This is a genomic window from Novosphingobium chloroacetimidivorans (genome assembly GCF_014204535.1).
Classification (GTDB): domain Bacteria; phylum Pseudomonadota; class Alphaproteobacteria; order Sphingomonadales; family Sphingomonadaceae; genus Novosphingobium; species Novosphingobium chloroacetimidivorans.
In genome coordinates, this window is the sequence record NZ_JACHLR010000011.1 from 1 (window position 1) to 56,589 (window position 56,589).

The 56,589-nt window shown below is 65.9% G+C and carries 51 protein-coding genes and 1 pseudogene (1 of these 52 only partly in view); 23 read left to right on the forward strand and 29 right to left on the reverse strand.

The features are described from left to right. Window positions 1-655 precede the first annotated feature (655 nt). From HNO88_RS13030 to HNO88_RS13060, 7 genes are read right to left on the reverse strand one after another with little or no spacing between them, the layout of a single operon-like run. On the reverse strand, window positions 656-1,720 hold the full coding sequence (locus HNO88_RS13030; RefSeq protein ID WP_184246033.1) for a UDP-glucuronic acid decarboxylase family protein: 1,065 nt from the start codon (window positions 1,718-1,720) through the stop codon (window positions 656-658). Beyond that, the gene (locus tag HNO88_RS13035; protein WP_184246036.1) at window positions 1,707-2,813 is read right to left on the reverse strand and encodes a CgeB family protein; all 1,107 of its coding nucleotides are present in this window, start codon (window positions 2,811-2,813) and stop codon (window positions 1,707-1,709) included. Before HNO88_RS13035 ends, HNO88_RS13030 begins: the two co-directional genes overlap by 14 nt. Continuing rightward, complete coding sequence (locus HNO88_RS13040; RefSeq protein ID WP_184246039.1) at window positions 2,810-3,898, reverse strand: CgeB family protein; 1,089 nt, start codon at window positions 3,896-3,898, stop codon at window positions 2,810-2,812. Before HNO88_RS13040 ends, HNO88_RS13035 begins: the two co-directional genes overlap by 4 nt. Then, window positions 3,895-5,016 carry a CgeB family protein gene (locus tag HNO88_RS13045; RefSeq protein ID WP_184246042.1) on the reverse strand — a complete coding sequence of 374 codons (1,122 nt, stop codon included), beginning with the start codon at window positions 5,014-5,016 and terminating at the stop codon, window positions 3,895-3,897. The genes HNO88_RS13040 and HNO88_RS13045 overlap by 4 nt, the downstream gene beginning before the upstream one ends. Before the next feature lie 10 nt (window positions 5,017-5,026). Beyond that, entirely contained in the window at window positions 5,027-6,127 is a 1,101-nt protein-coding gene (locus HNO88_RS13050) for a glycosyltransferase family 4 protein (protein ID WP_184246045.1), read from the reverse strand. After that, window positions 6,124-7,197 (reverse strand): SDR family NAD(P)-dependent oxidoreductase, encoded by a 1,074-nt coding sequence (locus HNO88_RS13055; RefSeq protein WP_221420006.1) that lies wholly within the window; start codon window positions 7,195-7,197, stop codon window positions 6,124-6,126. Before HNO88_RS13055 ends, HNO88_RS13050 begins: the two co-directional genes overlap by 4 nt. Then, window positions 7,194-8,318: an NAD-dependent epimerase/dehydratase family protein gene (locus HNO88_RS13060; protein WP_184246052.1), complete on the reverse strand. Its 1,125-nt coding sequence runs from the start codon at window positions 8,316-8,318 to the stop codon at window positions 7,194-7,196. Before HNO88_RS13060 ends, HNO88_RS13055 begins: the two co-directional genes overlap by 4 nt. 230 nt (window positions 8,319-8,548) lie before the next feature. On the opposite strand from HNO88_RS13060, the gene HNO88_RS13065 reads away from it, so the two are divergent. The 4 genes from HNO88_RS13065 to HNO88_RS13080 are packed head-to-tail and all read left to right on the forward strand — an operon-like array spanning window position 8,549 to window position 12,042. Continuing rightward, complete coding sequence (locus HNO88_RS13065) at window positions 8,549-9,145, forward strand: histidine phosphatase family protein (protein WP_184246055.1); 597 nt, start codon at window positions 8,549-8,551, stop codon at window positions 9,143-9,145. Continuing rightward, a complete protein-coding gene (locus tag HNO88_RS13070) occupies window positions 9,142-9,948 on the forward strand; it encodes a TIGR04290 family methyltransferase (protein ID WP_184246058.1) in 807 nt (268 codons plus the stop codon). Before HNO88_RS13065 ends, HNO88_RS13070 begins: the two co-directional genes overlap by 4 nt. Before the next feature lie 4 nt (window positions 9,949-9,952). After that, window positions 9,953-10,927 carry a glycoside hydrolase 5 family protein gene (locus HNO88_RS13075; RefSeq protein ID WP_184246061.1) on the forward strand — a complete coding sequence of 325 codons (975 nt, stop codon included), beginning with the start codon at window positions 9,953-9,955 and terminating at the stop codon, window positions 10,925-10,927. Between the two features lie 11 nt (window positions 10,928-10,938). Continuing rightward, the gene (locus HNO88_RS13080) at window positions 10,939-12,042 is read left to right on the forward strand and encodes an inositol-3-phosphate synthase (protein ID WP_184246064.1); all 1,104 of its coding nucleotides are present in this window, start codon (window positions 10,939-10,941) and stop codon (window positions 12,040-12,042) included. Window positions 12,043-12,273: 231 nt separating this feature from the next. On the opposite strand, the gene HNO88_RS13085 is transcribed toward HNO88_RS13080, so the two are convergent. Beyond that, window positions 12,274-12,795, reverse strand: coding sequence for a DUF1003 domain-containing protein (locus tag HNO88_RS13085; RefSeq protein WP_184246067.1), 522 nt, complete (start codon window positions 12,793-12,795; stop codon window positions 12,274-12,276). A 55-nt stretch (window positions 12,796-12,850) separates the two neighbouring features. Between HNO88_RS13085 and HNO88_RS13090 the strand changes: the two genes are divergently transcribed. Further along, window positions 12,851-13,837 carry an MDR/zinc-dependent alcohol dehydrogenase-like family protein gene (locus HNO88_RS13090; protein ID WP_221420008.1) on the forward strand — a complete coding sequence of 329 codons (987 nt, stop codon included), beginning with the start codon at window positions 12,851-12,853 and terminating at the stop codon, window positions 13,835-13,837. Beyond that, window positions 13,837-14,817: a Gfo/Idh/MocA family protein gene (locus HNO88_RS13095; RefSeq protein ID WP_184246070.1), complete on the forward strand. Its 981-nt coding sequence runs from the start codon at window positions 13,837-13,839 to the stop codon at window positions 14,815-14,817. Before HNO88_RS13090 ends, HNO88_RS13095 begins: the two co-directional genes overlap by 1 nt. Before the next feature lie 143 nt (window positions 14,818-14,960). Here HNO88_RS13095 and purU read toward each other — a convergent pair whose 3' ends face one another. The 3 genes from purU to HNO88_RS13110 form a co-directional block, all read right to left on the reverse strand. Beyond that, on the reverse strand, window positions 14,961-15,827 hold the full coding sequence (purU, locus tag HNO88_RS13100; RefSeq protein ID WP_184246073.1) for a formyltetrahydrofolate deformylase: 867 nt from the start codon (window positions 15,825-15,827) through the stop codon (window positions 14,961-14,963). A 1-nt stretch (window position 15,828) separates the two neighbouring features. Continuing rightward, window positions 15,829-16,857, reverse strand: a complete 1,029-nt coding sequence (locus HNO88_RS13105; protein WP_184246077.1) for an NAD(P)H-dependent flavin oxidoreductase — start codon at window positions 16,855-16,857, stop codon at window positions 15,829-15,831. Window positions 16,858-16,977: 120 nt separating this feature from the next. Next, on the reverse strand, window positions 16,978-18,237 hold the full coding sequence (locus tag HNO88_RS13110; RefSeq protein ID WP_446685700.1) for an aspartate kinase: 1,260 nt from the start codon (window positions 18,235-18,237) through the stop codon (window positions 16,978-16,980). Window positions 18,238-18,294: 57 nt separating this feature from the next. Between HNO88_RS13110 and ubiG the strand changes: the two genes are divergently transcribed. Further along, on the forward strand, window positions 18,295-19,047 hold the full coding sequence (ubiG, locus tag HNO88_RS13115; protein ID WP_184246080.1) for a bifunctional 2-polyprenyl-6-hydroxyphenol methylase/3-demethylubiquinol 3-O-methyltransferase UbiG: 753 nt from the start codon (window positions 18,295-18,297) through the stop codon (window positions 19,045-19,047). 4 nt (window positions 19,048-19,051) lie between these two features. Here ubiG and HNO88_RS13120 read toward each other — a convergent pair whose 3' ends face one another. Continuing rightward, a complete protein-coding gene (locus HNO88_RS13120; RefSeq protein WP_184246430.1) occupies window positions 19,052-19,399 on the reverse strand; it encodes an arsenate reductase in 348 nt (115 codons plus the stop codon). 907 nt (window positions 19,400-20,306) lie between these two features. Here HNO88_RS13120 and aroC point away from each other — a divergent pair. Continuing rightward, window positions 20,307-21,401, forward strand: coding sequence for a chorismate synthase (gene aroC / locus HNO88_RS13125; protein WP_184246084.1), 1,095 nt, complete (start codon window positions 20,307-20,309; stop codon window positions 21,399-21,401). Window positions 21,402-21,580: 179 nt separating this feature from the next. Here aroC and HNO88_RS13130 read toward each other — a convergent pair whose 3' ends face one another. From HNO88_RS13130 to HNO88_RS23015, 3 genes are all read right to left on the reverse strand, one after another. Next, window positions 21,581-22,546 carry a helix-turn-helix domain-containing protein gene (locus tag HNO88_RS13130; protein ID WP_221420009.1) on the reverse strand — a complete coding sequence of 322 codons (966 nt, stop codon included), beginning with the start codon at window positions 22,544-22,546 and terminating at the stop codon, window positions 21,581-21,583. A 77-nt stretch (window positions 22,547-22,623) separates the two neighbouring features. Then, window positions 22,624-23,157, reverse strand: coding sequence for a nuclear transport factor 2 family protein (locus HNO88_RS13135; RefSeq protein WP_184246090.1), 534 nt, complete (start codon window positions 23,155-23,157; stop codon window positions 22,624-22,626). Further along, on the reverse strand, window positions 23,154-23,450 hold the full coding sequence (locus HNO88_RS23015; protein WP_376768772.1) for a hypothetical protein: 297 nt from the start codon (window positions 23,448-23,450) through the stop codon (window positions 23,154-23,156). Before HNO88_RS23015 ends, HNO88_RS13135 begins: the two co-directional genes overlap by 4 nt. A 221-nt stretch (window positions 23,451-23,671) precedes the next feature. Between HNO88_RS23015 and HNO88_RS23020 the strand changes: the two are divergent. After that, window positions 23,672-23,842: pseudogene (locus HNO88_RS23020) on the forward strand (helix-turn-helix domain-containing protein); the annotation flags it as partial. Window positions 23,843-23,878: 36 nt separating this feature from the next. Further along, on the forward strand, window positions 23,879-24,541 hold the full coding sequence (locus HNO88_RS13145) for a LysR substrate-binding domain-containing protein (RefSeq protein ID WP_246381738.1): 663 nt from the start codon (window positions 23,879-23,881) through the stop codon (window positions 24,539-24,541). Here HNO88_RS13145 and HNO88_RS13150 read toward each other — a convergent pair. After that, window positions 24,533-25,105: a YybH family protein gene (locus tag HNO88_RS13150; protein ID WP_221420010.1), complete on the reverse strand. Its 573-nt coding sequence runs from the start codon at window positions 25,103-25,105 to the stop codon at window positions 24,533-24,535. The two genes, HNO88_RS13145 and HNO88_RS13150, sit on opposite strands and share 9 nt — an antisense overlap. Window positions 25,106-25,390: 285 nt before the next feature. On the opposite strand from HNO88_RS13150, the gene HNO88_RS13155 reads away from it, so the two are divergent. The 3 genes from HNO88_RS13155 to HNO88_RS13165 all read left to right on the forward strand — a co-directional run bounded on the left by HNO88_RS13155 (window position 25,391) and on the right by HNO88_RS13165 (window position 28,652). Beyond that, on the forward strand, window positions 25,391-26,122 hold the full coding sequence (locus HNO88_RS13155; protein ID WP_184246096.1) for an SDR family oxidoreductase: 732 nt from the start codon (window positions 25,391-25,393) through the stop codon (window positions 26,120-26,122). Window positions 26,123-26,134: 12 nt separating this feature from the next. Beyond that, window positions 26,135-27,043 carry an SDR family oxidoreductase gene (locus HNO88_RS13160; RefSeq protein ID WP_184246100.1) on the forward strand — a complete coding sequence of 303 codons (909 nt, stop codon included), beginning with the start codon at window positions 26,135-26,137 and terminating at the stop codon, window positions 27,041-27,043. Window positions 27,044-27,149: 106 nt separating this feature from the next. Next, the gene (locus HNO88_RS13165; RefSeq protein ID WP_221420011.1) at window positions 27,150-28,652 is read left to right on the forward strand and encodes an aldehyde dehydrogenase family protein; all 1,503 of its coding nucleotides are present in this window, start codon (window positions 27,150-27,152) and stop codon (window positions 28,650-28,652) included. A 165-nt stretch (window positions 28,653-28,817) separates the two neighbouring features. Here HNO88_RS13165 and HNO88_RS13170 read toward each other — a convergent pair whose 3' ends face one another. The 3 genes from HNO88_RS13170 to HNO88_RS13180 all read right to left on the reverse strand — a co-directional run bounded on the left by HNO88_RS13170 (window position 28,818) and on the right by HNO88_RS13180 (window position 32,151). Next, window positions 28,818-29,891: a metal-dependent hydrolase family protein gene (locus tag HNO88_RS13170; protein ID WP_184246103.1), complete on the reverse strand. Its 1,074-nt coding sequence runs from the start codon at window positions 29,889-29,891 to the stop codon at window positions 28,818-28,820. Continuing rightward, window positions 29,848-30,243, reverse strand: coding sequence for a hypothetical protein (locus tag HNO88_RS13175; protein WP_184246106.1), 396 nt, complete (start codon window positions 30,241-30,243; stop codon window positions 29,848-29,850). The genes HNO88_RS13170 and HNO88_RS13175 overlap by 44 nt, the downstream gene beginning before the upstream one ends. Before the next feature lie 63 nt (window positions 30,244-30,306). After that, entirely contained in the window at window positions 30,307-32,151 is a 1,845-nt protein-coding gene (locus HNO88_RS13180) for a DUF885 family protein (protein ID WP_184246108.1), read from the reverse strand. 89 nt (window positions 32,152-32,240) lie between these two features. Between HNO88_RS13180 and HNO88_RS23025 the strand changes: the two genes are divergently transcribed. Both HNO88_RS23025 and HNO88_RS13185 read left to right on the forward strand, forming a co-directional pair. Beyond that, the gene (locus HNO88_RS23025) at window positions 32,241-32,471 is read left to right on the forward strand and encodes a helix-turn-helix domain-containing protein (RefSeq protein ID WP_376768774.1); all 231 of its coding nucleotides are present in this window, start codon (window positions 32,241-32,243) and stop codon (window positions 32,469-32,471) included. Between the two features lie 42 nt (window positions 32,472-32,513). Beyond that, on the forward strand, window positions 32,514-33,125 hold the full coding sequence (locus HNO88_RS13185) for a LysR substrate-binding domain-containing protein (protein ID WP_221420013.1): 612 nt from the start codon (window positions 32,514-32,516) through the stop codon (window positions 33,123-33,125). Window positions 33,126-33,472: 347 nt separating this feature from the next. Here the strand turns inward: HNO88_RS13185 and guaA are convergent, their stop codons facing one another. Next, complete coding sequence (gene guaA, locus HNO88_RS13190) at window positions 33,473-35,032, reverse strand: glutamine-hydrolyzing GMP synthase (RefSeq protein WP_184246111.1); 1,560 nt, start codon at window positions 35,030-35,032, stop codon at window positions 33,473-33,475. A 496-nt stretch (window positions 35,033-35,528) separates the two neighbouring features. Next, the gene (locus HNO88_RS13195; protein WP_184246114.1) at window positions 35,529-36,932 is read right to left on the reverse strand and encodes a M20/M25/M40 family metallo-hydrolase; all 1,404 of its coding nucleotides are present in this window, start codon (window positions 36,930-36,932) and stop codon (window positions 35,529-35,531) included. Window positions 36,933-37,073: 141 nt separating this feature from the next. Between HNO88_RS13195 and gyrB the strand changes: the two genes are divergently transcribed. The 3 genes from gyrB (at window position 37,074) to HNO88_RS13210 (ending at window position 42,165) form a co-directional block, all read left to right on the forward strand. After that, a complete protein-coding gene (gene gyrB, locus HNO88_RS13200) occupies window positions 37,074-39,602 on the forward strand; it encodes a DNA topoisomerase (ATP-hydrolyzing) subunit B (RefSeq protein ID WP_184246117.1) in 2,529 nt (842 codons plus the stop codon). 296 nt (window positions 39,603-39,898) lie between these two features. Beyond that, entirely contained in the window at window positions 39,899-40,288 is a 390-nt protein-coding gene (locus HNO88_RS13205) for a metallopeptidase family protein (RefSeq protein ID WP_184246121.1), read from the forward strand. 113 nt (window positions 40,289-40,401) lie between these two features. Continuing rightward, a complete protein-coding gene (locus HNO88_RS13210; protein WP_184246123.1) occupies window positions 40,402-42,165 on the forward strand; it encodes a bifunctional metallophosphatase/5'-nucleotidase in 1,764 nt (587 codons plus the stop codon). Window positions 42,166-42,188: 23 nt separating this feature from the next. On the opposite strand, the gene HNO88_RS13215 is transcribed toward HNO88_RS13210, so the two are convergent. The 3 genes from HNO88_RS13215 to lgt are packed head-to-tail and all read right to left on the reverse strand — an operon-like array spanning window position 42,189 to window position 44,675. Continuing rightward, entirely contained in the window at window positions 42,189-42,701 is a 513-nt protein-coding gene (locus HNO88_RS13215) for a DUF2306 domain-containing protein (RefSeq protein WP_184246126.1), read from the reverse strand. After that, a complete protein-coding gene (locus tag HNO88_RS13220) occupies window positions 42,701-43,765 on the reverse strand; it encodes a class I SAM-dependent methyltransferase (protein ID WP_376768773.1) in 1,065 nt (354 codons plus the stop codon). Before HNO88_RS13220 ends, HNO88_RS13215 begins: the two co-directional genes overlap by 1 nt. Window positions 43,766-43,775: 10 nt before the next feature. Continuing rightward, on the reverse strand, window positions 43,776-44,675 hold the full coding sequence (lgt, locus tag HNO88_RS13225) for a prolipoprotein diacylglyceryl transferase (RefSeq protein ID WP_246381743.1): 900 nt from the start codon (window positions 44,673-44,675) through the stop codon (window positions 43,776-43,778). Between the two features lie 292 nt (window positions 44,676-44,967). Between lgt and HNO88_RS13230 the strand changes: the two genes are divergently transcribed. The 4 genes from HNO88_RS13230 (at window position 44,968) to HNO88_RS13245 (ending at window position 50,482) form a co-directional block, all read left to right on the forward strand. After that, on the forward strand, window positions 44,968-47,718 hold the full coding sequence (locus HNO88_RS13230) for a [protein-PII] uridylyltransferase (protein WP_184246131.1): 2,751 nt from the start codon (window positions 44,968-44,970) through the stop codon (window positions 47,716-47,718). A gap of 111 nt (window positions 47,719-47,829) precedes the next feature. Then, complete coding sequence (locus HNO88_RS13235) at window positions 47,830-48,993, forward strand: patatin-like phospholipase family protein (protein ID WP_184246134.1); 1,164 nt, start codon at window positions 47,830-47,832, stop codon at window positions 48,991-48,993. Then, window positions 48,990-49,772: a 3-hydroxybutyrate dehydrogenase gene (locus tag HNO88_RS13240; RefSeq protein ID WP_184246137.1), complete on the forward strand. Its 783-nt coding sequence runs from the start codon at window positions 48,990-48,992 to the stop codon at window positions 49,770-49,772. Before HNO88_RS13235 ends, HNO88_RS13240 begins: the two co-directional genes overlap by 4 nt. Window positions 49,773-49,933: 161 nt before the next feature. Further along, the gene (locus tag HNO88_RS13245; protein WP_184246140.1) at window positions 49,934-50,482 is read left to right on the forward strand and encodes a pseudouridine synthase; all 549 of its coding nucleotides are present in this window, start codon (window positions 49,934-49,936) and stop codon (window positions 50,480-50,482) included. A 121-nt stretch (window positions 50,483-50,603) separates the two neighbouring features. On the opposite strand, the gene gltX is transcribed toward HNO88_RS13245, so the two are convergent. From gltX to HNO88_RS13270, 5 genes are all read right to left on the reverse strand, one after another. Continuing rightward, the gene (gene gltX / locus HNO88_RS13250; protein ID WP_184246142.1) at window positions 50,604-51,932 is read right to left on the reverse strand and encodes a glutamate--tRNA ligase; all 1,329 of its coding nucleotides are present in this window, start codon (window positions 51,930-51,932) and stop codon (window positions 50,604-50,606) included. 45 nt (window positions 51,933-51,977) lie between these two features. Further along, a complete protein-coding gene (locus HNO88_RS13255; RefSeq protein ID WP_184246144.1) occupies window positions 51,978-52,730 on the reverse strand; it encodes a TorF family putative porin in 753 nt (250 codons plus the stop codon). An 8-nt stretch (window positions 52,731-52,738) separates the two neighbouring features. Then, a complete protein-coding gene (locus HNO88_RS13260; protein WP_184246147.1) occupies window positions 52,739-53,170 on the reverse strand; it encodes a hypothetical protein in 432 nt (143 codons plus the stop codon). Window positions 53,171-53,329: 159 nt separating this feature from the next. Then, window positions 53,330-55,495: a catalase gene (locus HNO88_RS13265; protein WP_184246151.1), complete on the reverse strand. Its 2,166-nt coding sequence runs from the start codon at window positions 55,493-55,495 to the stop codon at window positions 53,330-53,332. A gap of 398 nt (window positions 55,496-55,893) precedes the next feature. Further along, entirely contained in the window at window positions 55,894-56,106 is a 213-nt protein-coding gene (locus HNO88_RS13270; protein WP_184246155.1) for a hypothetical protein, read from the reverse strand. Between the two features lie 190 nt (window positions 56,107-56,296). On the opposite strand from HNO88_RS13270, the gene HNO88_RS13275 reads away from it, so the two are divergent. Further along, window positions 56,297-56,589, forward strand: the start of a protein-coding gene (locus tag HNO88_RS13275; RefSeq protein WP_184246159.1) for an ArsR/SmtB family transcription factor. Its footprint extends 703 nt past the window's final position; 293 of the gene's 996 nt are visible here — the first part of the coding sequence; the start codon lies at window positions 56,297-56,299; the stop codon falls past the right edge of the window.

A 56,589-nucleotide genomic window follows, 5' to 3' on the forward strand; every position in this document is an offset into this window, starting at 1 on the left:
ACCCGCTACGACAAGCGAGATGATAACTTCCTCGCGTCAGTCCAACTTGCATCCATACGGATTTGGCTGCGACATAATGAGTCGGTGGCCTAGAGGTTTGGTACAGGCTGGAGCAACACCGCCGTGCCCAGCGCCGCACCTCATCGTCGTCGCACCAGGCGATGTGCATTCATGCAAGCAGATGGGTGGGTATGCCGAGCGGAGGACCAGCCTCGGCCAATGTGCGGTCCAGCGTGTGCAAGATTGCACCCGCTTCCGATGCGATGGCCAGATGAAGTGCATCGCCGGCGCGCAGCCCCAGCGCATGCTGATCGGCGTGTTGAGCCGCCGCGCGAAAATGACGTCCCGTGATCGGCTTGCGAATAGCCCCTCATTGACAAGCACACCCTACGCGGCTCAGGCGAGGAAAAGGTCCGGCCGGTAGCAGCCATCGCGACGTCCCGTGGCTGTTCTGGAACTTGAAGTTCAGGAAGCCACTCAGAAGCCTACAGTACTACTGGGAGGAATTCCGCAGCAAGGCTGGATTGCGAGGTGTCAGGCTGCACGACCTGCGTCATACCTTTGCAAGCCCTGCGGCGATGAACGAGGAGACGATCCCGATGATCGGGCGCTTGCTAGTCGTGCAGGCCCGTCAAACCCGACGCACCATCACAGATCACCCGGCAACCGCCTCCCGCGCCGTAAGCGGTACCGCCGGACGCGTAGGGCGATGGCGATCGAGCGTGTCGAGCTTGGCCGTCACCAGCACTTCATCGCCCAGCTCGCGCGCGAACCAGTCCATGGTGGCGCGGATACCGTCTTCCAGCTTGGTCGTCGGCTCCCAGCCGAGCAGCGCCCTGGCTCGGTCGATGTTGGGCTTGCGGCGGCGTGGATCGTCGACCGGAAGCGGGGCGTTGCGCACTTCGGCGGGGCGGCCAAGCATGTCGACGACCAGATCGACCAGTTCGCGCACCGTCATCTCGCGCGGGTTGCCGATGTTGACCGGCTCCATGCCGATCTCGTCGGCTTCCATCAGCCGGCGCAGAGCCTCCGCCGTGTCGGTGACGTAGCAGAAGCTGCGTGTCTGGCTGCCATCGCCGTAGATGGTGATCGCCTCGCCCGAGAGCGCCTGACAGATCACGTTGGAGACGACGCGCCCGTCGCACGGGTCCATGTTCGGCCCGTAAGTGTTGAAGATCCGCGCCACCCGCACGTCGGCGCGGCCGCTGCGGGCATAGTCGAAGGTCAGCGCCTCGGCCGCGCGCTTGCCCTCGTCGTAGCAGGCACGTGGGCCGGTGCAGCTGACGTTACCGCGGTACTCCTCGCGCTGCGGGTGGCTCTCGGGATCGCCGTAGACTTCGCTGGTGGAGGTCAGCAGGAAGCGCGCGCCCGAGGCCTCTGCCAGGCGCAGGAGCTGGCTGGTGCCCACCACGCTGGTCAGCATCGTGTGCTCGGGATCGGCCTGGTAGGCGGGCGGCGATGCCGCGCAGGCCAGGTTGTAGACGCGGTGGAACTGGCGCGCGCGCGTCACCAGCGAGGTCGGCCAGGGTGCGGTGATGTCGGCCTGGATGAACTCGAAGTTGTCGTACTGCTTCAGCACCGCGAGGTTCGACGGGCGCGAGGTCTGCAGATTGTCGACGCAGACTACATGCTCGCCGGCTTCTAGCAGCATGCGGCACAAGTGCGAGCCGATGAAGCCCGCGCCGCCCGCGACCAGTGTCAATCGGTCAGACTTGTTCACAAAGGTTTCCTCTCGGGGTGTTCGGCGCGGGACGTGTGACGCCAGATCTCTTCGGCGCCTGTTCCAGGTCTTGTTCGAGTTGCGCGGCGCGGCAATCGGCGGTGTGGGCGCCGAGCACCGCCTGGTGCGCAGCCTCGCCAAAGCTCGCCGCATCGGCACCGAGCGCGGCGATCACGTCTTCGGTCGTATCGGCCAGGATGATCGCGCGGCCAGGTTCGAGAACATCTTCGATCCCCGCCCAACGGTCTGAAATAATGGGAGTTCCACAGGCTCCCGCCTCGAACAGGCGCACGGATGGCGACCATCCGGCTGCGATCATGTCGGCCCGCGTCACGTTGAGCGTGAAGCGCGATGCGGAGTAAAACTCGGCGTGCTCGGCGGGAGGCAGATGCTCGATGCGCTCGACGTTCGCCGGCCAGACGATCGCATGCGGGTACTGCGGCCCCGCCACGGCGAAGCGCTTGTCGGGGCAGCGCCGTGCGGTCTCGATCAGCAGCTTTTCCAGCGTGGGCTGGCGATCGTCGCTGTAGGTGCCGAGGTAAGTGAGGTCCCAGCGCTTCTTTACCGCCAATGGCGTGTAGCGAGTGTCATCGACCGAGCAGTAGAGCGCACGGGCGCTGGGCGAGCCGAAGTCGGTCATCAGCCGGCACAAGGTCGGCCCGCCGGTGAACGAGAAATACACGTCGTATCCGGGGATCAGCTCGGGCGTCAGGTATTCGAAATCACCCCGCGCCAGCTTCGCCAGCGTGACGGGCGTGTCGATGTCATAGAAGCAGGCGATCCCGCGCGCATGCTCCTGCACGAACGCGCCGACTTCGACACCCTCGGGCACGTAGGAGCCGACCATCACCGCATCGGCCTGCGCGATCGTCTCGCGCCATTGCCCCAACTCCTCGACGCTGTCGTAGTAGCGCAGCTCGCAAAAGTCGGGATCCGGCAGATCGCGATGGTCGGCGTACCAGGGCTTGTCCCGCTCGAGGAACAGGATCTCGTGCCCGCGCCGCGCGAAGGCGGAAAGCAGCGCGCGGAACGTAGTGGCGTGGCCGTTGCCCCACGAAGACGAGAGGGTCAGGCCCAGGACGACCAGCTTCACGCCGTCACCTGGCTCTTGGCGCGAGCAGCGCGCAGGACTTCGTCCACTTCGACACCGCGCAATTCGTACGTGTGCTCGGCCAGCACCCGGGCAAGCGCGGCCTGGCCGATGGCGCGGGCACGCCCTTCCGTGAGGTTGGCCATGTGCTCGGCCACGTCCTGCCCGTCGCGCGCGACCAGCACTTCCTCGTCGGGCTTGAGGAACAGCTCGATGCCTTCCCAGGCGTCGGTGATCAGGCACGCCGCGGCACCGGCCGCCTCGAACACGCGGGTCGCGGGAGAGAAGCCGATGCGCGCCATGGAATCGCGCGCCACGTTCAGCACCGCCTTGGGCGTGCAGTTGAAGGCATTGTGCTGGCGCGTGCCGACATGGCCGATGTCGCGCACATTGGCCGGCATGCCCTTGTCGTGCCAGCCGTTGCCGCCGATCAGGAAGCTGCGCTCCGGCAGCGCGGCGGCGGGCCTTAGGAAGAACTCCTCCACGCGCGCCTCGCGGTCGGGCAGGCGATTGGCCAGGAACGCCAGGTCGCAGGCGAATGCAGGCTCGGGCGGCACCGGATGGTGGGTCGCGGGATCGAGCGCGTTGTAGATCGGCACGCACTGCTTGGCGCCGAAGCCTTCGTAGTCGCCGATCACCGGCGGACCGCCGCCGTAAGTCAACACCATGTCTAGGTGCGGAAGAGCCTTGCGGACCGGGTGATCGGCATCCTCGCGCATCTCGTCGAGCGTGGCGGCGGCATCGACGTCCCAGTAGATCTTGATCGCATCGGGCCGCGCCTGTGCGATCACGCCTTCGAGCAGTTCCTTGTCGAACACGCCGACACCGTTGGCCTTGACGACGATGTCCGCGTCCGCTGCCTCGGCCAACACGCGGCGCAGCGAGGCTTCGTCTGCATCGTAGACGACCGAACGCACCCACTCGGGCGGATCGATGTCGCGGTTCTGCTGCCGGCCGAAGGCGTCGGGCTCGTAGAAGGTGATCTCGTACCCGCGCTTGGCCATGGCCGAGAGGATGCCGCGATAGTACGTCGCCGCACCGTTCCAGTACGACGAGAGCAGGCTGGAGCCGTAGAAAGCGATCTTCAAGCGGGTTCTCCGGCCAGGGCAGATTTGATGGTGGGCTTGATGGAAGCGACGATCGCCAGCAGTTCGTCGACGCGGTGCGCGCATGTATGGCGTGCCAGGATGGTCTCGAGCCCGCTGGCGACGAGCGCCTGACGCAAGGCAGGATCGGTCTTCAGATCCGCGAGGTGGGCGGTCATCTCCTCGCCATCGGCAGCGACAAGGTAGTCCCAGCCTGGACGGAACAGCCCTTCGGCATCGTCCCACGGTGCGCTGACCAGCGGGATGCCGCTGGCAAGCGCCTCGAACACGCGGATGGTCGGGATGCCCGGCAGGATCGTCGAGTAGAAGCGGCGGGGCACATGCACCGTCGCCAGATGCCGCGCGAAGATCGCGGGCGCGGCGGCGTTCGCGGCCCAGCCATGATAGCGCACACCGAACTTCGCCAGGATCGCACGCGCGTCTTCGGGGTAGCGCACGCCGTAGACATCGAGCGGCAGACCGGAAGCCTGGGCCGGGCCGAACAGGAAGTCCTGCAGCTCCTGCGTGCGCTCCCCGTCGCCCCAGTTGCCGATCCAGACGAGGCCGGAACGCGGTCCTTCCTCTACCGGCGGGAAGAAACGTCGGGTGTCGGCGGCCTCGTGCCAGGTCCAAACCCGGTTGCCCCAGCCGCGCTGGCGATAGACCTCGCTCAGCGTCTCGCCGAAGGCCAGCACGCCATCGTAGGCGGAAAGGTCATAGCCCTCCATCTCCTGCGGCGCGCTGACGGCACGATGATGCGTGTCGTGGAACAGCAGCGTGTAACCTGCACCCTGAGCGCGCGCTGCGCCGAGCCTGGCGACCAGATCATGCGCGTTCCATTCGTGCACGATCACCAGGTCGGCGCCATCGGCCAGTTCCGTGGGATCGGCATCGGCGGCATAGCGCGTGGAGCTCAGCCGCGGATAGGCCGAGCGATAGGCGCCCAAGCCCTCGGTGCCATGGTCTGCGATCAGGTTGGCGCGGCTCCAGGCATCCTCGGGCTCGAACACCGCGACTTCGTGGCCGCGCTCGATCAGTTCATCCAGAACGCCGCGAAGGAAGTGCGCGTTGCCGTGGTTCCAGCAGGAATCCAGCGAGTGCGTAAAATAGACGACCTTCATGCCGCGCCCCTCATGCTGCTAACCGGGCGGCCATGAGGTCGCGGTAGTGTTCGGCCATGGCATTGGCCATCCGCTCGGGCACATAGCGCTGGGCACGTGCCTGCGCCGCTTCGCCGAGCGCGTCGCGGTGGTCGGGATCGCGGATGATAGCTTCAATGGCTGCGGCAAAGCCGGCCGCGTCGAGCGGATCGACGAACACGACCGCGCCGTCCCACAGCTCACGGAAGGTGGGGATATCGGAAAGCACCAGCGGGCATCGCGCGCCGGCAGCTTCCAGCACCGCGAGTCCGAACGGCTCGAAGGTGGCGGCGGAGACGAACACCGGCCGCTGCTCCAGCTTGGCGGCGAAGGCAGCGGCGTCGAGCTGGCCGAGCAAGTGCAGATGGTCGGCAGTCGCCACCTCGCCATGCGGTGCGGTGGTCGTGCCCGCGGCATGGAACGGGAACGGCACCAGCGCGGCTGCCTTGTCCAGCGTGGCGAGGTTCTTGACCTCGTCCCACATCCGTCCGGCCGTGAGCGCGCTGTTGGTACCGGCGGTGGCGCGTACGCGCGCCGGCAAGGCTCGACCGTTGTGCACGACTTGCGGCGCCACCGCGAGGCCATAGACGCGCCTCAGCGTCTCGGCGAAGCTGACCGACGGCGCGATGACGCGATCGCAGGTGCGTAACGCCTGCGCCATCATCTCGCGATGCCAGGCGAACGCCGGGTCGAGCGGCTGACCGCTGCGCGCCGCGTCCCACCAGCTGGCGAGGCACCCATGCGCGACGGCCACCACGGGCGCGGGCCACGCCTGGCCGGCCGCCAGCGCCGGCGAGTTCAGATGAACGAGGTCCACCTTTTCGCGCCGGGCGAGTGCCGCCAGTTCGGCCGCGGCGCGGCGGGTCGAAGCCGCTTCGCTCATCCAATCGAGCGGCAAGCCGGTCTCGACCAGCGTCACGCCCTTGCAGCGCTTGATCGCGGTGCGCTGCTCCGGTGTGGGAGGAGGGCCGAGCACTGCCAGCACCGTCTCGAACCCAAGTGGACGCAAGGCGCAAGCAAGCTCGGTCGCGTATTGCCACACGCCGCCGACGGCATCGACGGTCATCAGCAGGCGCGTCACGCGTCGGCTCATCGGTGCGCTCCGGCGGTGGCAAGCGGGGCGGGCTGCGCAGGCAGATCGATGCCGCGCTCGGCCGCAAGCCACTCCGTCAGGCGCGCGACACCGGTACGCCAGTCCAGCTTCTTGGGCAGACCCAGCGTTGTATCGATCGCGCGCGTATCGGCAACGAACCAGCGCTGGTCGCCGGGGCGCCAGTCGGACGAGCGCACGTCGATCCGGCAGCCCAGGGTTTCGCTCATGTAATCGATCAGGTTGCGCAAGCTGACCGCGTTCGCCGGGCCGCCGCCGAGATTGAAGACCTGGCCCTTCACCTTGTCGATCTGGCGCCAGGCGGCGATGTAGGCATCCACTGCATCGCCGACATAGAGCACGTCGCGCACCTGGTTGCCGTCGCCATAGAGCGTGATCGGATTGCCCTGCAGCGCCTGGATCAGGAAGTGCGCGACCCAGCCCTGGTCCTCGGTGCCCATCTGCCGCTCGCCGTAGACGCAGCTCATCCGCAGCACGGCGGTGGGCAGGTCGTAGCTGCGCGCGTAATCCAGCACGTACTGGTCGGCCGCACCCTTCGACACGCCATAGGGGGTGTGGAAATCCAGCGGCTGCGCTTCGGAAACACCCTGCTTGGCGAGTTCCGCGTCTTCGGGATAGTGGCCTTGCGCCGTCAGCTGCGAGCCGAACTGCACGAGATCGCCATAGACCTTGTTGGTGGAGGCGAAGATGACCGGCACCGGCCTGGCCTGCGCACGCGCGGCTTCGAGCAGGTTGAAGGTGCCGTTGATGTTGATCGCCAGATCGGATGCGGGATCGGCCATGCTGGTCGTCACTGCGACTTGCGCGGCGAAGTGGAACGCGGCGTCCACGCCCTGCACCGCGGCGGCAAGCTTCTCCGGCTCTCGCACGTCGGCGAGCACCGGCTCGATCAGCTCGCCGTGCCGTTCGATCAGCCACTCGAGGTTGCGATCGACGCCGGGCCGCACGAGTGCATCGTAGATGCGCACGCGGTGGCCTTCCGACGCGAGCCTGTCGGCGAGGTTGGAGCCGATGAAACCGGCCCCGCCGGTGACCAGGATCGTTTGCGTCATGCGACCAGTCCGCGCGCTTCGAGCTCCTTGCGCGCCTTTTCGACGTGGTCCGTCGCGGTCTGCTGGCTGACCCATTCGGCCAGTTCGACGAGGCCTTCGGTGAAATCCTCGGTCGCCTCGATGCCCAGCTGCTCGCGCGCATTGGTGGTGTCGCAGAAGCAATGGCGGATGTCGCCGATGCGCGCCTTGCCGACGATCTCGGCGTGCAGGTCGTTGCGCCCCATTGCCTTGGCGAGTTCCTCGGCCACTTGCCTGACCGAGATGTCGCGGCCCGAACCGACATTGTAGGTTCCGCCCGGAGCGGCTGGGTTCTCCAGCGCGGTCGCAAAGGCGCGTGCGACATCGCGCACGTGCACGAAGTCGCGCCGCTGCTCGCCATCCTCGAAGATCATCGGCGACTGGCCGTTGAGGAAGCGCGAGGCGAAGATCGCCAGCACGCCGGTATAGGGATTGGAAAGCGCCTGGCCTGCGCCGTAGACGTTGAACAGACGCAGGCACACGCCTTCGATGCCGTAAGGCGGCGCCATGATGTGCGTGGTGCGCTCCTGCACGTACTTGTTGAGCGCGTAGATCGAGGAGAGGTTGGGCTGCTTCCACTCGGGCGTCGCCACCGGGGTCAGCGGACGCCCCTGCTTGTCGACCGGCTCCCAATTCGCCTGCCCATCGCGCAAGGTCGCGCGCGCCGCATCCTGCACCAGATTGCCATCGGCGTCGCGGTACAGACCCTCGCCATAGATGCTCATCGACGAGGCAGTGACCACGCGGCGCACCGGATTGTCGATCAGCCGCTCGAACAGAACGGCCGTGCCAACGTCGTTGGTGGAGGTATAGCGCTCCACCTCGTACATCGACTGGCCGACGCCGACCTCGGCCGCGAGGTGGATGACGCTGTCGACGCCCTTCAGCGCTTTGGCGACTGCTTCACCATCACGCACGTCACCCTCGATCAGTTCGATCTCAGGCTCGAGGAATGGAGGGCGCGTGCCGCTGGCGTTGGCGCCATGGACTTGCTCGATCAGGCTATCCAGTGCAACAACACGATATCCGCGCCGCAGAAGCTCGCGTCCGACGTGGCACCCAATAAAGCCCGCCCCGCCCGTGATCAGCACCGTTTCCGCCATAAATCCCCTCGCACGCTAGCGTCCGGGAGGCACAAAGCTTCTTCATCCTCTTTGTTCCCAAATACTGTGAGAACTACTTTGAATTAACATTTGTTATTTTGAAGTTTTCCCTTCGCCTCTGTTCTGAAACATTTCGACGCAGGGTTTGTTCATGCAGGAACAAAGCTTGTACTGCCTTGTTGACGCCTGAACCGCATTTCGGGGGCGGCTCTCGGCAGAAAGGAGGGAATGTGACTGCAACGATATTGCTGATCCGTCATGCAGCGCATTCGCACCTGGGCCGGATCCTCTCCGGTCGCACGCCCGACATTGCCCTCAGCAGCGACGGTCTCTGGCAGGCAAGCGCTCTGGCCGACAGGCTGGGGGCAGAGCCGATCGCCGCGATCCACACCAGTCCTGTCCAACGCGCGCAGGAGACTGCGCGCACCGTGGGCGAGCGACACGATCTCGACCCCGAAGTCGCGCCCGCGCTCGACGAACTGGATTTCGGCGACTGGTCCGGCCGGGCCTTCGTGGAACTGGAAGGCGATCCCCGCTGGTCGACCTGGAACGAGGCGCGATCCACGGCGGTCGCACCGAACGGCGAAAGCATGGCCGACGCGCAGGCCCGTGCCTGGCAGCACATCCAACGCACCGCCCTTGCCTCACCCGGGCGGACGATAGCGATGGTCAGCCATTGCGACGTGATCCGGGCCGTGGTCGCCGATGTGCTCGGCCTCAGCCTCGATCACTACGGCCGCTTCGAAATCGACCCTGCTTCCGTGACGCGCCTCGCGGTGGGCGACTGGGGCGCCAAGGTGCTGAGCTTGAACGAGACGTATTCATGAGCAGCATCCCCGCCACCCACACCGACCGCGTGAGCGAATTGCGACGGCAGGTCGAAGCGCTCGGCCCGTGGTTCCAGAACATTGACCTGGGCCACGGCGTCACCACCGCGCCCGACCACTTCCTGGGCGACTACCCCCGGTTCAAGTACGAAGGCTTCGCGCACGTCATTCCCGCCGACCTTACCGGCAAGAGCGTGCTCGACATCGGTTGCAACGCCGGGTTCTACTCGGTCGAAATGAAGCGCCGCGGCGCTGCCCGCGTGCTCGGCATCGACAGCGACGACCGCTACCTGGCGCAGGCGCGCTTCGCATCCGATGCGCTCGGCTTCGGCGACATCGAGTACCGGAATCACTCGGTCTACGATGTCGGCGCGCTGGGCGAGAGGTTCGACCTCGTGATCTTCATGGGCGTGCTCTATCACTTGCGCCATCCGCTGCTCGCGCTGGACCTGATCCGCGAGCACGTCGCCGGCGACATGATGCTGTTCCAGACGATGCAGCAGGGCTCGCAAGAGACGATCGACGTGCCCGAGGAGCATCCGTTCTTCGTTCCGGGCACCTGGAAGCCGTCGCCGATCTTCGACGAGCCGGGCTATCCCAAGATGCATTTCATCGAGAAGTCGTTCGCCGACGACTGGACCAACTGGTGGGCACCAAACGCCGCCTGCAGCGCCGCCATGCTGCGCGCCGCCGGGTTCACCATCGAGGCTCAGCCCGAGCCCGAAGTCTACATGTGCCGCACCGCGCCAGTGCCCTACGAGCAGTATGGGCCGGCCGCAGTATATCCAAGCAGGGGGACGTAACGCCGTGATCGAAGCCGCGATGATCTGGAACGAGCCGAACAACAAGTCCCACTGGGACCCGGAGCTCGATCCCGATTGGTCCATCTTCGGCGACCTGGTAAAGCGCGCAGGCGCCGCCATCCATGCCGCCAATCCTGATGTCCTGCGCGTGCTGGGCGGCATGTCGCCGATCGACGCTTCATGGGTCAACCGCATGCGCGGCCATGGCGCGATCGACGCGGTCGATGTTGTCGCGGTGCACGGCTTCCCGCTCGACTGGAACCTGTGGTCGATCCACGCCTGGCCAGACAAGATCGCCGAGATCGAGGCGGTATGCCCCGACAAGCCGATCTGGGTCACCGAAGTGGGCGTCGGCTCGTTCGGCGCCGAGGAAGTGCAGGAGTTCGGCGTTCAGAAGACCGCCGAGCTGCTGGTAGGCCGCGTGCCGCGCATCTTCTGGTACTCGCTCTACGATCTGCCGCAGGAATGGGGCGCGACCACCCGCCACCGCGAAGCGGAAGGATCGAGCTATTACCGCCACTTCTACATGGGCCTGATCCGCGAGGACGGCACCCCCAAACCCAGCCTCGACCACTATGCCAAGGTCGCCGGCGAGATGGGCCTGATGCAGTGGTTCCACTACCACGATCCGCGCCTCGACGACGCGGTCGCCTGGATGAAGCGGCTGGGTACCAGGCACTTGCGCACCGGTCTGTCCTGGGCCGACAGCTTCCGCCCCGATGCGCTCGACTGGTTCGACCGTCAGATGGAGGCGCTGCAGGACTTCGACGTCACCGTCACCTTCTGCTTCACGCCCGAGCACCTCGGCCCCGGCGCGCACCACACCAGCCCGCCGTACGACACCCAAGGCTTCGCCGACTTCTGCCAGCAGATGATCGAGCGCTATGCGCCCGCCAAGTCGCGCGTCGAAGCCCACCCTGCCCTGTCGGCCACCCCCGACCGCGCCGAACTGGCTGCCGCACAAGCGGCGGTCCTTTGAGGAGTACCCCGATGCTTTCGCCCCATCCGCACGGGATCAACGTCGCCGTCGTCGGCATCGGCAATTGCGCCAGCTCGCTCGCGCAAGGCATCGAACACTATCGCCTGGGCGCCAACGACACGATCGGCCTGATGCATTACGAGCTGGGCGGCTACGTGCCGAGCGACATCCACCTCGTCGCGGGCTGGGACATCGACAAGCGCAAGGTCGGCCAGGATATCGCCGACGCCGTGTTCGCCAAGCCCAACTGCACCACGGTGTTCTGCGAAACGATCACGCCCACCGGCGCCAAGGTGAAAATGGGCCGCAAGCTCGACGGAGTCGCCGATCACATGGCCGACTATCCCGACGATCGCACCTTCGTGGTTGCCGACGAGCCGGAGGCGACCGAGCAAGAGGTCATCGCCACTTTGCGCGAGACCAAGGCCGACGTGCTGATGAACTACCTTCCGGTCGGCTCGCAAAAGGCGACCGAGTTCTACGCCGAGTGCGCGCTGAAGGCCGGGGTCGCCTTCGTGAACAACATCCCGGTGTTCATCGCCAGCGATCCCGAGTGGGCCCGCCGCTTCACCGAAGCCGGCATCCCGATCATCGGCGACGACATCAAGGCGCAGCTCGGCGCCACGATCACCCACCGCGTGCTGACCGACCTGTTCGCCAAGCGCGGCGTCAAGCTCGACCGAACGTATCAGCTGAACACCGGCGGCAATACCGACTTCCTCAACATGCTGGAGAGGAAGCGCCTCGCCTCCAAGAAGGAGTCCAAGACAGAGGCCGTGCAGTCGGTCGCGGCCGAGCGGATCGAGGACGAGAACATTCACGTCGGCCCATCGGACTACGTCGCCTGGCAGAACGACAACAAGGTCTGCTTCCTGCGCATGGAAGGCCGCATGTTCGGTGGCGTACCGGTGAACCTGGAACTGCGCCTGTCGGTGGAGGACAGCCCCAACTCGGCCGGCGTCGCGATCGACATGATTCGATGCGCCAAGATCGCCAGGGAGCGCGGGCTATCCGGGCCGATCGACCCGGCAGCGGCGTATTTCTGCAAGCACCCGCCCAAGCAGATGACCGACGACGAGGCGTTCACTCGGCTCGAGGCGTTTATTGCCGGGTGAGACTTGGGTCGGGGTCAGGGTTCGGAGACGGCGAGGACAGCCCGCGCCACCTTCCCCTTCGTCATTCCCGCGAACGCGGGAATCCATCTCCTGCAAATGCCCCTGAAGCAGCGGTCCTAGTGGGTTCAGTGTATGCGGCTCGAATACTGTGACGCTGTACCGACGTGTAAGCCGACGGAGCAGGAGTTGGATTCCCGCGTTCGCGGGAATGACGAAGTCGCGGCGGGCGGCTCAGTCCCCCTGTCGCTCCTCCAGCGCATCCAGCACGTCCTCAGGCTCCACGTCCGCTTCGATCTCCGCAAGCTCAAGGTCGTCCACCGTCACATCGAGCTTGCGCGCGATCCGCTCCAGCAGCATCGCCACGCGGGTGAGTTCGTGTTCGGCGAGGAGGTTGATGTGCAGGTCGAGATCCGCGCTGCGGTTCTGCCGTTCCGCCATGCGGTTCTGGCTGATCAGCACGAAGGTGGACAGGAAGATCGCCTCGACCGAGGCTTCCATGGCCAGCACCACCAGACTCTCGTCGAACTTGGGCACGCCAGGTATGCCCACCGTGTTCGCCAGGATCCAGAAGCCGAACAGCACCAGGTGGATGACCACGAAGGTCATCGACCCGGTGAATGCCGTCACCTTGTCGGCGATGCGGTGCGAGAACGGCGCGTTGGCATGAGCCTCCCGCTCGCGCGCGCTCAGCGCCTCGATATTCTCCCGCAGCGCACTGCTCATGCTCAGCGCCGGCGGCAACGTGTCGGGCATACGGTGAACCTTGTGACGGGACCGAAACGATGATCAATCCTCAGGGGCACAGCGCATGAACGCCGACCAAAGTTTCCTTTCCAGAACGATGCGCGCTGCCGTCGTTACCGGCCCCAAGGCGCTCGAAATCGTCGATGCGCCGCTGCCCGAACCGGGTGCGGGCGAAGTGCGGGTGAAGCTGGAAGGCTGCGGCGTCTGCGCGTCCAATGTCGAGCCCTGGCATGGCCAGCCGTGGAGCACGTATCCCGGCGAGACCGGCGGCCTGGGCCACGAAGGCTGGGGCGTGATCGACGCGGTCGGCTCGCAGGTTTCCGACTTCGCGCCTGGCGATCGCGTCGTCTTCCTGGCCGGCCACAGCTTCGCCGAATACGACGTGGCACCGGCTTGCGGCGTGGTAAAGCTGCCGCCGCAACTCGCCGAGCAGCCCTTCCCCGGCGAGCCGCTCGGCTGCGCCTTCAACATCTTTCGTCGGGCCGATATCCAGGCGGGCCAGACCGTCGCGATCGTCGGCATCGGCTTCCTGGGCGCGGTGCTCACCAGGCTGGCGACCGATGCCGGGGCCAAGGTGATCGCCATCTCGCGCCGCCAGTCCTCGCTCGATCTCGCGCGTCACTACGGCGCGGCCGAAACGATCGCGATGGACGATCACTGGCGCATCATCGAGAGCGTCAAGGCCGTTACCGGCGAGGCCTTGTGCGAGCGGGTGATCGAATGCGTCGGCTACCAATGGCCACTCGACCTGGCCGGCGAACTGGTCGGCTTCGGCGGCAAGCTGGTGGTCGCCGGCTACCACCAAGACGGGCCGCGCCAGGTCAACATGCAGATGTGGAACTGGAAGGGCATCGATGTGATCAACGCGCATGAGCGCGATCCCGCCGTCAACTTGCGCGGGCTGCGCGAAGCTGTCGATGCCGTCGCCACCGGGCGCTTCGATCCCTCGCCGCTCTACACGCACACTTATCCGCTGGACCGCCTCGGCGATGCGCTCGATGCCACGCGCGACAAGCCGGATGGCTTCGTGAAAGCGCTGGTGACGCTGTGATGGTCAAGCCAAGGGTAGGATTTCTCGGCACCGGCTGGATCGGCCGCCACCGCATGGAAGCGGCGCTGGCGACCGGCGCGATCCAGGCCGCCGCGATCTGCGATCCCTCGCCCGAGTGCGCCGCCGAAGCCGCGAAGCTGGCACCCGATGTGCCGGTGCTGGCCTCGCTGGAAGCGCTGCTGGAGCAGGACCTCGACGGCCTCGTCATCGCCACGCCCAGTGCACTGCACGCCGAGCAGTCGATCGCGGCGCTGGAGCGCGGCATGGCGGTCTTCTGCCAGAAGCCGCTCGGCCGCAACGCCGCCGAGGCTCAGGCCGTGGTGGATGCGGCACGCAAGGCGGATCGGCTGTTGTCGGTCGATTTCTCCTATCGCTACACCGCCGCCGCCCAGGCCATCGCCGGTCGGGTGCGCAGTGGCGAGTTGGGCCAGCTGTTCGCCGCCGACCTCGTGTTCCACAATGCCTATGGGCCGGACAAGCCCTGGTTCTACGATCGCGCGCAATCGGGCGGCGGCTGCGTCATGGACCTGGGCGTGCACCTGGTCGACCTGCTGCTGTGGCTGCTGGACTTTCCCGAGGTCACGGACGTGTCCTCCACCCTGCTGGCCGGCGGCAATCCGCTGTCGGCCGATGGCGTAGAGGACTATGCCCAGGCACAGCTGACGCTCGCCAACGGCCTCGTCGCGCGCCTCGCTTGCTCGTGGCGGTTGCAGGCGGGCCAGGAGGCAGTGATCGAAGCCAGCCTCTACGGCACCGGCGGCGGCGTCTCGCTGCACAATCTGGGTGGTAGCTTCTACGATTTCGAGGCCAGACGGTTGGTCGGGACCTCGAGCGAGGTGCTGGTCAGTCCGCCCGACGCCTGGGGCGGCCGCGCCGCCGCAGCATGGGCGGAGCAGCTGGCCCAGGACCGCAGCTTCGATCCCTCCGCCGAGCGGCTGGTCGACGTGGCCAAGGTGCTGGACCGCATCTACGCGGGTTGAAAGCACCCCTCGTCTTCCCCGCGAAGGCGGGGACCCCGCTTGTTCTTTGGACGTCTGAACAATTGCAAGGAAGCGGGGCCCCCGCCTTCGCGGGGGCGACGGGTTTCAAGCGATAGGTTGGCGCAACTCGACGGAGCGCCAACTCAGCTGCGAAACACCACCGTCCGCGTGCCGTTCAGCAGCACCCGATCCTCCAGGTGCAGCCGAACCGCCTCGGCCAGCACGCGTCGTTCGATGTCGCGGCCCTTGCGCACCATGTCGTCGGGCGTGTCGGCATGTGTCACCGGCTCGACGTCCTGGTGGATGATCGGGCCCTCGTCCAAGTCCGCCGTCACGTAGTGCGCCGTCGCGCCGATCATCTTCACGCCGCGCGCGTGGGCCTGGTGATAGGGCTTGGCGCCCTTGAAGCCGGGCAGGAACGAGTGGTGGATGTTGATGCACCGCCCCGAGAGGAACGCCGCCATCTCGTCCGACAGGATCTGCATGTAGCGCGCCAGCACCACCAGTTCGGCACGCGTCTCTTCTACCAGCGCACGCACTTGCGCTTCCTGCTGCGACTTGGTTTCGCGGGTGACGGGCAGGTAATGAAACGGCAGCTCGCCGATCAGGTGCGTGGCGATCGCGTCGCGCGGGTGGTTGGAGACCACGCCGACCACGTCCATCGCGATCTCGCCGATGCGATGGCGATAGAGCAGGTCGGCCAGGCAGTGATCGAACTTGCTCACCATCAGCAGCACCCGCCGCGGCCGGTCGCGCCGCAGCATCGACCAGGCCATGCCGTACTCGTGCGCGATGGTGCCGAAGCCCTCGCGGATGTCCTCGCGGTCGCCGGCACCGGGATCGAAGGCGACGCGCATGAAGAACTTGTTTTCGGCGAGGTCGTTGAACTGCTGCGCCTCGATGATGTTGCCGCCCGCCTGCGCCAGGTAGCCGGTGACGCGCGCGACGATGCCGGGCCGGTCGGTGCAGGACAGCGCCAGGATCAGCGGCCCGTTCGCCTCGCCGCCCATGTCAGGCCACCGCCAGCGCCTTGCGCGTGTCGAGCGCCGCCTCGCACTCGCGCATCAGCGCGGCCATGATCTCGGCGACCGGCTCTTCCTTGGTGACCATGCCGACCGACTGCCCCGCCATCAGCGAGCCGTTTTCGACATCGCCGTCGATCACCGCGCGGCGCAACGCGCCGGCCCAATAGTGCTCGATCTGCAGCTGCGCTTCCATCATCGCCACCTTGTCGTCGTCGAGCAGCTTGGCGACTTCGATCTGCTTGGTGGTGAACGCCTGGGTGCCCTTGTTCTTGAGCGCGCGGACCGGGATCACCGGCAGCCGGTCATCGACCTGCACCGAGGCGATGGCATCGCGGGCGGAGGCACGGAAGAACGCCTGCTTGAACGCAGGGTGCGCGATGGACTCGGTGGCGCAGGCGAAGCGAGTGCCCAGCTGCACGCCGGCCGCGCCCATCTCCAGGTAGCCGGCGATCGCCTCGCCCCGGCCGATGCCGCCGGCGACGAACACCAGGTGATCGGCGGCGAGCGTGGGCAGGATCTCCTGCGCCAGCACCGAGGTCGAGACCGGGCCGATATGGCCGCCGGCCTCCATGCCCTCGATCACCAGTGCGTCAGCGCCAGAGCGCAGCAGCTTCTTGCCCAGAGCCAGCGTGGGAGCGAAGCAGATGACCTTCGCCCCATGTGTCTTGATGGCCTCGACGCTGCCCTTGGGCGGGATGCCCCCTGCCAGCACCACGTGACCGACCTGGTGCCGGCCGCAGACCTCGATCAGGTCGAACAGCTGCGGGTGCATGGTGATCAGGTTGACGCCGAAGGGCTTGGTCGTCAGCGTCTTGGTCGCCGCGATCTCCTTGTCGAGCAGCTCGGGCGTCATCGCGCCGCAGGCGATCACGCCGAAGCCGCCGGCGTTGCTGATCGCCGAAACCAGGTTGCGTTCCGACACCCAGGACATCGCCCCGCACAGGATCGCATGCTCGCTGCCGAAGAACTGCGCGCCGCGCGCCATCAGCGCCGAGGTCTTGGGGTAAGCGGTCATGGCAGGTCCTGGCACGTCATCTGAGAGCAGCGCGCCTTAGGCAATCAAGGCGCGGCGCACAAGACATCGGGCCAGAGACGGCCTCAGCCTCTCCCCTCCCTTTCAGAGGGGAGAGCTTGGTCAGGCCGTTGCGTCCATCCCGTATGCGGTGTGCAGCACGCGCACCGCCAGCTCGGTCTCGTCGGAATCGATCAGCACCGAAACCTTGATCTCGCTGGTGGAGATCGCCTCGATGTTGATTCCGCGCTCGGCCAGCGTGCTGAACATCGTCGCCGCGACACCCGCATGGCTGCGCATGCCGACACCCACGACGCTGATCTTGGCGACCTGATCGTCGGCGATCAGGCGGCGGTAGCCGATCTCCTCCTGGCGCTCCTCCAGCATCGCCTGCGCGCGCACCAGATCGGACAGGGGCACGGTGAAGGTGACGTCGGTCTCGCCCTTCTCCTTGGCCACGTTCTGGATGATCATGTCGACGTTGATGTTGGCGTCGGCGAGCGGGGCGAAGATGGCCGCGACCGCCCCCGGACGATCGGCGATCGCCGTGAGGGTGATCTTGGCCTCGTTCTTGTCGGCGGCGATGCCGGTGATGAGCTGGCGTTCCATGTCGGTTCCTTCTAACTCTTCATCGCTGACGATCATCGTGCCCGGCAGGGTATCGGCAGCGGGCGCAGTCTCGTCGATGAACGAGGAGAGCACCTGCACGCGCACCTTCTCCTTCATCGCCAGGCTGACCGAGCGGGTCTGCAGCACCTTCGAGCCCACCGAGGCGAGCTCCAGCATTTCTTCGTAGGTCACCAGCGGCAGCTTGCGCGCCTTGGCGACGATGCGCGGGTCGGTGGTGTAGACCCCGTCGACGTCGGTGTAGATGTCGCAGCGGTCGGCCTTCAGCGCCGCCGCGACGGCGACCGCCGAGGTGTCCGAGCCGCCACGGCCCAGCGTCGTCACCCGGCCCTCGGGCGAGACGCCCTGGAATCCCGGGATCACCGCGATCTCGCCCGCCGCCATCGAGGCGAGCAGCGCTTCGGCATCGATCTCCTCGATACGCGCCTTGGCATGCGCGTCGTCGGTCTTGATCGGAACCTGCCAGCCCAGCCACGAGCGGGCCTTGCAGCCGATCGACTGCAGCGTCAGCGCCAGCAGGCCGGAAGTGACCTGCTCGCCGCTGGCGACGACCACATCGTACTCGGCCGGATCGTAGAGGGTGTTCGCCTCGCGGCAGAAGTTCACCAGCCGGTCGGTTTCGCCCGCCATGGCCGAGACGACCACCGCGACTTCGTGGCCCGCTTCCTGCTGGCGTTTGACGATGCCCGCCACGCGCCGGATGCGCTCGGTGCCGGCCATCGAGGTGCCGCCGAATTTCATCACGATGCGGGCCAAAGCGAACGCACTCCTGTGCCGGTGGATTAGAGTCGGGCGCGCTGTTAGGGGTAGGCCATGAACAATGCAACCGCGACGCACGACACGATCGGTCCAGAAACCATCCGCGCGGCAGAAGCCGCCCACTTCGGCGCGCTTGCGGCAGAGTGGTGGAATCCCAGGGGCTCGTCGGCCATGCTGCACCGCCTCAATCCGGTGCGACTGGCCTTCGTGCGCGAGGCGATCGACACGCATTTCGGCACCGACCCGCGGGCGCTGAAGCCGCTTGCCGGCCGCCGCGCGCTGGACGTGGGCTGCGGCGCCGGGCTGCTCGCCGAGCCCTTGGCGCGGCTGGGCGGCGAGGTCACCGGCATCGATGCGGCGGCAGAGAACGTCGCCGCCGCGCGCGCGCATGCCGAGGCGATCGGGCTGGCGATAAGCTACCAGGCCGGTGAAGTCGGCACGCTAGCGCCGCGCGATCAGGACCTCGTCTGCGCGATGGAAGTGATCGAGCATGTCGCCCACAAGGGCGTGTTCGTTTCCGCGCTGTCCGCCGCGATGAAGCCGGACGGACTGCTGGTGATCTCCACCCCCAACCGCACCGCACGCTCGCGCCTGCTGCTGGTCGAAGCGGCCGAGCGACTGGGGCAAGTACCGCGCGGCACGCACCATTGGGACGACTTCGTCACGCCCGACGACCTGCGCGATCTTCTCGCCGCCGCCGGGCTCACCATGAGCGCGCCGCGCGGGATCGCCTGGTCGCCGCTGAAAGGCCTGCACCTCTCCGACGACCTGGCGCTCAACTACATCGTCACCGCAACCCGCGCCTGAGATCTTACCTCAGCGCCTGGTCCCAGCGCGCGGGATCGAAGCCGACGAGCAGCCCGCCGGCATGCTCGACCACCGGCCGCTTGATGCAACTGGGGTTGGCCGCCATCAGCGCGACCGCCTTGCCGGCGTCGAGGTCCTGCTTGTCGCTCTCGGGCAAGCCCCTGAAGGTCGTGCCCCGGCGGTTGAGCACCGTCTCCCACCCCGCCTCCTCCACCCAGCGCACCAGCTGAGCGGGATCGGCGCCCTGCTTCTTGTAATCGTGAAAGGCATACGCGATGCCATGCTGATCCAGCCAAGCTCGCGCTTTCTTCACGGTGTCGCAGTTGGGAATGCCATAGAGTGTCGGTTGCATCGGCGCATGGTACGGGATGTGTGCGGAGCCTGGCAAGTCGAGCAGCTTTTTGAGCTCAGGCCCGGCTTGACATCGCGAACCGTTTAGGTTATATACCGCAGCGCTGGAGCCAAGTGAAAGCTCGGCTCCGGTACACGGCGGGTGCGGGTGAGCGAGGCCTCGTTCGACCAACCCCGCACCATGCGGCCGGCGCCTAGAGACGGGCGCCTGCACCCCAGATGCGACGCACTATCCCGCCTGGAGGCGACATCCTGCACTTCCAGCCCGGAGCCGGCACAGTTCCCGCGAGCCTTGCCCGCCGGCGCTTCGCACGAACAAGGCCGAGTTGGCGGCACGCTTGCGTGTTCCTCCGCCAGCCGTTCGCAAACCGGAACCCGAGCCAAGCCTGTCGCGCCAGGCCGCGCCGGCCGCACGTCCGTCGTGAGATTTTTTCCTGTTGGCGTAAGTTCCGCGTTCGCCGGCGGAGGTCGAGTTGTGCCTAACTCCTTCTCTGAGGAGGAGGGGGAGCAGATCCTCCCCTGCAAGGGGAGGGGGACCGCTCACGCAGTGAGTGGTGGAGGGGTGTAACCCTCTCGGTCGAGCACTCCACCAGCGGAGACACCCCTCCGTCAGCCGCTTCGCGTCTGCCGCCCCCCTTGCAGGGGAGGATCTGTCCTCCCCGCGTCGGGGAGGGGGACCGCTCGCGCAGCGAGGGGTGGTGGGGACTCGCGTCCTCACGCAAACACTGCAGGAACCCGCCGGCAACCTCGCGCCGTGCCGAGACTCCCCTCCACCACGCTTCGCGCGGTCCCCCTCCCCGTGCCGGGGAGGACCGATCCCTCCAAGCACTCCACCAGCGGTGCTTCCCACGCACCACCGCCAGCCCCCGCTGGACAAATCGCCGGGTCCGCGACAAAGCGCGCAGGTCATGAGCGTCAACACCTTCGGCCGCCTTTTGCATTTCACCACCTGGGGCGAAAGCCACGGGCCGGCGCTCGGCGCGGTGGTCGACGGTTGCCCTCCCGGTCTCGCCATCGACGAGGCGGCGATCCAGCCCTTCCTCGATGCCCGCCGACCGGGCCAGTCGAAGTACACCACCCAGCGCCAGGAACCCGATCGGGTCCGCATCCTCTCGGGCGTGTTCGCCGCTCCGGATGGCGTACAGCGCACCACCGGCACCCCGATCTCGCTCATGATCGAGAACGTCGACCAGCGCTCCAAGGACTACTCCGAGGTCGCGAAGGCCTATCGCCCCGGCCATGCCGACTACGCCTATGACGCCAAGTACGGCTTTCGCGACTATCGTGGCGGCGGGCGCAGTTCGGCGCGAGAGACGGCGGCGCGGGTGGCCGCCGGCGGCGTCGCGCGGCTGGTGATCCCCGAGGTCGCGATCCTCGCCTACGTCACCGAGATCGGCGGCGACGCGATCGATCCGGCCAACTTCGACCCGGCCGAGATCGCGCGCAATCCCTTCTTCTGCCCCGATGCCCGGGCGGCGGCACGATGGGCCACGCAGATGGAGTCGGTGCGCAAATCCGGCTCCTCGGTTGGCGCCGTGGTCGAATGCGTGGCGACCGGCGTGCCTGCGGGCTGGGGTGCGCCACTCTACGGCAAGCTCGATGCCGACCTTGCCGCGGCGATGATGGGCATCAACGCCGTCAAGGGCGTGGAGATAGGCGACGGCTTCGCTGCGGCGCGGCTCACCGGCGAGCAGAACGCAGACCCGATGCGGCCCGGCAACTCAATGGCCAACTCCGGCCCTCGCTTCGAGGCCAACCATGCCGGAGGTATCGCTGGTGGCATCTCGACCGGGCAACCGGTGGTGGTCCGCGTCGCCTTCAAGCCGACGAGTTCGATCCTCACCCCGCAACCGACGATCACCCGCGAAGGCGACGCGACCGAGTTGTTCACCAAGGGCCGCCACGACCCCTGCGTCGGCATCCGCGGCGCGCCGGTGGTGGAAGCGATGATGGCGCTGGTCCTGGCCGACCACAAGCTCCTCCACCGGGGCCAGTGCGGCTAGGTCTTGAGTTCCGGCATGTGGAAAGACAAACGCCTCGCCGTTCAGGACGCACGAGTGCTGATTCGCCGACGATAAGTGCTTTCACCTTGAGGTCGTCCTGGCAAAAAGGCTGAATTCGAGATCGCAGCCCCCGTTGATCCATGCAGCGACAATCGGATTCAACTTGAGGTTTCTCGATTTTACTTTGACTTTCGGTCGTCGCCCCCCTGCTCACGCTCTGCGGAAGGGGTTTTGCCATAGCGTCGCTGAAACGCAGCGGAGAAAGCAGCCGCCTGCGTATAGCCGCACTTCAAACCGATTTCGCCGATCGGCAGATCGGTCGTCCACAGCAAGCGGCGCGCCAAGTCGAACCGGAGGTCTGTCAGGAAGCCGCAGGGGGTTCGACCGGTCTGCTTGCGGAAGCGTCGCGAGAAGTGATGGACGCTGATTCCTGCCTCACGCGCCAGCTCGAGGACCGTCAACGATCGGTCTAGGTTAGCGCTCATGTACTCGATCACCCGTGCGAGACGATCATCGCTTATAGTGCCGGGATCACGATCGTCCGCGGCGATGTCGAGCCAGGGGCTATGGGTGGCCAGAAGGTGAAGGGCCATGGCGCGGGCAACCTGATCCGCGTAGAGGTCGGGTGCGTTGGCATGCATCGCGACGAGCAGCGCGCGGCTCAGTTGGGCAACGGTCGGATCATTGAATACGAGGGCGTCGAGCGGGCGGTCGTGGGTGCGTTGCCCCCGTCGCCGATATTCCTCGCAAGTTTCGTTGACGATCGCTTGTGGCAAGTAGAGGTGGATCATCTCGAAGCGACGCGAAGATCCAAGCGCTTCCCAGCGCAGGCGCGCTGTCTGCCCTGGCGGCGTCATGCCGGCGGCTCCGGGTTCGTAGATGGCTGCGTGCCAAGTGCCGCAGCCATAAGCCTCGACGCGGTGTCGGCCGCCGATCGCCGTCACCAGAGTGAGATCGGTCGTAGCATGCGTCTCGAAAACATCGCTTTGGCCGACGCCTTCGACATGATCGAGAAGAAGGGCGTTCCAGCCTACGCTCACACTGCTTTCCAGCATCGTGACGGGCTGCGCGGCAGCACAGTCGAGGCTAGCCGACGCGTACAGCGCGGAAGCGGGCGCGCCGTCGTTCGCGGACGGCATGGTCATGTCTCCCTCCCCGTCGGCAGGGACAGGCGTTCGGGGCGCCCGAAGCGGCGCGGTGGCTTGGACGACGGCCCCGTTTGTCACTCGCGGCGGCTACCGGGCCGACGGGAGGGATCGGGGGCCGGCTTGTCAAGAACCGCCTTGAAAGCAGCGTTATCCAAAAAGGCCGTGACCGCCACGATCCGGCGATCCTTGACAGTCAGGATCCACAGATAGGTGTTGCGATAGCGCGTGCCGTCGTAGACGGCGGCCTCGCCGTCCCAATGGACAATCACGTCGTCACCGTCGGCCCAGATCCTCCTGACCGTCGGCCGCAACGTGCCGGTCAACCGCGCGGCGAGCGGACGGACCGCGCCGTCCAGCAGGGCTTGGCGACCATGATAGGTGCGGGCGACGACGGGGTCGAAGCCGGCGATATGCCAGGTCACGTCGTCGACGAGGAGATCGAAGAAGTCGGCGTCACCCGCGGCCCATCGCTCGAACGCTTCGCGGATGAAGGCCCGGTTGCCGGCCTCGGGCGAACTCGCCGCCAATCGCGCCTGTGGAGCGGCGGCGGCTGCCGCCGGAGGCACGGCCGCGAGAAGTACCGCCATCGCGACGATGGTGGGGCTCATGACCGCCTCCTCAATGCCGCGAGGCCAGCGCCGCGCCATGTCCTGGCCTGGCGGCCGGCGTCGTCGATCCGAACGAGTTTCATCCTTGTTCCTCCTACACGTGTCGGCGAGCCACGCTCGCCGACCCGAAAATTGGTTTGCGGTGTCATCGGTCGGTCGACTAACCGTCCCGGAAAGGTCGGAGCGACGGCGCTGCATTCGTTCAGGCGGCACAACTGTTCGTCGGAGAAGGCAAAGATGCGCTCGGCCTCGCCGTCGTCCGCGCCCCAACGCCAATCGGCGCCGAACGTCATCGTACCGAGCGTCACGGGAGAGACGCGCAGGCCGGAACGAGCGAGCGGCCGGTAGTGATCGAGGGACGTCCTCATGGTTTGTAAATCCCGATAGAGGCGTGCGCTTTCGCAGATGTGCCTGCGGTTGATGCATCCCGGGGCGAATATGCCTCCCTCGGCGATCGAAGAGAATTGTCGATCATTTATGATCTGCTAGTACATTTCTGATGAGCGGTTTGGTTATGTGGGACGATCAACGTGCGTTCCTAGCGGTCATCGAGGAAGGCAGCCTTTCGGCGGCAGCCCGCCGCCTGGGGCTTGCCCAACCGACCGTCCGCGCGCGCATCGAAGCTCTCGAGGCGGCACTTGGCAGGACCCTTTTCGTCCGATCCGTCCGAGGCCTCACGCCCACCCCGCAAGCCCGCACGCTGGCGACATCGGCGCGCGCCATGGCGCACGCCTCCGACGCGTTCGTCCGCCGCGCATCGGCAGGCGCGGATCAGCCCGCCGGCACGGTGCGCGTCAGCGTGGCCGAGTTCATCGGGGTGGAAGTGATCCCGCCCATGTTGGCACGGCTCGGTGCGCTTTACCCTGATATCGCCATCGAACTTGTCCTGAGCGACACCGGCGCCGATCTGCTTGACCAGCAGGTCGATGTCGCGGTCCGCATGTTCCCGCCGACGCAGGCGGGGTTGGTCATCCGCAAGGTCGCATCGATCCGCCTCGGCCTCTATGCGCATCCGGACTATCTGGCGCGGCATGGAGAGCCGGCGACGGTTGGCGAACTGGGTAGCCACCGCTTGATCGGTCCCGATCGCAACAGCAGCGATCTCGCGCTGGCGCAGGCTCTCTTCCCGGATCTGGAGCGACGCGCGTTGGTCTTACGTACCGACAGCCACCCCGCTGCGCTTGCCGCCACGCGCGCGGGGATCGGCATCGGCGTTGTACATCGCCACGTGGGCGATGCCGATATGCGCCTGCGACCGGTGCTGCCTGACGTCGACGTCGATGCGCTGGACACATGGATCGTCACGCATGAGGATCTGAGCAATATCTCTTGTATCCGGATCGTGTTCGATCACCTCGTCGCGGAGTTTAGCGCGCTACATTGACGCCTGCGGGTTGTCGCCCTGGCCGGCGATGATCCGCTCTGCCTCAGCCACTGGCACGATCTTCGACGAATTATGCTCGCGAACGATCTTCCAGCCATCGGGGCGGCAGCGCCAGACCATGTCGGAACGGGTACGGATGCCGGTCACCTTCCCCTTCAGCGTTTCGATCCGCGCGGTAAACTCCAGCGACGACGCGGCAAGATCGCTGCCGATCAGCACGGTGGGGGCGTCGCTGATCGCGTGCAGGGCCGAGCGGTTGGCGCGAAAGATGGGCTCCCAGATGCCCCCATATTCGGCGACGCTGCGCACGGCGCGACGCTGCGGGTCGAAGTCGTCGAAGAACAGCCCGTCCTGCGCCTCCCAGTCGTAGAAGCGACCGAGCTTGGCACGGAAACTGAACCGGGGATCGCCAGGCTCGTGCTGCCACCCCTGCAACATCACCTGTCGGTGCAACTCCCCCGGACTGGCATCGCCGCTTCCAACGCAATTCTGCGCAGCGGCGAGCGGGGCCGGCAGCGCGAGCGCGAGCAGCGCCGCAATTCCAACCTTCACCTGCAGTTTCATGGTAACTCCTCTACGAAATGAATGGATCGTTGCGCTCAGTCGCCGCCGGTTTCGGTTTTCGGCACATTGAGGCGGGCGAGCGTATCCGCGAAGCAGCCTTCGTTCTCCGCTTCGGGACGTTCTTAATGCTTCAACGGGAGGATAGTTTTCTCCCGAACTATCGTCATACCGCTATACATTGTCGCCACTCTGCTAATGTTGGTCCGCCGTGCAACGATGGCGTGGCCCTTCGCGTCTCAAGCCCTGATGAAGCCGCCGATGCGGCTTTGCGACGCCGGAGGAAACATGGCTGCGAACAGAGTTGCGATCGTTACGGGTGGGTCGAAAGGGATAGGCGCGGAGGTATCCCGCCGACTGGCGGCAGACGGCTACGCTGTTATCGTCGACTATTCCGGCGATGCCGCTTCGGCGGACGAGGTGGTGGCTTCCATTGTTGCCGCTGGAGGGAGGGCCCAGGCGGTCAAGGGCGACGTCAGCGATCCCGCCGCGCTCGCCGCTTTATTTGATGCCGCCGCAGCGCTCGGAACGGTGGCGGCGCTCGTCAACAATGCCGGCGTCATGAAGCTCGCACCGCTCGCGGAGGCCGACGACGCGTTGTTCGATCGCCACGTTGCGATCAACCTGAAGGGCGTGTTCCTGGGGATACGCGAAGCGGCACGGCGGATGGGTACCGGCGGCCGGATCGTCAGCTTCTCGTCGAGCGTCGTCGGGCTCAATCAGCCGACTTATGGCATCTATGCGGCGACAAAGGCCGGTGTCGAAGCGCTGACCCGTATTGCCGCCAAGGAACTGGGGCCGAAGGGGATCACGGTCAACGCGGTCGCGCCCGGCCCGGTCGCCACCGCGCTTTTCCTCGACGACAAGACCGACGAACAGGTAGCCCAGGTCACCAAGATGATCCCGCTCGGGCGGCTCGCCGAACCCGCCGACATCGCTGCGGTCGTGTCCTTCCTCCTTGGCCCGGACAGTGGGTGGGTCAGCGGGCAGGTCCTGCGCGCCAACGGTGGTATGGTCTGAGAGGATATAGCAATGACGTTGGTAGCACTCGTGACCGGAGCCTCCAGCGGCTTCGGTGAGATAATCGCCCGCGACCTCGCCTCGGCCGGGCACATCGCCTATGCCTCAATGCGCGGTACCGGGGAAAAGAACGCCGACAAGGTGAAGGACAATACCGCCTTCGCCGCCGACAACGGCGTGGATCTCCGCTCGATCGAGCTGGACGTTCAGGACGACGCATCCATCGGATCGGCGGTGGAGCAGATCGTCGGCGAATGTGGGCGGATTGACGTGCTGGTCCAGAACGCTGGCCACATGGTCTATGGGCCGGTCGAGGCGTTCACGCCCGAACAGTGTGCGCAGCTCTACGATGTGAACGTGCTCGGGGCGCATCGGGTCAACCGCGCCGTGCTGCCGCACATGCGCGCCGCGCGATCGGGTCTGCTGGTCTGGATATCGAGCAGCAGTGTCGCCGGCGGTGTGCCGCCGCTTCTCGGCCCCTATTTCGCCGCCAAGGCGGGTATGGACGCGCTCGCCGTGTGCATCGCCAAGGAAGTGGCATCATTCGGCATCGAGACCACCATCGTGGTTCCCGGCGCGTTCACCACCGGGACCAACCACTTCAAGAACGCGGGTAAGCCGGAAGATGCAGCGATCGACGAAGCCTATGCGAAGCTCTGGGGGGAAGACTTCGAAGACCAGATGCAGGCCGCGCTGGCGGAGACGGTGCCCGACGCCGCCGATCCGGGAGAGGTCGGCAAAGCAGTGGTGGACCTGGTAGCGCAGCCTCACGGGAAGCGGCCGCTCAGGATCCATATCGATCCGGCGAGCGATGGCGCTGCCGTCACTTTCACCGTCATGGACAGGGTGCGGGAGCAGTTTCTCCAGCGCATCGGCTATGAGCGGCTCCTGCATCCCCATGGGCGCGAGGACGCTGCCTGACCGGCGCGAAGTGAGACTGTTCACCGATCGCCCGCAGCCGGCGTCGCCGGACTTCTCCTGAATGCACGGCGCCGAAGGCTCGGGCCGAACGTGAGAGCGTCGACGCATGAGCATGAACGATGCCCCACCCCCCTATCACGGTTTCGACCATCAGTTCGTCGGCGGCGAGTGGCGGCCGGGCGCTTCGACCTACGAGATGGATGATAGAAATCCCTACGATGGTTCAGTCCTGACCAAGCTTCGCGGAGCATCGGTTGGCGACGTGGCAGATGCCTATCGCGCGGCGGCCAATGCCCAGCAGGAATGGGCCTCCACACCGCCACGCCAGCGCGCAGCCGTCATGGCCCGTGCTGCGGCGATCACGCTCGAACGCCGTGAGGAAATCGTGGCGACCACCGTCAAGGAGACGGGCTGCGTCCGGCTCGTGGCGGAGTTCCTGTGGCAGCTTATCTGGTCGATCCTCCACGCGTCCGCCTCCTACCCCGCGCGGGTGACGGGCCAGATCGTTCCAAGCGAGTGTCCGACGGAGGAAAGCCTCGTCTACCGCAAGCCGGTGGGTGTGATCGCGATCATCAGCCCATGGAATGCGCCCTTCAATCTCACCATGCGATCGCTGGCGCCGGCGCTGGCGCTGGCGCTGGCGCTCGGCAACGCGGTGGTGCTCAAGCCGGCGAGCGACACCCCGATCACCGGCGGCCTCTTCCACGCGCGCATCTTCGAGGAAGCAGGCCTCCCCAAGGGCGTGCTCAGCGTGCTGGTGGGCGACAGCGACGAGATCGGCGACGCCGTGGTCGAAGATCATGCCGCCGCGTTCATATCCTTCACTGGATCGACCGGAGTCGGTCGCAGCCTGTTCACGAAGATCGGCGAATCGTCGCGCCTCAAGCATCTCGGGCTGGAGCTCGGCGGCAATGCGCCGTTCGTCGTGCTGGACGATGCCGATCTCGACGCCGCCGCTCATGCGCTCGTCGTGTCCCGCTTCCTCCACCAGGGTCAGATCTGCATGAGCGCCAACCGCGCGATCGTAGACGAGAAGGTCTACGACGCGTTCGTCGAGAAGGTCGTGGAGCGCACGAAGGCGCTGGCTTTCGGCGATCCGATGGATGCGTCGACGGTGATCGGTCCGATCATCAATCGGCATCAGGTCGATGCGATCGTCGAACGGATCGAGCGCGTCAGGGCCGAAGGTGCGCGCGTCGTGCTCGACGGTCCGGTCACCGGCTCACAGAACAACATTGTCCCGCCGCACATCATCCTCGACGTAGATCCATGCAGCGCGATCGCGCAGGAGGAGAGTTTCGGACCTTTGCTCCCGATCCTGAAGGCCCACGACGAAGCCCACGCCCTGGCGCTAGCCAACGACACGGATTTCGGCCTGTCGGCGTCGGTCTTCACCGGCGACCTCGAACGCGGGCGGCAGTTCATGCTGTGCGTCGATGCCGGCATGGGCCACGTCAACGGCATCACCGTCGCGGATTCGGAATATGCCGCCTATGGCGGCCAGGGCAATTCCGGGATCGGTCGCTTCAACGCCGACTGGGTGATCAACGAGTTTACGCGCCCGCATTGGATCACGGTGCAACGTGGCGCAGAACGTCTGCCTTTCTGATCGGGACAGACGTACCGGCTTGCCCGGGCCGGGTTCATTCCGGCAGCGATGGGTTGCGTGAACGGTCGTATGGTGCGGGGGTTCCCTTTCATCGAAGGCGAGATCGGTGGGGTGAAGGGAATTCCTGCTCGACACGGGCATGCAGGACGCCCTTGTCATCAGCAACTACTTCTTTTCAGGCATCGATTTTTCTTCATGGCCTGCCAGGAAGAGGCGCCCTTCCTTCAACATGAGCCGCCCATTTACAAATGCTGTCTCGACTTGGCGCAGGGCTTGGAAGTCTTGATCCGGATTTCCTCCGACTACGATGATATCGGCCAACTTTCCGACTTCGATCGTACCGAGCCGGTCGCCCATGCGCAGAATTTCCGCACTGGTCTTCGTGGCTGCGACGAGCGCTTCGGACTTGCTGAAGCCGAGCTGCGTAAAACCGTTCAGTTCATCGATATAAGCGCCAGGCATGTACTCGGGCCAGTCGCCAATCAGATCGAGGCCGATCCCCATTTTCACGCCTGCACGGCGCAGCTTCCTGCCCATCTGCAGGATCGTGTCTTCATTAAGCTCGAAGCGGCGGGATGTTGATCCATAATAGCCGCCGGACGAGCGGGTGATGATCCGATAGGGCACCAGCGTCGGCACCGAAGCGATGCCACGCTTCGCCATCCGCGCCACTGCCTCGTCGCTGCGAGGCAGAGGATGCTCGATCGAGTCCACTCCGGCCTCGATAGCCATGTCGATGTAGCGCGTCTCGGCATCGACCGTCACGGGCAGACCAAGCGAATGGGCCTCATCGACAGCAGCGTCGATCTCGGCTTGCGAGTACTCACTTGCCAGCTTGATGAGGTCCGCGCCTTGCGCGAATTGCGCCCGCACGGCCTCGCGCCAGCTGTCGGGGCCAGAGGCGGTCCGCACCATTGCATTGGGATTCTCTACACCGCCCAGCCTGATCGCGTGGAGCGCGGCGTGGCCGCCGGTCTGAGTGATCAACTGACCCGCCGCGAATACGCGGGGGCCCGGGATCGCGCCGCTCGCCTGGAGCCGCTTGAGCACGAACGGGGCATCCCCGTGCGAGCCCACATCACGCACGCTCGTCACCCCGGATTGCAGCTCAATCGCCATACGGCGCTGCCCCCGCATGGCCGCCTCGGCACCGCTGACGAGACTGTTGGAGTAGATGTTGCCCGCGTCCGCGTTGTCAAGGAAGGTCAGGTGCGTGTGCAGGTCGATCAGGCCCGGCATCACCGTCTTTCCGGTCACGTCGTAGACGATCGCGTCCTTGGGCCAATTCCGATCGCCCGGCCCCAAGCACCGCAGTGATCGTCTTGCCCTCAACGACGACCGTGGATGGCCGGGCAGGCGCCCCGGTTCCGTCGAACAGCCGTCCGCCGACGAGTACGAAGGCGCCCTTGGGTGCGTTGTAGTCGGCCGGAACCGGGATGCGCAGCACGTCGTCGCTGGTGGGCACCGACTTGGGCAGCCAGCGATCGCGGTTGTGCAGGGGCTGCACGTCGGACGCATCCGGTTGCGCCATCGCCGGACCTGCAATGGCGGAAGCAGCCAGCAACAGGCCGGAAAGCCAGATCGTCTTCATCGTGTACCTCAACTGCAAAAGGCCTTGCGGGCCGTGGAGCATCGGCGTGTTGGTATGGCCCGGCTAGCCATGCTTGCGCGTCTCGATCCACTCGCCCACCCGGCGCTCCAGCAGCGGGAGGGGCATCTGTCCGCCGCCCAGGATCGTGTCGTGGAACTCCTTCAGGTCGAAACGCTCGCCGAGTTCGCTTTCCGCGCGTTTGCGCAGTTCCTCGATCTTCAGCATGCCGATCTTGTATCCCGCCGCTTGCCCAGGCCATACAATGTAGCGCTGCACCTCGGCGCGGATCTGTCCCTCGGCCGCGGGCGAATTATCGCGATAGTAGGCAACGGCCTGTTCCTCGGTCCAACCCTTGGCGTGCAGCCCGGCGTCGAGCACCAGACGGATCGCCCGCCAGATCTCGGTCGAGAGGCGACCGAAGTCGGAGTAGGGATCCCGGTAACCGCCCATCTCCTTGCCCAGCTTCTCCGTGTAGAGCCCCCAGCCCTCCTGATAGGCGTTGATGTCCAGGAACTTGCGGAACTCAGGAACGCCGGTCATCTCCTGCGCGATCGCGAAGTTCATGTGATGGCCCGGCAAGGCCTCGTGATAGGAGATCACCTCCAGCTGCGGGATCGGCATCGCACGCATGTCTGACAGATGCAGGTAGTAGACTCCGGGGCGCGACCCATCGGGTGTCGAAAGGAAATAATGCTGCGGGGCTCCGGGGATCTCGCGATAGCCCTCGACGCGCTTCACCACGACGTCGGCCTTCGGGAGAGTACCGAAAAACCGCGGAACCTGCTGTTTCATGAAATCAACGTGCGCTGTCGCGGCGTCGATGTAGGCTTGTCGTCCGGCATCGGTATTCGGGTAGTAGAAACGCGCGGTGTCTCGCACGTAGCGGAAGAACTCGGGAAGCGAACCTTCGAAGCCCACCTGCGTCTTGATCGTTTCCATCTCGACCTTGATCCGCGCAACTTCGGCAAGGCCGATCCGGTGCACCTCGTCGGGGGTGAGCCGGGTGGTCGTCCCGCTCGCCAGGGCCATTTCGTAGTAGGCCTTGCCGTTCGGATTCTTGCCGACGCCCGTCGCGACTACGTCCGCTCGAGGCACTTCGGCCTCGAACCAGGCCGCCTGTTCGGCGTAGGCGGGTCCCCAATGCGCGATGAGCGCCTCGTGCGCTGCCGTCTTGTAGGCTGCAGCCCTCGCCCGATCTATCTTGCCGGACTTGAGCAGGCCCTCGATCTTGGCCTGCGCGTCGGTCCAGACGACGTTGGTGCCTGGTCCGGCGAACGGCGCCCCCGCGCTCAGCGCGCGCGATTGCCTGCTCATCGCCTCATAGGCGAAGCGGGGGACGCGGGAGCCCGCCGCAGCGTTGCGCTTGGCGATCTCGACCAGTTGCGACTGCGCGCGGGCGATGCCGCCGATGCGGGCGATGTAGGCGTCCATGAGCGTCGGGACGCCGGTCCCCGCCGCATCTTCGAGCCTGCGCTCCAGTCCGCGCCGGATATTGCCCTTCTCACCCTTGGGCCGTTGCGGACTGTGCTCGTCGAGCAGCGGCGTGGCGATGGGGTCGAAGTTGTATATCGTGCCGGGCAGCACGACCCGCGCGCCGCCGGCCGCGCGCGCGGCCGCGATCGTATTGTCGATCATCGGCAGAACCAGCTTGTCCCAATCGCGATAACCGGCGGGGTTTACGCCGTGGAATATTGCGGAGCATCCGACCGCCGCGGCGGCAACGTCGGCGGCGTTCATCGCATTCCCTGGCACCAGTTCGACATTGTGGCGCTCGGCCCATTGCGGCGACAGCGCTGCAGGATCGCGGACAAGGGCGCGCAGCAGGAAACCATGCCGCAGCAGCGCGGTCGCGACGCTTCCGCCGATCCCTCCTGAGATACCTAACATGCAGATGACGGTGGATGTCATGCCAATCTCCTCGACTGTCGAGACGATGATCGGCGTTGCCCGTGTCAAAAGGAATTGTTGAAGCTTTGCCACCGGCCTACAAGAATTTGATGAGACGTGAGCCAACCTGGGATGAGCAGCGAGCGTTCCTTGCCGTTTTCGACACAGGCAGCCTGTCGGCAGCGGCGCGCTCGCTCAGCCTCTCGCAGCCAACCGTTCGGGTGCGGATCGAGGCGATGGAGGCCGCCCTGCAAGCTGTATTGTTCACGCGGTCTTCAAACGGTTTGGTTCCGACGCCGAGAGCGAGAGCGATGGCGGTACCTGCCCGCGCGATGGCGTAAGCGTCCGGCGCGCTTCTGCGTGCAGCCTCGGCCGACGCGGACGTGCCCGAGGGCTCAGTACGCATCAGCGTGTCGGAAGTGGTCGGTATCGAGGTTCTGCCACCGATGCTGCAACGGCTCCAGCGCCGTCACCCGCATCTGGTGTACGAAGTGGAACTCAGCAACACGAGTGCCGATTTGGTCGATCAGCAAGTCGACATCGCTGTGCGAATGCACCGTCCCGAACAAAGCGCCTTTATTGCCCAAAAGGTTTGCGCGGCTCCGCTCGGCCTGTTTGCGCATCGTAATTATGTTGCTGCCTTCGGCACTCCCGCCAATCGGAGTGAAATGGCCGATCATCTGTTCATTGGACCCGATCGCAATCAGGCCGACTTGCAGCTAGCCGGTATGATCGCCGGTGAACAAACCTTACGCTGGAGCCTGCGCACAGATAATCATCCGGCCCAGCTCGCCGCGGCGCGGGCCGGCCTCGGCATCGCTGTCTTCCAGGAACGTGTGGCCATGCGCGAGCCGGACCTCGTTCGGGTCTTACCTGATGTGAGCCTGCCCGCCCTGGAGACATGGATCGTGACCCATGAAAACCTGCGTCATGTTCCGCGCATTTCCACGGTGTTCGACCATCTGGTCGCGGAGTTCACTCGTCCGCCAAGCTAGGTGGATAGCGATTATCCAATGCATTCCGCCGCCCCACCGGGCATGACGCGGACATGCACGCCATTAGGTCAGCTACTTTGTGAATCTTCTCTTTTGGTTTCAATGCCTGAAGGGCGGCGTCCGTCAGCATCCCACCTGCCGCCAAAAAAGTACCGTCGCGAGCCTCATTGGCCCCGACGGTACGTTCCAAAATGCAGCTAAGCAATATGCCAGAGGCGCCTCAGGCGGACCGCCACCGCCAAACTCTACCCGCCGATAGCTGTCGACCGCTATGCGAAAGATTCATCTCTATTTGAGTAGCTTGGCGGATCGCAGCACAAACCTAGCGGAGTTCGGATGGGCCTGGATCATTCCCACTCGATCGTGCCCGGCGGCTTGCTGGTGTAGTCGTAGACCACGCGGTTGATGCCGCGCACCTCGTTGATGATGCGGGTCGACACGCGGCTGAGGAACTGGGCGTCGAAGGGATAGATGTCGGCGGTCATGCCGTCGGTCGAGGTCACCGCGCGCAGGGCGCAGACGTTGTCGTAGGTGCGCCCGTCGCCCATCACGCCGACGGTCTTGACCGGCAACAGCACCGCGAAGGCCTGCCAGATCGCATCGTAGAGCCCGGCGTTGCGGATCTCCTCGAGGTAGATCGCATCGGCCTTGCGCAGGATGTCGCAGCGCTCGCGCGTGACTTCGCCGGGGATGCGGATGGCGAGGCCCGGCCCGGGGAACGGGTGGCGGCCCACGAAGATCTCCGGCAGGCCGAGTTCGCGGCCCAGCTCGCGCACTTCGTCCTTGAACAGTTCGCGCAAGGGTTCGACAAGCTTCATGTTCATGCGTTCGGGCAGGCCGCCGACGTTGTGGTGGCTCTTGATCGTTACCGAGGGACCGCCGGTGAACGACACCGATTCGATCACGTCGGGGTAGAGCGTGCCTTGCGCCAGGAACTCGGCACCGCCGATCTTCTTCGCCTCGTCCTCGAACACGTCGATGAAGGTCTTGCCGATGAACTTGCGCTTGGCCTCGGGGTCGGTCACGCCCTTCAGGCCGTTGAGGAACAGCGTGGAGGCATCTACGTGGACCAGCGGAATGTTGTAGTGGCCTCGGAACAGCGAGACGACCTGCTCGGCCTCGCCCTGGCGCAGGATGCCGCCGTCGACGAAGACGCAGGTCAGCTGGTCGCCGATCGCCTCGTGGATCAGCAGCGCGGCTACCGCGCTGTCGACACCGCCCGAGAGGCCGCAGATCACCCGGCCCGAGCCGACCTGGGCGCGGATCTCCTCGATCTTGGTCTTGCGGAACTCGGCCATGGTCCAGTCGCCGGCCATGCCGCAGACGTGGCGCACGAAGTTCTTGAGCAGCTTGCCGCCGTCCGGCGTGTGCACCACCTCGGGGTGGAACTGCATGGCATAGATGCGCTTGGCATCGTTGGCGATGACGGCGAAAGGCGCGCCGGGGCTGGCCGCGACCGGGCGGAAGCCGGGGGCTAGGCTGGTCACCTTGTCGCCGTGGCTCATCCACACCTGGTGACGCTCGCCGACTTGCCACAGGCCATCGAACAGCGCGCAAGTGTCGTCGATCTCGATGAAGGCGCGGCCGAACTCGCCGCTGTCCCCCAGCAGCACTTCGCCGCCGAGTTGGTGCGTCAGCGCCTGTTGACCGTAGCAGATGCCCAGCATCGGCCGGCCGCTCTCTAGGATGGCATCGGGAATTCGCGGTCCGTTTTCGTCGAGCACCGAGGCTGGCGAACCTGAGAGGATCACGCCGATCGGGTCGAGCCGGGCGAACGCCTCTTCCGCGGCCGAGAACGGCGCGATTTCGGAATAGACACCCGCCTCTCGCACGCGGCGCGCGATCAGCTGGGTGACCTGACTGCCGAAGTCGACGATCAGGATGTTTTCAGAAGGCTGGATGCTCATGGCCGCGGGTTAGTCGTCCCGCCGCGACGTGTCCAGAGAGGCACAGTCAAGGCCAGCCATGCCGCTGGCGGCTTGCAGATTGTGCAAGTTGGATTGTTACCTTTGACATTGTGAAAATTACTAACCCTCCTATGTTGCATTTGCGAAGGGATTGGCAGCTAAGAAGCGCTGACCCGGACCCAAACAGGAGGAAAGTGCCATGACCATCGTGCAACGCACGTTCGGTCTCGCCGCGGCCCTGGGCGCTAGCGCCCTGGCGTTCGCTCTCACCCTCGCCTGAGGACTTGAGTAGCTGAGACCGAAGAGGCGGCCCCGCAAGGGGCCGCCTTTTTCGTGTGTGCTGCGGATAGATCCTCCCCTGCAAGGGGAGGTGGCAGTCCGTAGGACTGACGGAGGGGTGTAACCCTCTCGTCCGAGCACTTAGCGGACGGTGACACCCCTCCACCACTCGCTACGCGAGCGGTTCCCCTCCCCTTACAGAGGAGGATCCGAAGGTTCATCCCGCGAGCGTCTTCACCAGATCGTAGAGGTAATCGCGCGCGGTGTAGAGCGACTTCGCCTCCACCCGCTCGTTCAAGCCATGCGTGCCGTTGCCGTCGGGATCGGTCCAGACACTAGGCACGCCATACGTGGGTATGCCCACCGAACCCAGGTAGACGCCATCCGTCGCGCCCGTGGACATCGAAGGCACCACCGGCACGCCAGGGAAGTACTTGGCTGCCAGCGTTTCTACCGGCTTGACGATCGCGGGATCGAGCGGCGGTGACTTGGCGATCGGCTTGCCCTTCACCTTCTGCTCGATCTTCACGCCCGGATCGCCGATCGCGGCGGCCAGTGCAGCCTGGGTCTCGTCAGCCGTGCGTCCTGGAAACATGCGGCAGTTGACGTTCGCCGTGGCACGCTGAGGCAAGGCGTTCTGCGCGTGCCCGGCATCGACCATCGTCGCGACGCAAGTGGTGCGCAACGTGGAGTGGAACTGCTTGTCCTTGTCGAGCACGGCCAGCGCCGCCTTGTCGTTCACGTTCGCGGCGATAGCGGTCATCGCCTGTCCCATCTCGCCGCCGCGCAGCTTGGCGGACTTGCTGAAGTAGGCGCGGGTGACGTCGTTGAGCTCGGCCGGGAACTCGTAGGCGCCCACTTTCAGCAGCGCTTGCGACAGCTTGTAGATCGCATTGTCCGGCACCGGCTGCGAGCTGTGGCCCCCCGGGTTCGTGGTGGTGAGCGTGAAATCCTGGTACGCCTTTTCGCCGACCTGCAGCGTCTGGACGAGCACCTTGCCGTTTCCGTCCGTCCGTCCGCCGCCGCCTTCGTTCAGCGCGAACTCGGCGTCGATCAGGTCGCGCTTGTTCTTCGACAGCCACTCGGCGCCGTTGAAGGCGCCGCTTGTCTCCTCGCCGCAGGTCAGTGCCAGGTTGATCGTGCGCTTGGGTTTAACCCCCGCCTTGGCGAAGCGGACCAGCGTGTCGGTCCAGATCGCGGCCTGCGCCTTGTCGTCCACCGCGCCGCGGGCGTAGTAGTAGCCGTTCTCCTCGACCAGCTTGAACGGATCGCGCTCCCAGTCTTCGCGCTTGGCCTCGACCACGTCGATGTGCGCCAGCAGCAGCATCGGCTTCTGCTTGGTCGTCCCCGGATAGATCGCGACGAGGCCGCCGTCCTTCGGGTACTCGGGCGTGCTGAACGGGATGAGCTGATCGTCCTTGAAGCCCGCCGCCTTCAGCCGGGCAGCCATCTTCGCCGCCGCTTCGGTGCAACTGCCCTGAGTGACGGTGGTGTTCGTCTCGATCAGCTCCTTGTAGAGGCCGAAAAACTCCTGCTGGTCGGGGCGCAGCGCGCCTTGCGCAGCGGCCAGCGATGGCGCCACCAGCGCGGTTGCGAGGAGTGCGGTCAGGATCGTCTTCATCGGCGTGGCCCCTTGTTCTTGCGCCGCTACACTGCCGGACCAGTCATCCAGCGCAAGCCCCATCGTCGCGGAACCGCACCCCTGTGGATACGCGAGCCCATTTCGCTTTAGTTTCCCCCCTGCCGTCCCTATATAATCGCTATGGCAAGCACCCCTGAAACCCGTCCCGAAACCGTCAAGAACACTAACACCTACGGCGCGGACTCGATCAAGGTCCTCAAGGGCCTCGACGCGGTCCGCAAGCGGCCGGGCATGTACATCGGCGACACCGACGACGGGTCGGGCCTGCATCACATGGTCTTCGAGGTTTCGGACAACGCCATCGACGAGGCGCTGGCGGGGCACTGCGACCTGGTCACGATCGAGCTGAACCCGGACAACTCGGTGTCGGTGACCGACAACGGCCGCGGCATTCCGACCGGCATCCATGCCGAGGAAGGCGTCTCCGCAGCCGAAGTCATCATGACCCAGCTGCACGCCGGCGGCAAGTTCGAGAACACCAGCGACGACAACGCCTACAAGGTCTCCGGCGGCCTCCACGGCGTCGGCGTGTCGGTGGTGAACGCGCTGTCCGAATGGCTGGAATTGACCATCTGGCGCGACGGCGAAGAGCACTGGATGCGCTTCGAGAACGGCGACACCGCCGCGCCGCTGCGCGTGGTCGGCAAGGCGGCCGAGGGGCAGAAGGGTACCAAGGTCACCTTCCAGGCATCGACCGAGACGTTCAAGAACGTCACGGAATACGACTTCGACAAGCTGGAGCACCGCTACCGCGAGCTCGCGTTCCTGAACTCTGGCGTGCACATCCTGCTGCGCGACAAGCGGCACGAGGAAGTGCTGGAGCACGACCTCTACTACGAGGGCGGGATCGCCGCCTTCGTGAAGTACCTCGACCGCAACAAGCAGGCGCTGATGCCCGAGCCGATCGCCATCGCGGCGGACAAGGACGGCATCGGCATCGAGGTCGCGCTGGAGTGGAACGATTCGTACTACGAGAACGTCCTTACCTTCACCAACAACATCCCCCAGCGCGACGGTGGCACCCACCTCGCCGCTTTCCGCGCCGCGCTGACGCGCACGCTGAACAACTATGCAGAGCGTTCGGGCCTGCTCAAGAAAGAGAAGGTCACGCTTTCGGGCGACGACATGCGCGAGGGGCTGACCGCGATCGTCTCGGTCAAGCTGCCGGACCCCAAGTTCTCGTCGCAGACCAAGGACAAGCTGGTCAGCTCCGAAGTGCGCCAGCCGCTGGAATCGCTGATGGGCGACAAGATGAGCGAATGGCTGGAGGAGAACCCCGCCACCGCCAAGGCCATCATCCAGAAGGTGATCGATGCCGCCGCCGCGCGCGAGGCGGCCAAGCGCGCGCGCGAGCTCACCCGCCGCAAGGGCGCGATGGACATCGCCAGCCTGCCCGGCAAGCTGGCCGACTGCCAGGAGCGCGATCCTTCCAAGTGCGAGCTGTTCCTGGTCGAAGGTGACTCGGCCGGCGGCTCGGCGAAGTCCGGCCGCGACAGAAAGATCCAGGCGATTCTGCCGCTCAAGGGCAAGATCCTCAACGTCGAGCGCGCGCGTTTCGACCGGATCATCTCGTCCAAGGAAGTCGGCACGCTGATCCAGGCGATGGGCACCGGCATCCGCGACGACTTCAATCTCGAGAAGCTGCGCTACCACAAGATCGTCATCATGACCGACGCCGATGTCGACGGCGCGCACATCCGCACGCTGCTGCTGACGTTCTTCCATCGACAGATGCCCGAGATCATCAAGGCCGGGCACCTCTTCATCGCCCAGCCGCCGCTCTACAAGGTGAGCAAGGGCCGCTCCGAGGTGTACCTCAAGGACGACCGCCAGCTCGACCGCTACCTCGTCGATGCCGGTCTGCAGGGCCGCATCCTCGAGACATCGGGTGGGGCCCGCGGCGGTGCCGAGCTGCGCGAGCTGATCGACCACGCCATGGCGATGCGCAACATCATGAGCTATGTGCCGCGCAAGTACGACGCCGGCATCATCGAGGCGCTGGCGCTGGCCGGCGCGCTCGCGCCCGATCTCTCCGATGCCGGGAAAGTCGCGGCGCTGACCGCCTCGTCCGAATGGCTGGAGCGTGGCGATCCCGAAGGACGCTGGACGGCCAGGCGCGGCGAGGAAGGCGCGTACATCGTCGAGCGCCTGTGGCGCGGCGTGACCGATCACCACGTCATCGAGGCGAGCTTCCTGGCGAGCGCCGAAGCACGCAAGCTGGCCAAGATCGCGGGCGAGCAGGCGTCGGTCTATGCCGTGCCGGCCCGCCTCACCCGCGCCTCGGCGGCCAGCGAAGCACCCGAGCCGACCAGCGCCGAGACCGGCGAAGAAGACGTCGCCGAGGCTGCGGCCTCCCGTCCGGTCGCCAGCGATGGCATCATCACGCGCCCGACGCAGTTGCTCGATGCCGTGCTCGCCACCGGCCGCAAGGGTCTGTCGATCTCGCGCTACAAGGGTCTGGGCGAGATGAACGCAGAGCAATTGTGGGAAACCACGCTCGATCCCGACAACCGCATCCTGCTCCAGGTCAAGGTAGAGGACGCCGACGTGACCGACGAGATCTTCACTCGCCTGATGGGCGACATCGTCGAACCGCGCCGCGACTTCATCCAGGAGAATGCGCTCAACGTCGCCAACCTGGACGTGTGATGATGCCGCCCCCGTGCTGCGGCACGGGAGTGGCCATGCCTGTCCGCCGATTACCCCGTCACCCTGGCTTTGTTTCAGGGTCCATGGCGCCGCACACGCTGTCTGCCCGGAAGCAGACCGCCGATGCGGTTGGCGGTTCTGACGGTGGAGCTTGGCTGACCAATGGACCCTGAAACAAGTTCAGGGTGACGAGGACCTGGCAGGCAAACGGCGGCCGGCAGGAAGGTGATATACGGCACGGTGCGATCACCCTCATCGCCCTTGTTCTATGACATGGCGCCTCCGACATAGCGGCAATGACCGGACCCGCTCCCACCGCCGCCGTGCTCGAAGCACTCGCGCACGAGGCCTTCACACGCATTCCCGAGCCGTTCGCCCGCCACCTCGATGGCATCCGCGTGCTGGTCGAGGAATTCGCCGACGACGCAACGCTGGAGGCGGTCGGACTGGACGATGCCTGGGAACTCTCCGGCGTCTACCAGGGCTATTCCATGGACAAGGAGTCGGTCTGGTCGTCCGGCCACATGCCCCCAGTGATCCGGCTGTTCCGCCAGCCCCTGCTTGCCGAGTGGTGCGAAACCGGCGTGGCCCTGGACGAGCTGGTGACGCATGTGGTGATCCATGAAGTAGGGCACCACTTCGGCTTGTCCGACGAGCAGATGCACGCACTGGAGGCCAAGGCCTAGGCTCGCTTAGGCGACCAATCCTACCTCCCGTTCGGAGAAAGGGTTGGAAGGGGCAGATATCCTTCCACGAAACGCCATTGGCTTGTCACATCACCGTCCGATAGAAGCGCCCCATGAATTCCCTTAGCAAGCGCAGCATACCGCTGCTCCTCGCCTCGCTGCTGGCCGCATGCGCCACGCCGCAGGCTCCGCACCGAACCTCCGCCTCAAGCTCGCAAAGCCCGGTCGAGATCGGGATCATCGCCATCAACGACTTTCATGGCGCGCTCGAGCCGCCCAAGCAGTCCGTCAATCTGGCGAACCCGGACGGCACCTTCACCGGCGTGCCGGCCGGCGGCGCCGCGTGGCTCGCCACTGCCATCGACACGATCAAGGCCGCACATCCCAACCACGTCGTCGTCGCAGCGGGCGATCTCACCAGCGCCTCGCAGCTCGCCTCCTCGCTCTACCTCGACGAGCCGGCGGTGGGCGTGATGAACCGCATCGGCCTGGAATTCAACGCGGTCGGCAACCACGAGTTCGACCGCGGCTCGGCCGAGCTGCTGCGCCTGCAGAACGGCGGCTGCCAGAAGAACACGCGTCATGAGCCATGCCGCCTCGAACAGTTCAAGGGCGCCAGCTACAAGTACCTGTCCGCCAGCACGATCAAGGACGATGGCCAGACGCTGTTCCCCGGAACCGGCCTCAAGACCTTCGACACGCCCGCGGGCAAGATCACGCTCGGCTTCATCGGCCTGTCATTGCGCACGGTGCCGGCGCTGGTCTCGCCCGATGCGCTGAAGGGCCTGCGCTTCGCCGACGAAGCGGACACCATCAATGCGCTCGTGCCCAAGCTGAAGGCGCAAGGGGCCGATGCGGTGGTGGTGCTGATCCACCAGGGCGGCAGAACGCCCGACTTCAACGATGTCAACGGCTGCAAGCAGTTCACCGGCGACATCGATCCCATACTCGATCGCCTGAAGCCCGGCGTCGATGTCGTCGTCTCGGGTCACACGCACTGGCCCTATGTGTGCGAGCGTGCCGGTCCCGATCCCGCGCGCCCCATCCTGCTGACGAGCGCCGGGGTCTATGGCGAACTCGTGACCGATATCACCCTGAGGTTCGACCCGAAAACCCATGCCCTGGTCGCAAAGGCCGCGCGCAACGTGATCGTCCAGTCGCAGCCTTACACGGGCTCGCGCGGGTCCATTTCGAACACCGATCGGGTCGCCAGGTTCGCGCCCAAGCCCGAAGTCGCGAGCTATGTGAAGCGCTACGTCGACGATGTGGTGAAGGAAACCTCGCGTCCCGCCGGGCACTTATCCGGCCCCGCGATCAAGACCGAAGGCGAAGGCAGCTGGCGCGGCGGCCCGCTCGGCTACCTGATCGCCGACAGCCAGCTGGGCGCCACGCGCAAGCTGGGCGCCCAGCTGGGCTTCACCAACCCCTTCGGCGTACGCACCTCGCTGGTGCCGGCCAAGGACGGCACGGTGACCTTCGGCCAGCTCTATGCCGTGCAGCCATTCAACAACGAACTGGTGGTGCAGACCATGACCGGCGCGCAGATCCTGGCGCTGATCGAAAACGGCCTGGACGACCAGGACACCCGGCAGGTGATCGCGCCATCGGCCAACTTGCGGTACAGCTACGACATGCGCCGACCCTCCGGGCACCGCGTGGTGTCGCTGACGCTGGATGGCAAGCCGCTGGTTCCGACAGCCAAGTACCGCGTGGCCAGCAACAGCTTCCTGTCCGAAGGCGGCGACTTCTTTGTGGAGTTCACGCAGGCCACCGACAAGGTCCGCGCAGGGATCGACGTCGAAGCGATGGAAGCCTGGCTCACCGCCGTGCCGATGCGCCAGGTTCCCAATGACGGCCGGGTGACGGAGATCAAGTAAGCCTCGGCCGGCCGCCAAGGTTCTCAGCCGAACAGCCAGCTGCCCAGCATGCGGTGGAACGGGAAGGTGAAGAACCCCGCCGTCAGCAGCGCCCCGATCACGAGCCCCCGCACGATGCGGCGGTGGCGCTTGTGGTCGTGCCGGCGCGCCGTGATCACCAGCATCGGCAATGCGCAGAGCGTCACCCCCGAGAGAATGTGGATTGGGCTGAGATGCCCGCTGGTGCGGATGGCGAAGCTGTCGATCGCCGTGAGGCCAAGCGCGCAGACCCATGCGTAGCCCAGCTTGCGATGCAGGCGGGTGCCCCGCCGCATCCACAGGATCGCCGGCGTCAGCGCCAGCGTCGCGATCATGGTGGCAAGGTGAACCCACAAGACCCACGGCAGCCGCCCCCACTGGTCCACGCCGCGCAGCAGCGCCGCCAGGACGAAGGCCAGCAGCACCAGCGTCAGCACGCCCAGCACCCGCTCGACACGGTCGGGCGCAATCGTCGCCGGCTCGCGCCGCAGTGGCGCGCTAGAAGCAAGCGTCGCCATCAGAAGCCCGCCCCATCGGGCCAGCGCGGCGAAGCCAACCCCATGACCTTGAACAGCGCCCCCATCTCGTCCTCCGCGATCAACCGGTCCCTTGCGGCAGCGATGGCAGCGGCATGCTCCGGCGCGAACCGCGCCAGGCTCTGCGCGCGTGCCTCGATCCCCAGCGCGCACAGCCAATCACCCTGCCGTACAGTGCCCAGCCAGCGGCACCCACGCGAGAGCGCGACGTTGGCGAGTGTGGCGAAATCGACATGCGCGGTCAGGTCGGCCTCGCCCGGATGGGCGAAGGCATCGACCTTGCGGTGCGCGCGCAGGGCCTGCAACGTCGAGCCGGTGCGCACGGCATCGTGCCCATAGTCGACGAACAGCGCCGCACCGCCTTGCTCCACCAGGCGCCCGGCGACCTCGTAGACGACCGCGGCCGCCCCCGGACAGGTCTCGATCAGAGTGCCCGGCTCGGCCTGGCGCAGGGCTTCGGGCACTGCGGCATCCATCGGGCGCTCGCCGGCAAGACCGACGAAGGCGCCATCATGGACCGCCACCATCCGCTCGCGCCAGCCGCCTTGGGTCTTCACCAGCTGGCGGATCGGAAGGGCATCGAGAAACTCGTTGGCGACCAGCAGGATCGGGCTGTCCGTCGGCAGACTCGCAAGGTCGGCATGCCACACGGCTTGCGGCACCGCCTCCACCTGCAGTGCCTTCAGTGCCGTAGATCCCTCGACGAAGTGCACCTTGGGCACGAGCCCGAACTTGGCGGCTGAGCGCAGCGCATCGCGCGCCAGGGTCCCTCGCCCGGGGCCAAGCTCCACATAGTGCACCGGCTCCGGGCTGCCGGCGCGCAGCCAGACGTCGGCAAGCCACAGGCCGACAAGCTCGCCGAACATCTGGCTGATCTCGGGCGCGGTGATGAAGTCGCCCGCATCGCCCAGCGGATCGCGCGAGGCGTAGTAGCGGGCATTTGATTCGCCCATGAAGTACTGGACGCTGATCGGGCCGGTGTTGCCGATCAGGCGCTGGAAGATCGCCGTCAGCGGCTCGCCCGCCTCATCGGCCAACCCACTCAACCCGGGACGCTCACGTAATGACCGGGCGCCTGCCGGCGAGCGGCGGCTTGACGAGCGCGCGCGCGACCATCGCCAGGCCCAGGATCATCAGCGGGATCGTAAGCCATTGGCCCATCGACAGGCCGGTGCGCATCGCGAAGCTCTGCAACTGCGCATCGGGCTCGCGGAAGAACTCGACACTGAAGCGCGCGAGCGCGATGCCGGTCGAGAACACGCCGACCATCAGGCCCGGCCGATATCGCGCGCGCGTCTTCCAGTACAGCAGCAGCATGATCACGATCAGCAGCGCGCCCTCCAGCGCCGCTTCGTAGAGCTGGCTCGGGTGACGCGGCAGAGGCCCGGCATCCGGGAACACCATGGCCCAGGGCACGTCCGGCCCCGCCACCCGGCCCCACAGCTCGCCGTTGACGAAGTTGGCCAGGCGCCCGAACAGCATGCCGAACGGCACGCACACCGCGATGTAGTCCGCCACGCGGATGAAATTCAGGTCCGCGCGCCAGGATACCCAGGCCATGGCGAGGACGACGCCGATCAACCCGCCGTGGAAGCTCATGCCGCCGTGCCAGAGCGCCAGCAACTCGCTGGGGTGCAGCCACAAGCTGGGAATGCCGGTGTCGCCGCCGGTGTAGAACGTCGCATAGCCCAGGCGCCCGCCCAGGATGATCCCGAGGGTGCAGTAGAAGAACAGGTCGTCCGCGTGGCGCTGCGCCATCGGAGCGCCTGGCGCCTTGATCATGCGGCCCAAGTGCCAATAGCCCAGCACGATGCCGGCCAGATATGCCAGCGAGTAGTAGCGCAGCGTGAAGAAGCCCAGGTCGATGCCGTTCTTGAGCCCCAGGTTGACCCAGTAGATCGGCTCGTGAGCGCCAATGGACGTCGTAGCGGCGGCGGCGGCGGACGGGATCAGCAAGCGGGCGGCCTCTTTCGATATGCGTGGGAGCCCTGGCGGCACCGGCGCGCCTTCTGGCATAGCGCGGTGACGGAAGGAAGGCGGGTTTTGGCAAGCAGTCCTCCCCGGCACGGGGAGGGGGACCATGCGCAGCATGGTGGAGGGGATTCTCGTCAGGGAATGAGCTTGCGTGCACCGTAGCGCGAGGTCGCGAGTCCCCACCACCACTCGCTGCGCGAGCGGTCCCCCTCCCCGTGCCGGGGAGGACAGGCGTGCTCTTCCCTCCCGCCTCCGCACTCTCTACATCGAGCTCATGCACGTGATCCGCATCCCTTCGCCGCGCTCCGTCATCGATCGGCGCGGCATCACCACCCGCATCGCCGCGCTGGTGGAGGAGCACGGGCCCGCGAAAGCGCGCAAGGAGATCGTGCCGATCCTGCGCAATGCGCTGGCGCAAGGGCGTGAGGAGATCGCGCGGCGGCTGGTGGAGCGGCCCAGTGCCGGCCATGAAGTCGCAGAGGCGCAGGCCTTCCTGGTCGACCAGATCCTGCGCATCATCCACGATCACGTCGTCACCGACGTCTACCCCGCCAACAATCGCTCCAAGGGCGAGCGGCTGACGATCGCGGCGGTCGGCGGTTATGGTCGCGGCGAGATGGCGCCGCACTCGGACGTCGACATCGCCTTTCTGACGCCGATCCGCTCCACTGCCTGGTGCGAGCAGGTGATCGAGGCGATGCTGTACTTCCTATGGGACCTGGGCCTCAAGATCGGCCAGTCCAGCCGCTCGATCGACGAGATGGTGCGCATGTGCAAGTCGGACCTGACGATCCGCACCGCCATGCTGGAGGCCCGCTACGTGTGGGGCGATCAGGACTTGTTCGAAGAGGCGCGCCAGCGCTTCTGGAAGGACGTGGTCGGCGGCACCGAGCGCCAGTTCGTCACCGAGAAGCTGGCCGAGCGCGAGAGCCGGCACAAGCGCATGGGCGACAGCCGCTATGTCGTCGAGCCGAACATCAAGGAGGGCAAGGGGTCCCTGCGCGACCTCCACGCGCTTTACTGGATCGGCAAGTACATCCACAAGGTGCGCTCCACCGCCGAACTGGTCGACGTCGGGCTGCTGAGCCAGAAGGAATACCGCGCGTTCCGCCGGGCGGAGAACTTCTTCTGGGCCGTGCGCTGCCACTTGCATACGATCACCCGCCGCGCCGAGGATCGCCTGACCTTCGATCTCCAGCGCGAAGTGGCTGCGCGGATGAACTACGCCGACCGCCCGGGCAAGAGCGCGGTCGAGCGGTTCATGCAGTACTTCTTCCTGCAGGCCAAAGTCGTCGGCAACCTGACCGGCGTGTTCCTGGCGCAGCTGGACGAGCAGTTCGCGCAGCGGCCCGCACGCGGTCTCCTCGCCAACTTCCGGGCGCGCACCCGCATGGTCAAGGGCTACAAGGTATTCGGCGGCCGCCTGCGCGCGCCGTCCGACAGCTGGTTCACCGAAGAGCCGCTGCGCCTGATCGAGATCTTCGTCGTCGCCGACCGCGAGGGCCTTGAGATCCACCCCGAGACCTTGCGCCTGATCGGCCACGACATTGCCCTCATCCGCGACGACCTGCGCCGCGATCCGCGTGCCAATGCGCTGTTCCTTGAGCTGCTGACCAGCCGCCGCGATCCGGAAAAGGCCTTGCGCGCGTTCAACGAAGCAGGCGTGTTCGGCCGCTTCATCACCGAGTTCGGCCGCGTCAACGCGCAGATGCAGTTCGACATGTACCACCACTACACGGTGGACGAGCATACCATCCGCGCCATCGGCCTGCTCGCCCGGATCGAGCGTGGCGAACTGAAGGACGATCACCCCCTCGCCCACGAAGTGATCGCCAAGGTGCGCAGCCGGCGCGCGCTCTACATGGCGGTGCTGCTGCACGACATCGCCAAGGGTCGGGGCGGCGATCATTCGATATTGGGCGCCGAGATCGCCGAGCGGCTGTGCCCGCGCCTGGGCCTGGACGAGGAAGAAACCGAGCTGGTCGCCTGGCTGGTCCGCCAGCACCTGATCATGAGCGCGACCGCGTTCAAGCGCGACTTGTCCGACGGCAAGACCATCGCCGATTTCGTGGGCCTGGTGCAATCGCTCGACCGTCTGCGCCAGCTGATGCTGCTGACCGTGGTCGACATTCGCGCGGTGGGGCCCGGCACCTGGAACAGCTGGAAGCGCCAGCTGATCGGCGACCTCTACGGCGCCGCCGAAGAACGCCTCCGCCTGGGCCATGCCGAATACGGGCGCGAAAAGCGCATCGCCGCCAAGCGTGCAGCCGTGGAGGCGCGGCTCGGATCCGAGAGCGAACTGATCGCGCAGATCGGCAAGCACTTCGGCGATGCCTATTGGATCGCCGAGGCCGACGATGTGATCGCCAAGAACCTGGCGCAGTACGAGGCGTCCGGAAACGAGCCGCTATCGATCCAGACCGAGTTCTATCCCGCCCGCGGCGCCACGCTGGTGACAGTGATCGCAGCCGACCACCCGGGCCTGTTCTACCGCATCGCCGGCGGCATCCACCTGGCCGGCGGCAACATCATCGACGCGCGCATCCACACCACCCGGACCGGGCGCGCGGTGGACAACTTCCTCGTCCAGGATCCGATCGGCCGCCCGTTCCGCGAGGATGGCCAGCTGGAGCGGCTCCGCACCTCGATCGAAAACGCGCTCGCCAATCGGGTGCGACTGCTGCCCCAGCTTCATGCCCGTCCCGATGCGAGGCCGCGCGCCGATGCCTTCGAGGTCCGCCCCCGCGTGCTGGTCGACAACAAGGCGTCGAATCGCTTCACCGTGGTGGAAGTCAACGCCCGCGACCGGCCGGCGCTGCTCAATCGCCTGGCCTTCGCGTTGTTCGATGCGCGGCTGATGGTGCACTCCGCGCACATCGCCACGTATGGCGAGCGCGCGGCGGACACATTCTATGTAACCGACCTCCTGGGCGAGAAGCTTGAGAACCAGGGACGGATCAAGGCACTGGAAAAGCGCTTGCTGGAAGCTGCCAGCGAGGCGGCCGGAGTGGCGGTGGCGGCCTGAAGCACGACGGCGCATCGAGCTCGAACCAGGACGACATGTGAACTGCCCCTTGCACTCCGGGCGCCGCGTGCCATCTATGCTGCATCGCAACATCAGGGGCGCGGCCTCCGTATGAACCAGCCTGACGGTCAGCATCCACCACAGACTGCACTCGTGCTGCAAGGCGGTGGCGCATTGGGCGCCTACCAGGCGGGTGTGTACGAAGCGCTCGCCGGCACCGAGCTCCAACCCGACTGGATCGCCGGCATCTCGATCGGCGCGATCAACGCCGCGATCATTGCCGGCAATCCGGCCGAGCGCCGCGTCGAGCGCCTGCGCACGTTCTGGGACCGCGTTTCGGGTGAGCTGCAGTTCCGGCTCGACAGTCCGCAAGGCTTCGCACGCCGCGCCTTCAACGAGGCTTCGGCGGTCTACGCCGCAAGCCTGGGCGTCCCCGGCTTCTTCACCCCGCGCTTTCCCCCGCTCCTTCCGGAATGGCCCGCCGAACTTGACCGCCTGAGCTACTACGACACCGCGCCTTTGCGCACGACGCTGCTGGAGCTGGTCGATTTCGACCTGCTGAACCGCGGGCCGATCCGCTTCAGCATCGGCGCGGTCAACGTGCTGAACGGCAACTTCGTCTATTTCGACAACCGCGAGCACACGATCGGGCCCGAGCACGTCATGGCGTCGGGCGCGCTGCCCCCGGGTTTCGCGCCGGTGAAGATCGGGGACGACTGGTTCTGGGACGGCGGCCTGGTGTCCAACACGCCGCTGCAATACGTGCTCGACGCTCGCCCCGCTTGTGAGCTGACCGTATTCCAGGTCGACCTGTTCAGTTCGCGCGGAGTGGTCCCGCGCACCATGGCCGATGTCGCTCAGCGTGAGAAGGACATCCGGTATTCGAGCCGAACCCGGCTCAACACCGATCAGTCCAAGAAGCTGCAGAAGCTGCACGCCGCCGCGCGCCGACTGGCCAAGCGCCTGCCGGATGAGCTGCGCGACGATCCGGACCTGCGCACCCTGCTGAACCACGAGCCGGAAGGCTCGGTGGCGATCATGCACCTCATCAACCGCTGCGCTTCTTATGAGAGCGCGTCCAAGGACTACGAGTTCTCGCGGTTGACGGTGAACGAGCACTGGAGCGACGGGTACGAGGACGCCGCGTATTCGCTCGCCCATCCAGACTGGATCGGCCGCACGCATGCGGGCGACGCCATCACCACCTTCGACCTTGCCGGCGACCGTCCACGCCAGACAGGCGCGCTGGGGTCCAACTTAGGAGAATGCGCATGAAGCTGAAGGACAAGAGCTGCATCGTCACCGGCGCGGCAAGCGGCATCGGCAATGCCATCGCGCATCGCTTCGCCTCGGAAGGCGGCAAGGTCGCGATCGCGGACCTCAACCAGGATGCCGCGCAGAAGGCAGCCGACGAGATCAAGGCGAAGTACGGCACCGATGCGCTTGCCATCGCCATGGACGTGACCAGCGAGCAGCAGGTCGATGCCGGCGTCGCGCAAGTGGTCTCCGCCTGGGGCGGGGTCGACGTACTGGTCAGCAATGCGGGCATCCAGATCGTCAATCCGGTCGAAAACTACGCCTTCGCCGACTGGAAGAAGATGCTCGCCATCCACCTCGACGGTGCGTTCCTCACCTCCAAGGCCGTGCTGCCGCACATGTATGCGAAGGGTTCAGGCTCGATCCTGTTCATGGGCTCGGTGCACTCCAAGGAGGCCAGTCCGCTCAAGAGCGCATATGTCACCGCCAAGCACGGCCTGCTCGGTCTCGCGCGCGTGATCGCCAAGGAAGGCGGCAAGAAGGGCGTGCGCACCAACGTGATCTGCCCCGGCTTCGTGCGCACGCCGCTGGTGGACAAGCAGATCCCGGAGCAGGCCAAGGAGCTGGGCATCTCCGAGGACGAGGTGGTCAAGAAGGTCATGCTCGGACAGACCGTCGATGGCGAGTTCACAACGGTCGAGGACATCGCGGAAGTCGCGCTGTTCTTCGCCGGGTTCGAGACCAATGCACTGAACGGCCAGTCGCTGATCGCGAGCCACGGCTGGTTCATGGAGTGAACGGACCGCCGTTCACTCAACTCCCCTTTCCCGTCGTCCCCGCGAAGGCGGGGACCCCGCTTGTTCTTCCGAACTCGTCGTATGCGGCAAGAAGCGGGGCCCCCGCCGCCGCGGGGGCTACAGGGGTGTAGGGCGGTCCAGTAATCCGCTAAGCCGCCACCATGTCCCGCCTGATCCTCTTCAACAAGCCGTTCGGCGTCCTCAGCCAGTTTACCGACCGGGGCACCGACGGGGCCCGGGCCACGCTATCCGATTACATCGATGTGCCGGGCGTCTACCCCGCCGGGCGCCTCGATCGTGACAGCGAAGGGCTGCTGCTGCTCACCGACGATGGCCGCCTCCAGGCGCGCATCGCCGACCCACGCTTCAAGCTGGCCAAGACCTACCTGGTGCAGGTCGAGGGCGAACCGGGCGACGACGCGCTTGCCGCCCTTCGCCATGGTGTCATGCTGAACGACGGGCCTACGCGTCCGGCGGAGGCGGAGCGGATCGCCGATCCCGGGCTTTGGCTGCGCGATCCGCCGGTGCGGTTCCGCAAGTCCGTGCCCGATTGCTGGATCCGCCTGACGATCCGCGAGGGTCGCAATCGCCAGGTGCGGCGGATGACGGCCGCGGTGGGGCACCCCACCCTGCGCCTGGTGCGTGAGCAGATCGGAGCATGGACGCTGTCAGACTTGATGCCGGGCGAGTGGCGCGAAGCACAAGCTTGAAGGCCGATGTCGTTCCGGGCTCGACCCGGGACCGGTTGCGGCAGAGCACAGCCTCTCGTGAAGCTCCCGAGAACTCGCCAGCTGGCGAAACCGGTCCCAGCTCGAGCCCGGGATAATCGTGCTACGCGAGCTTGAGCCGCTCCAACGCCCGATCCCGCCCGATCAGTGGCAGCAGCGTCGCCATGTCGGGCCCGTGATCCATGCCCGTCAGCGCTTGCCGCAAGGGCAGGAACAGGGCCTTGCCCTTGCGCCCGGTGCTTGCCTTCAGCGCGCCGGTCAGTGCGTGCCAGGGGTCCTCGCCCCAGTTCTCGTCCGCCACTTGCGCCGCCTGCGCAAGATAGGCGCGATCCTCGTCCGAGAAAGACATGGGCGCGATCGGCCCGGTCACCACCTGCCACCAGTCGGCCGCTTCATGGACGTGCGAAAGGTTCGGCCGCACGGCCTCCCAGGCGCTCGCATCCATGCCCTCGGGCAGCCGGTCCGCGACTGCGTCGTATGCCAGTGCATGCACGATCGCGGCGTTCACCCGCTCGAGCTCCGCCTCGTCGAACCGCGCTGGTGCCCGGCCGAAGTGCGACAGGTCGAACGCCGCCGCCAGCGCCTCGGCATCAAGCGAGGTATCGATCGGGTCGCTCGTTCCCAGCCGCGCGAGGAGCGAGACCAATGCGGCCGGCTCGATACCGATCTCGCGGAAGTGGGCAATCCCCAGCGATCCAAGGCGCTTGGACAGCTTGCCCTCGGCCCCGGTCAGCAGCGCCTCGTGCGCGAAGCGGGGAAGCGGCGCGCCCAATGCTTCAAACATCTGCACTTGCGTGGCGGTATTGGAAACATGGTCTTCGCCGCGCAGCACATCGGTCACGCCCATGGCGACATCGTCGATCACCGAGGGCAGCATGTAGAGCCATGAGCGGTCGGCTCGGCGCACCACCGGGTCGGACATCTGCGCGGGATCGAACTTCTGCGGCCCGCGGATGCCGTCCTCCCAACTGATCGGCGCATCGCGGTCGAGCAGGAAGCGCCAGTGCGGCATGTCGCCCTCCGCGATCCGCCGCATCCGCTCGACCTCGGGGATTTGCAGCGCCGCGCGGTCGTAGACCGGCGGCAGTCCGCGGCCGAGCAGCACCTTGCGCTTGAGCTCCAGTTCCTGCGGCGTCTCCCAGCATGGATACACGCGGCCCGCATCGGCAAGGCGGGCGAATGCCTCCTCGTAGATGTCGAAGCGCTGCGATTGGCGCTCCTCGCCATCGGGCACGATGCCCAGCCAGGCGAGGTCGGCGCGGATCGCATGGACGTACTCCTCGCGACTCCGCTCGGCATCGGTATCGTCGATGCGCAGCAGGAAGCGGCCACCATGGTGCTTTGCCAAGAGCCAGTTGTGCAGCGCCGCGCGCACGTTGCCGACGTGAAGGTTGCCGGTGGGTGAAGGCGCGAAGCGGGTGACGATGGTCATGAGGCGCGGATTACGAGCCGCCGCCGATGAGGTCAAATCCGGCGCTCAGGAAGACAGGCGCAGATAGGCGACCACGCGCGAACCGAAGTCTCCCGAAGCAAACGCGATCCGCCGGTCGACTTCGCGGGACCGGATCGAGGTGTCGGAATAGCGCACCCCGACCGCCAAGGGGCCGCGTGCGTGCTCTATGCCGAGGTGATGATCGGTGTAGCTGCCGCCGGGCCGCAAGCGCCAGGCGCGCGGCCGCTCCCGGTCCGAGCCGCTGGTGTGGCCCAAGCCGCCGTAGAGCGTCAGGGCGGTCCCAGGAATGCCCAGCGATCCTTGTGCTTCCAGGTGCAGGTTGCTTCCGCCGATCGCCTTCTGCGAAGGCGCGAAGTCAGCACCGAGGACCAACTGCGCAGGACCGATCGTGTGCGCGACTTCGCCCGTGATCTCCCCGAAAGACATGCCCGCGCGGCCGACGAAGATGTTGCCGCGTGCTCCGGCGGCGATGGTCCAGCCCCCGCTCGTCAGGGCATATCGGGGCGCGATGGTTATTCCCACATCCGCGCCACCGTGCCGCGAGGACTCGCGAAGGGTGACCGCTTCGGCCGCCACCGTCAGGTCATAGGTGATGGGGATGGAAGCGGAGACGCCGAGCGCTGCCTTCCCGTCGCTCCAGCTCAAGCCCCGTTCACGCCAGTCCGTGGCCGCCTCGATCGCGACCTGGGCTGACTGGGTGGACTGCGCGTGTGCCGGTGCTGCCGCCAGGAACGCCCCGGCGGCAGTCGAAAGAAGGCGGCCTGCGGTGATGCGCAAGGGAAGCCTCAGTTCGCCGCGAAGTGATGGGCGCTGTCGATGGCGGCGAGCGCCGCCGTACGATCGGCCGCTGCGGAGCGGGCCAAGTGGGTTGCGATGGCGCCTGCCTTGGCGGCGACCACCTTGGCGGCATCCCCGTCACGCCCATGGCACGATCCGGGCAGATGCTGCTGGAAGGTCTCGCTACCCGGAAGCATCGCCTTCAATTCCTGGCCCTGCCCGCCCGCGATCACGCGCTCGACCGAGACGCGCGCATTGACGACGCAGCGCTGCGTGCTGGGGCGAGGCCCGGCCGACATGCCCACCACCCGCATGCTGGTTTCCACGTGCGGCTTGTAGTCGACACGATAGGTCGCACCGCGGTGTTCGATCGGGATCGAGTGAACAGGCTGCGCTGCAGGAACGAGCATGGCAGTGGCGGCAAGTGCGAGTAAGCTCACGATTGTCTCCCTTAATGACCGCCTAGTTTTTAGGCAGCTCTGCATCGAAAATGTGCACAGGGGAGCTAGGCCGTCGATGCTTCCGTATTGTTGCTGGAATTTCGCAGCACGTGTCTGTCTGCAAGTATGGGGAGCGGCCTTGCCGCTCCCCAGCCTGCATCAGCCTCGCTTCGCAGCCTGACCCGCAAGGAACCCGGCCGCGTCGAGGTCAATCTTGAACTCACGCTCCCAGACACGCAGCTTGGCGCAGCTTTCGAGGAAGCCCTCGGCAGAGGCCTTGTCGCCCAGCGGGATGAAGCCTTCGTCCATGTCCTTCTCCTGCACCCCGGCACGCTCGATGAAGGGCAGCGCCACATCGGTGTAGCCGATGTACTTGCAGTGCGCGAACGCATCGGAGACGAAGTCCTTGGCCGTCTTGTCCTCCGCCAGCAACTTCGCGCCGTCCGCCGAGACCACCAGCGCAACCGCGTCGTAGAGGATAGATGGACCACCATCGATCTTCTGCTTGGCCTCGGCGATCGTGCCGTCGTCCAGCGTGGCACCGGCGATCTTGGGCGCGATGATCTCGTAGACCGCACCTTGCGCCTTCACCGCCTCGGCCAGCGTCTTCACCAGAGCGGCAGAGGCGCCGTCCGTGACGAGGATGCCGAGCTTGCGACCCGAGAAGCTCTCCGGCCCGCGCGCGACGATGCTGAGCGCGGGCGATGGCGGCAGATCGGTGCGCGGCTCGACCGCAGCCTTTGCCTTCGGCGGCAGCTTGGTAAGCCCGAGGCCGTCGGCGACCACCGTCGCCAGCGTCTCGTCGATGTTCAGCAGGTGGCCGACCATCTTCTCGCGGATGTCCACCCGCTCGACTTTCGACAGTTCGAACACCAGCGCGTCGCCGATGTGCTTCTGCTCGATCGGCTCCTGGCTGATGAAGAACTGGCGTGCCTGGCTGTAGTGATCGGCGAAACTGGGCGAGCGTACCTGCGCCTTTCGGCCGTTTTCCTCGGCGGCGAAGTGCTTGTAGCCGGTGGTGGGGGATTCACGCGGGTTGTTCTCGCCCCGCTCCCAGCTGTTGGGCTCGTAGTTCACGCGGCCCTTGGGGTTGCGCATCGCCATGTGCCCGTCCTGCTGGAAGTTGTGCACCGGGCAACCCTTGGGCTGGTTGATCGGGATATGCGTGAAGTTGGGCGAGCCCAGGCGCTTCAGCTGCGTATCGAGATACGAGAAGTTGCGCCCCTGAAGCAGCGGATCGTTGGTAAAACCGATGCCGGGCACCACGTTCTGCGTGCAGAACGCAACCTGCTCGGTTTCGGCGAAGAAGTTGTCGACGTGCGCGTCGAGCACGAACGTGCCGATCTTGCGAACGGGGATCTGCTCTTCCGGGATGATCTTGGTCGCGTCGAGCACGTCGAATTCGAAACTGTCGGCGAACTTGTCATCGAACAGCTGAACGCCCAGATCCCACTCGGGCGGAGTGTCCAGATCGATGGCGTCCCACAAGTCGCGGCGATGGAAGTCGGGATCGGCGCCGTTCAGCTTCACCGCTTCGTTCCACATAACCGACTGCAGGCCCTGCTTGGGCTTGAAGTGGAACTTAACGTAAGTCCCCTTGCCCTCGGCATTGATCAGACGGAAGGTGTGAACGCCAAAGCCTTCGATCGTGCGGAACGAGCGTGGGATCGTGCGATCGGACATGATCCACATGACCATGTGCATCGATTCCGGCGTCAAGCTGATGAAATCCCAGAAGTTGTCGTGCGCGGTCTGCGCCTGCGGGAAGCCGCGATCGGGCTCCTGCTTGGCGGCGTGGATCAGGTCGGGGAACTTGATCGCGTCCTGGATGAAGAACACCGGAATGTTGTTGCCGACGATGTCCCAGTTGCCTTCCTTGGTGTAGAACTTGGCGGCGAAGCCGCGCACGTCCCGCGCCAGATCCGGCGAGCCCTTGTTGCCCGCGACGGTGGAGAAGCGCACGAACATTTGCGTGTTCTCGCCGACCTCGGTCAGCACTTTGGCGACGGTGTAGTCTTCCAGGCTCTCGGTCAGCGTGAAGGTACCATGGACGCCGAAGCCACGGGCATGGACCACGCGCTCCGGAATGCGCTCATGGTCGAAGTGGAACATCTTCTCGCGGAAGTGGAAATCCTCGAGCAGCGCTGGGCCGCGCTCGCCGACCTTGAGGGTGTTCTGGTCGTCGGCAACGGGGATGCCCTGCTGGGTGGTGAGCACGGTGTCATCCGGCCCTGCAATCTGGTGGAGCTCGCCGCCCGAGCCCACTTGCGTTTCGAAGGTCTGGGCAGCGCCCTTGGCGCCGGTGTCTTCGCCGATCTTGGTCATGGTTGCGTTCCTCGCTGGGATGCGCGCCGCCAACGGCGGTTCGACGCATACCGGGAAGCAACGGGGCGGGTGGGGTCGATGTTCCCTGATGACCGTTAAAATACAGGTACTTGGATGCTGATCTAAGTTAATCGCATGAAAGTCGGCTGGCGCTGCGCACCGGTCAATTGCTTGACTTGAGTACGCTCGGCCTGAGGCGGCAGGATGTACGCACGCAGCAGATTGCCTTCCACTCGCATGCCTATCGACCGCATCAACCGAAAGACGCAAAAAAAGCTCTGCCGGAACACCGGAAGAGCCGCAAGCCGCATCGAGCGGCCATCCGGACCTACAGAACAGGTCCGAAGATACGATCGGGGGCCAGCGACGCGACGAGCGCGCAGCGGCCCCCGGCCGGATTACATCGCTGCGTCGGAAGCAGCGCTGGATGCCATGCCTTCTTCGGCGGTGGCAGCCGAGTCAGTCGCCATCGGGTCGGCAGCCAGAGTTTCCTCGGGCATGGTCTCGACGCTGTCGGTGGCGGTGGCTTCAGTCGGCGTTTCCGAGCTGCCGCAAGCGGCGAGAGCCAGAGCGGCGGCCGACGCGAATGCGGCGTAAGCGATCTTCTTCATGCGAATCCCCTTGCATTGTTTGGCGCAGGCGCCAACGCTTGCAGGCAAGCCTGCGGCGCACTGTGTAGACGAGTGCATGGTGCAACGCAAACGGGAATAATCCGCACCTTAGGGCGAGAGTGGGGTGTGTGATTACACGGGTTTGCAGCGCCCTTGCCGACATATAAAGAAATCTTTATATGCACTCGCAATGCGACTGGAACCCCTCCTCAAGGCGTTGGCCGATCCCACCCGGCTGCGCATCATGCGCCTGCTCGCGCATATGGAGCTGGCGGTAGGGGAGCTCGCGCAGGTGCTCGGCCAGAGCCAGCCGCGAGTCTCGCGGCACATCCGCATCTTGTGCGATGCAGCGTTGGCCGAGCGGCGCAAGGAAGGCAGCTGGGTGTTTCTTCGTGCGGCCATTTCCGAAGGCGGCGCCCCGCCGCTCGGCGCCGCGACAGCGCGCCTGCTCACCGTTTCGGAAAGCGACGATGCCGCCTTTGC

Excerpts from the sequence above, each read along its gene's own strand:
- HNO88_RS13045 (WP_184246042.1), bottom strand. The coding sequence starts at position 5,016 with ATGAAGGTCGTCTATTTTACGCACTCGCTGGATTCCTGCTGGAACCAC.
- HNO88_RS13050 (WP_184246045.1), bottom strand. The coding sequence starts at position 6,127 with ATGAGCCGACGCGTGACGCGCCTGCTGATGACCGTCGATGCCGTCGGC.
- HNO88_RS13055 (WP_221420006.1), bottom strand. The coding sequence starts at position 7,197 with ATGACGCAAACGATCCTGGTCACCGGCGGGGCCGGTTTCATCGGCTCC.
- HNO88_RS13060 (WP_184246052.1), bottom strand. The coding sequence starts at position 8,318 with ATGGCGGAAACGGTGCTGATCACGGGCGGGGCGGGCTTTATTGGGTGC.
- HNO88_RS13070 (WP_184246058.1), top strand. The coding sequence starts at position 9,142 with ATGAGCAGCATCCCCGCCACCCACACCGACCGCGTGAGCGAATTGCGA.
- HNO88_RS13080 (WP_184246064.1), top strand. The coding sequence starts at position 10,939 with ATGCTTTCGCCCCATCCGCACGGGATCAACGTCGCCGTCGTCGGCATC.
- HNO88_RS13085 (WP_184246067.1), bottom strand. The coding sequence starts at position 12,795 with ATGCCCGACACGTTGCCGCCGGCGCTGAGCATGAGCAGTGCGCTGCGG.
- HNO88_RS13090 (WP_221420008.1), top strand. The coding sequence starts at position 12,851 with ATGAACGCCGACCAAAGTTTCCTTTCCAGAACGATGCGCGCTGCCGTC.
- HNO88_RS13095 (WP_184246070.1), top strand. The coding sequence starts at position 13,837 with ATGGTCAAGCCAAGGGTAGGATTTCTCGGCACCGGCTGGATCGGCCGC.
- purU (WP_184246073.1), bottom strand. The coding sequence starts at position 15,827 with ATGGGCGGCGAGGCGAACGGGCCGCTGATCCTGGCGCTGTCCTGCACC.
- HNO88_RS13105 (WP_184246077.1), bottom strand. The coding sequence starts at position 16,857 with ATGACCGCTTACCCCAAGACCTCGGCGCTGATGGCGCGCGGCGCGCAG.
- ubiG (WP_184246080.1), top strand. The coding sequence starts at position 18,295 with ATGAACAATGCAACCGCGACGCACGACACGATCGGTCCAGAAACCATC.
- HNO88_RS13120 (WP_184246430.1), bottom strand. The coding sequence starts at position 19,399 with ATGCAACCGACACTCTATGGCATTCCCAACTGCGACACCGTGAAGAAA.
- aroC (WP_184246084.1), top strand. The coding sequence starts at position 20,307 with ATGAGCGTCAACACCTTCGGCCGCCTTTTGCATTTCACCACCTGGGGC.
- HNO88_RS13130 (WP_221420009.1), bottom strand. The coding sequence starts at position 22,546 with ATGACCATGCCGTCCGCGAACGACGGCGCGCCCGCTTCCGCGCTGTAC.
- HNO88_RS13135 (WP_184246090.1), bottom strand. The coding sequence starts at position 23,157 with ATGAGCCCCACCATCGTCGCGATGGCGGTACTTCTCGCGGCCGTGCCT.
- HNO88_RS23015 (WP_376768772.1), bottom strand. The coding sequence starts at position 23,450 with ATGACGTTCGGCGCCGATTGGCGTTGGGGCGCGGACGACGGCGAGGCC.
- HNO88_RS13145 (WP_246381738.1), top strand. The coding sequence starts at position 23,879 with ATGGCGCACGCCTCCGACGCGTTCGTCCGCCGCGCATCGGCAGGCGCG.
- HNO88_RS13150 (WP_221420010.1), bottom strand. The coding sequence starts at position 25,105 with ATGAAACTGCAGGTGAAGGTTGGAATTGCGGCGCTGCTCGCGCTCGCG.
- HNO88_RS13155 (WP_184246096.1), top strand. The coding sequence starts at position 25,391 with ATGGCTGCGAACAGAGTTGCGATCGTTACGGGTGGGTCGAAAGGGATA.
- HNO88_RS13160 (WP_184246100.1), top strand. The coding sequence starts at position 26,135 with ATGACGTTGGTAGCACTCGTGACCGGAGCCTCCAGCGGCTTCGGTGAG.
- HNO88_RS13165 (WP_221420011.1), top strand. The coding sequence starts at position 27,150 with ATGAGCATGAACGATGCCCCACCCCCCTATCACGGTTTCGACCATCAG.
- HNO88_RS13170 (WP_184246103.1), bottom strand. The coding sequence starts at position 29,891 with ATGCCGGGCCTGATCGACCTGCACACGCACCTGACCTTCCTTGACAAC.
- HNO88_RS13175 (WP_184246106.1), bottom strand. The coding sequence starts at position 30,243 with ATGAAGACGATCTGGCTTTCCGGCCTGTTGCTGGCTGCTTCCGCCATT.
- HNO88_RS13180 (WP_184246108.1), bottom strand. The coding sequence starts at position 32,151 with ATGACATCCACCGTCATCTGCATGTTAGGTATCTCAGGAGGGATCGGC.
- HNO88_RS23025 (WP_376768774.1), top strand. The coding sequence starts at position 32,241 with ATGAGACGTGAGCCAACCTGGGATGAGCAGCGAGCGTTCCTTGCCGTT.
- guaA (WP_184246111.1), bottom strand. The coding sequence starts at position 35,032 with ATGAGCATCCAGCCTTCTGAAAACATCCTGATCGTCGACTTCGGCAGT.
- HNO88_RS13195 (WP_184246114.1), bottom strand. The coding sequence starts at position 36,932 with ATGAAGACGATCCTGACCGCACTCCTCGCAACCGCGCTGGTGGCGCCA.
- gyrB (WP_184246117.1), top strand. The coding sequence starts at position 37,074 with ATGGCAAGCACCCCTGAAACCCGTCCCGAAACCGTCAAGAACACTAAC.
- HNO88_RS13205 (WP_184246121.1), top strand. The coding sequence starts at position 39,899 with ATGACCGGACCCGCTCCCACCGCCGCCGTGCTCGAAGCACTCGCGCAC.
- HNO88_RS13210 (WP_184246123.1), top strand. The coding sequence starts at position 40,402 with ATGAATTCCCTTAGCAAGCGCAGCATACCGCTGCTCCTCGCCTCGCTG.
- HNO88_RS13215 (WP_184246126.1), bottom strand. The coding sequence starts at position 42,701 with ATGGCGACGCTTGCTTCTAGCGCGCCACTGCGGCGCGAGCCGGCGACG.
- HNO88_RS13230 (WP_184246131.1), top strand. The coding sequence starts at position 44,968 with ATGCACGTGATCCGCATCCCTTCGCCGCGCTCCGTCATCGATCGGCGC.
- HNO88_RS13235 (WP_184246134.1), top strand. The coding sequence starts at position 47,830 with ATGAACCAGCCTGACGGTCAGCATCCACCACAGACTGCACTCGTGCTG.
- HNO88_RS13240 (WP_184246137.1), top strand. The coding sequence starts at position 48,990 with ATGAAGCTGAAGGACAAGAGCTGCATCGTCACCGGCGCGGCAAGCGGC.
- HNO88_RS13245 (WP_184246140.1), top strand. The coding sequence starts at position 49,934 with ATGTCCCGCCTGATCCTCTTCAACAAGCCGTTCGGCGTCCTCAGCCAG.
- gltX (WP_184246142.1), bottom strand. The coding sequence starts at position 51,932 with ATGACCATCGTCACCCGCTTCGCGCCTTCACCCACCGGCAACCTTCAC.
- HNO88_RS13265 (WP_184246151.1), bottom strand. The coding sequence starts at position 55,495 with ATGACCAAGATCGGCGAAGACACCGGCGCCAAGGGCGCTGCCCAGACC.
- HNO88_RS13270 (WP_184246155.1), bottom strand. The coding sequence starts at position 56,106 with ATGAAGAAGATCGCTTACGCCGCATTCGCGTCGGCCGCCGCTCTGGCT.